General features: G+C 63.2%; 42 protein-coding genes, 1 tRNA gene and 2 pseudogenes. 22 read left to right on the top strand and 23 right to left on the bottom strand.

All coding sequences use genetic code 11. The features are described 5' to 3' along the window. Window positions 1–215: 215 nt before the first annotated feature. The 7 genes from AC0QUY_RS36840 to AC0QUY_RS36810 form a co-directional block, all read right to left on the bottom strand. Window positions 216–422: a hypothetical protein gene (locus AC0QUY_RS36840; RefSeq protein ID WP_057838027.1), complete on the bottom strand. Its 207-nt coding sequence runs from the start codon at window positions 420–422 to the stop codon at window positions 216–218. Window positions 423–520: 98 nt separating this feature from the next. After that, a complete protein-coding gene (locus tag AC0QUY_RS36835; protein WP_475390922.1) occupies window positions 521–1,714 on the bottom strand; it encodes a hypothetical protein in 1,194 nt (397 codons plus the stop codon). Between the two features lie 11 nt (window positions 1,715–1,725). After that, window positions 1,726–2,766, bottom strand: coding sequence for a hypothetical protein (locus AC0QUY_RS36830; RefSeq protein ID WP_475390916.1), 1,041 nt, complete (start codon window positions 2,764–2,766; stop codon window positions 1,726–1,728). Between the two features lie 225 nt (window positions 2,767–2,991). Next, a complete protein-coding gene (locus AC0QUY_RS36825) occupies window positions 2,992–3,267 on the bottom strand; it encodes a YiaA/YiaB family inner membrane protein (RefSeq protein WP_475390913.1) in 276 nt (91 codons plus the stop codon). Between the two features lie 796 nt (window positions 3,268–4,063). Next, entirely contained in the window at window positions 4,064–4,546 is a 483-nt protein-coding gene (locus tag AC0QUY_RS36820; protein ID WP_475390911.1) for a hypothetical protein, read from the bottom strand. 56 nt (window positions 4,547–4,602) lie between these two features. Continuing rightward, window positions 4,603–4,878 carry a YiaA/YiaB family inner membrane protein gene (locus AC0QUY_RS36815; protein ID WP_057851999.1) on the bottom strand — a complete coding sequence of 92 codons (276 nt, stop codon included), beginning with the start codon at window positions 4,876–4,878 and terminating at the stop codon, window positions 4,603–4,605. 44 nt (window positions 4,879–4,922) lie between these two features. Then, a complete protein-coding gene (locus AC0QUY_RS36810) occupies window positions 4,923–5,618 on the bottom strand; it encodes a PspA/IM30 family protein (protein WP_475390909.1) in 696 nt (231 codons plus the stop codon). Window positions 5,619–5,719: 101 nt separating this feature from the next. Here AC0QUY_RS36810 and AC0QUY_RS36805 point away from each other — a divergent pair, with 101 nt between their 5' ends. After that, window positions 5,720–6,328: a TetR/AcrR family transcriptional regulator gene (locus AC0QUY_RS36805; protein WP_475390907.1), complete on the top strand. Its 609-nt coding sequence runs from the start codon at window positions 5,720–5,722 to the stop codon at window positions 6,326–6,328. Between the two features lie 21 nt (window positions 6,329–6,349). Here AC0QUY_RS36805 and AC0QUY_RS36800 read toward each other — a convergent pair whose 3' ends face one another. From AC0QUY_RS36800 to AC0QUY_RS36785, 4 genes and pseudogenes are all read right to left on the bottom strand, one after another. After that, a complete protein-coding gene (locus AC0QUY_RS36800) occupies window positions 6,350–6,877 on the bottom strand; it encodes a hypothetical protein (RefSeq protein ID WP_475390905.1) in 528 nt (175 codons plus the stop codon). 159 nt (window positions 6,878–7,036) lie between these two features. Continuing rightward, complete coding sequence (locus AC0QUY_RS36795; protein WP_161849862.1) at window positions 7,037–7,450, bottom strand: Rieske (2Fe-2S) protein; 414 nt, start codon at window positions 7,448–7,450, stop codon at window positions 7,037–7,039. A gap of 9 nt (window positions 7,451–7,459) precedes the next feature. Continuing rightward, window positions 7,460–8,574: pseudogene (locus AC0QUY_RS36790) on the bottom strand (amidohydrolase family protein). A gap of 24 nt (window positions 8,575–8,598) precedes the next feature. Then, window positions 8,599–9,660, bottom strand: coding sequence for an amidohydrolase family protein (locus AC0QUY_RS36785; RefSeq protein ID WP_475390920.1), 1,062 nt, complete (start codon window positions 9,658–9,660; stop codon window positions 8,599–8,601). A 228-nt stretch (window positions 9,661–9,888) separates the two neighbouring features. Between AC0QUY_RS36785 and AC0QUY_RS36780 the strand changes: the two genes are divergently transcribed. From AC0QUY_RS36780 to AC0QUY_RS36755, 6 genes are all read left to right on the top strand, one after another. Next, on the top strand, window positions 9,889–10,380 hold the full coding sequence (locus AC0QUY_RS36780; RefSeq protein ID WP_371419360.1) for a hypothetical protein: 492 nt from the start codon (window positions 9,889–9,891) through the stop codon (window positions 10,378–10,380). Window positions 10,381–10,613: 233 nt separating this feature from the next. Then, window positions 10,614–12,359: an FAD-dependent oxidoreductase gene (locus AC0QUY_RS36775; RefSeq protein WP_475390903.1), complete on the top strand. Its 1,746-nt coding sequence runs from the start codon at window positions 10,614–10,616 to the stop codon at window positions 12,357–12,359. A gap of 66 nt (window positions 12,360–12,425) precedes the next feature. Next, window positions 12,426–12,896, top strand: coding sequence for a hypothetical protein (locus AC0QUY_RS36770; RefSeq protein WP_475390902.1), 471 nt, complete (start codon window positions 12,426–12,428; stop codon window positions 12,894–12,896). 119 nt (window positions 12,897–13,015) lie between these two features. Next, entirely contained in the window at window positions 13,016–14,524 is a 1,509-nt protein-coding gene (locus AC0QUY_RS36765) for a glucan biosynthesis protein G (protein WP_475390901.1), read from the top strand. After that, window positions 14,512–16,656 carry a glucans biosynthesis glucosyltransferase MdoH gene (gene mdoH / locus AC0QUY_RS36760; protein ID WP_475390899.1) on the top strand — a complete coding sequence of 715 codons (2,145 nt, stop codon included), beginning with the start codon at window positions 14,512–14,514 and terminating at the stop codon, window positions 16,654–16,656. Before AC0QUY_RS36765 ends, mdoH begins: the two co-directional genes overlap by 13 nt. Before the next feature lie 126 nt (window positions 16,657–16,782). Further along, window positions 16,783–18,549: an adenylate/guanylate cyclase domain-containing protein gene (locus AC0QUY_RS36755; RefSeq protein WP_475390898.1), complete on the top strand. Its 1,767-nt coding sequence runs from the start codon at window positions 16,783–16,785 to the stop codon at window positions 18,547–18,549. Window positions 18,550–18,812: 263 nt separating this feature from the next. Here AC0QUY_RS36755 and AC0QUY_RS36750 read toward each other — a convergent pair. Both AC0QUY_RS36750 and cpdR read right to left on the bottom strand, forming a co-directional pair. Continuing rightward, window positions 18,813–18,887 (bottom strand) — tRNA-Val (locus AC0QUY_RS36750). Window positions 18,888–18,989: 102 nt separating this feature from the next. Further along, window positions 18,990–19,349, bottom strand: coding sequence for a cell cycle two-component system response regulator CpdR (cpdR, locus tag AC0QUY_RS36745; protein ID WP_027539837.1), 360 nt, complete (start codon window positions 19,347–19,349; stop codon window positions 18,990–18,992). Window positions 19,350–19,668: 319 nt separating this feature from the next. On the opposite strand from cpdR, the gene AC0QUY_RS36740 reads away from it, so the two are divergent. The 5 genes from AC0QUY_RS36740 to AC0QUY_RS36720 all read left to right on the top strand — a co-directional run bounded on the left by AC0QUY_RS36740 (window position 19,669) and on the right by AC0QUY_RS36720 (window position 24,617). After that, entirely contained in the window at window positions 19,669–20,556 is an 888-nt protein-coding gene (locus AC0QUY_RS36740) for an N-formylglutamate amidohydrolase (protein WP_475390897.1), read from the top strand. A gap of 572 nt (window positions 20,557–21,128) precedes the next feature. After that, window positions 21,129–21,908, top strand: coding sequence for a histidinol-phosphatase (hisN, locus tag AC0QUY_RS36735; RefSeq protein WP_475390895.1), 780 nt, complete (start codon window positions 21,129–21,131; stop codon window positions 21,906–21,908). Window positions 21,909–21,930: 22 nt separating this feature from the next. After that, the gene (locus AC0QUY_RS36730; RefSeq protein WP_475390893.1) at window positions 21,931–22,458 is read left to right on the top strand and encodes an isochorismatase family protein; all 528 of its coding nucleotides are present in this window, start codon (window positions 21,931–21,933) and stop codon (window positions 22,456–22,458) included. Between the two features lie 103 nt (window positions 22,459–22,561). Further along, window positions 22,562–23,542, top strand: coding sequence for a Bug family tripartite tricarboxylate transporter substrate binding protein (locus AC0QUY_RS36725; protein WP_475390891.1), 981 nt, complete (start codon window positions 22,562–22,564; stop codon window positions 23,540–23,542). Window positions 23,543–23,651: 109 nt separating this feature from the next. Next, window positions 23,652–24,617 carry a Bug family tripartite tricarboxylate transporter substrate binding protein gene (locus AC0QUY_RS36720; RefSeq protein ID WP_475390890.1) on the top strand — a complete coding sequence of 322 codons (966 nt, stop codon included), beginning with the start codon at window positions 23,652–23,654 and terminating at the stop codon, window positions 24,615–24,617. 40 nt (window positions 24,618–24,657) lie between these two features. Here AC0QUY_RS36720 and AC0QUY_RS36715 read toward each other — a convergent pair whose 3' ends face one another. Next, entirely contained in the window at window positions 24,658–25,551 is an 894-nt protein-coding gene (locus AC0QUY_RS36715) for a LysR substrate-binding domain-containing protein (protein WP_475390889.1), read from the bottom strand. A 226-nt stretch (window positions 25,552–25,777) separates the two neighbouring features. Between AC0QUY_RS36715 and AC0QUY_RS36710 the strand changes: the two genes are divergently transcribed. Beyond that, the gene (locus AC0QUY_RS36710) at window positions 25,778–26,530 is read left to right on the top strand and encodes a sulfite exporter TauE/SafE family protein (protein ID WP_475390887.1); all 753 of its coding nucleotides are present in this window, start codon (window positions 25,778–25,780) and stop codon (window positions 26,528–26,530) included. A gap of 70 nt (window positions 26,531–26,600) precedes the next feature. Here the strand turns inward: AC0QUY_RS36710 and AC0QUY_RS36705 are convergent, their stop codons facing one another. After that, the gene (locus AC0QUY_RS36705; RefSeq protein WP_161849877.1) at window positions 26,601–27,245 is read right to left on the bottom strand and encodes a LysE family translocator; all 645 of its coding nucleotides are present in this window, start codon (window positions 27,243–27,245) and stop codon (window positions 26,601–26,603) included. Between the two features lie 175 nt (window positions 27,246–27,420). Between AC0QUY_RS36705 and AC0QUY_RS36700 the strand changes: the two genes are divergently transcribed. After that, window positions 27,421–29,235, top strand: coding sequence for an adenylate/guanylate cyclase domain-containing protein (locus tag AC0QUY_RS36700; protein WP_475390885.1), 1,815 nt, complete (start codon window positions 27,421–27,423; stop codon window positions 29,233–29,235). Here AC0QUY_RS36700 and AC0QUY_RS36695 read toward each other — a convergent pair. Continuing rightward, window positions 29,181–29,405 (bottom strand): hypothetical protein, encoded by a 225-nt coding sequence (locus tag AC0QUY_RS36695; protein ID WP_475390884.1) that lies wholly within the window; start codon window positions 29,403–29,405, stop codon window positions 29,181–29,183. The genes AC0QUY_RS36700 and AC0QUY_RS36695 overlap by 55 nt on opposite strands. Here AC0QUY_RS36695 and AC0QUY_RS36690 point away from each other — a divergent pair. After that, window positions 29,389–30,057: a hypothetical protein gene (locus AC0QUY_RS36690; RefSeq protein WP_161849879.1), complete on the top strand. Its 669-nt coding sequence runs from the start codon at window positions 29,389–29,391 to the stop codon at window positions 30,055–30,057. The two genes, AC0QUY_RS36695 and AC0QUY_RS36690, sit on opposite strands and share 17 nt — an antisense overlap. Before the next feature lie 3 nt (window positions 30,058–30,060). On the opposite strand, the gene AC0QUY_RS36685 is transcribed toward AC0QUY_RS36690, so the two are convergent. After that, a complete protein-coding gene (locus tag AC0QUY_RS36685) occupies window positions 30,061–31,008 on the bottom strand; it encodes an alpha/beta fold hydrolase (protein ID WP_475390882.1) in 948 nt (315 codons plus the stop codon). A gap of 236 nt (window positions 31,009–31,244) precedes the next feature. Here AC0QUY_RS36685 and AC0QUY_RS36680 point away from each other — a divergent pair, with 236 nt between their 5' ends. Both AC0QUY_RS36680 and AC0QUY_RS36675 read left to right on the top strand, forming a co-directional pair. Continuing rightward, window positions 31,245–31,712: an Hsp20 family protein gene (locus tag AC0QUY_RS36680; protein WP_475390881.1), complete on the top strand. Its 468-nt coding sequence runs from the start codon at window positions 31,245–31,247 to the stop codon at window positions 31,710–31,712. Between the two features lie 259 nt (window positions 31,713–31,971). Beyond that, window positions 31,972–32,748 carry an alpha/beta fold hydrolase gene (locus AC0QUY_RS36675; RefSeq protein ID WP_161849882.1) on the top strand — a complete coding sequence of 259 codons (777 nt, stop codon included), beginning with the start codon at window positions 31,972–31,974 and terminating at the stop codon, window positions 32,746–32,748. Window positions 32,749–32,812: 64 nt separating this feature from the next. On the opposite strand, the gene AC0QUY_RS36670 is transcribed toward AC0QUY_RS36675, so the two are convergent. Next, entirely contained in the window at window positions 32,813–33,559 is a 747-nt protein-coding gene (locus AC0QUY_RS36670) for a hypothetical protein (protein WP_475390879.1), read from the bottom strand. Window positions 33,560–34,039: 480 nt separating this feature from the next. On the opposite strand from AC0QUY_RS36670, the gene gltB reads away from it, so the two are divergent. Then, entirely contained in the window at window positions 34,040–38,773 is a 4,734-nt protein-coding gene (gene gltB / locus AC0QUY_RS36665; RefSeq protein ID WP_475390878.1) for a glutamate synthase large subunit, read from the top strand. 150 nt (window positions 38,774–38,923) lie between these two features. Further along, window positions 38,924–40,381, top strand: coding sequence for a glutamate synthase subunit beta (locus AC0QUY_RS36660; RefSeq protein ID WP_475390876.1), 1,458 nt, complete (start codon window positions 38,924–38,926; stop codon window positions 40,379–40,381). Window positions 40,382–40,513: 132 nt separating this feature from the next. Here the strand turns inward: AC0QUY_RS36660 and AC0QUY_RS36655 are convergent, their stop codons facing one another. Continuing rightward, on the bottom strand, window positions 40,514–42,217 hold the full coding sequence (locus AC0QUY_RS36655) for an outer membrane beta-barrel protein (RefSeq protein ID WP_475390874.1): 1,704 nt from the start codon (window positions 42,215–42,217) through the stop codon (window positions 40,514–40,516). Between the two features lie 192 nt (window positions 42,218–42,409). Between AC0QUY_RS36655 and AC0QUY_RS36650 the strand changes: the two genes are divergently transcribed. After that, window positions 42,410–43,423 (top strand): KpsF/GutQ family sugar-phosphate isomerase, encoded by a 1,014-nt coding sequence (locus AC0QUY_RS36650; protein ID WP_475390872.1) that lies wholly within the window; start codon window positions 42,410–42,412, stop codon window positions 43,421–43,423. Window positions 43,424–43,523: 100 nt separating this feature from the next. Here AC0QUY_RS36650 and AC0QUY_RS36645 read toward each other — a convergent pair whose 3' ends face one another. Then, window positions 43,524–44,075 carry a carboxymuconolactone decarboxylase family protein gene (locus AC0QUY_RS36645; RefSeq protein WP_475390870.1) on the bottom strand — a complete coding sequence of 184 codons (552 nt, stop codon included), beginning with the start codon at window positions 44,073–44,075 and terminating at the stop codon, window positions 43,524–43,526. 71 nt (window positions 44,076–44,146) lie between these two features. Between AC0QUY_RS36645 and AC0QUY_RS36640 the strand changes: the two genes are divergently transcribed. Next, entirely contained in the window at window positions 44,147–44,488 is a 342-nt protein-coding gene (locus AC0QUY_RS36640; RefSeq protein ID WP_161849888.1) for a winged helix-turn-helix transcriptional regulator, read from the top strand. On the opposite strand, the gene AC0QUY_RS36635 is transcribed toward AC0QUY_RS36640, so the two are convergent. The 3 genes and pseudogenes from AC0QUY_RS36635 to hemH form a co-directional block, all read right to left on the bottom strand. Further along, window positions 44,485–44,931, bottom strand: coding sequence for an NfeD family protein (locus AC0QUY_RS36635; protein WP_161849889.1), 447 nt, complete (start codon window positions 44,929–44,931; stop codon window positions 44,485–44,487). The two genes, AC0QUY_RS36640 and AC0QUY_RS36635, sit on opposite strands and share 4 nt — an antisense overlap. Window positions 44,932–44,975: 44 nt before the next feature. Next, window positions 44,976–45,976: pseudogene (locus AC0QUY_RS36630) on the bottom strand (SPFH domain-containing protein). Window positions 45,977–46,164: 188 nt separating this feature from the next. Further along, on the bottom strand, window positions 46,165–47,202 hold the full coding sequence (gene hemH / locus AC0QUY_RS36625) for a ferrochelatase (RefSeq protein ID WP_475390918.1): 1,038 nt from the start codon (window positions 47,200–47,202) through the stop codon (window positions 46,165–46,167). A 115-nt stretch (window positions 47,203–47,317) separates the two neighbouring features. On the opposite strand from hemH, the gene AC0QUY_RS36620 reads away from it, so the two are divergent. Then, window positions 47,318–47,716 (top strand): MAPEG family protein, encoded by a 399-nt coding sequence (locus AC0QUY_RS36620; protein WP_475390868.1) that lies wholly within the window; start codon window positions 47,318–47,320, stop codon window positions 47,714–47,716. The last annotated feature ends 360 nt before the right edge of the window (window positions 47,717–48,076 follow it).

Genomic DNA, 48,076 nt, shown 5'->3' with positions numbered 1-48,076 from the left:
GCACCGACCGCGGCGGCACGCTGCGCTACGCATGGCTCCGCGCGCCGCCACTCCACCGAATACAAAATTCACATCCAAGCCACCAGTCGGCACGCTTGACTCAAAAGCCCTCATATGAGGGTGGGCAGAGCGAAGCGTGCCCACCATCGCGAGCGCGGCATTGAGTGGTGGGCACGTCGCTACGCGCCTTTGCCCACCCTACGAACCGCGAACCTCTAAAGCGTCACCTGCTTGTCGCCGCATTGCTTGCAGGTGTATTTGACGCGGGTTTCGCCCTTTTCCGCCTGGACGCGGTTGGGCGCGCCGCATTTGCCGCAGACCGCCTCGATCCGGGTGTTACCCTGTTTGACGACGATGGCCTTCTTTGCCATCGTCTCGCGGATCAGGCGCTCGGCCTCCTCGCGCATCGCTTGCTTCGACATCGGCCTGCCCCGTCATGAACGCTACGGCCGCGGTCTTATCACAGTCTCGATGCATTTCGTAAGTCGCGCGTGAAAAATCTCGTGACGAATACGGAATGTCACGTCGTCTCCGGCGTCAGCGCCAGCAGACGCCGCACCAGCGCCAGCGCGGTTTCGGTGGCCGGATCGGCCGAAATCACGGGAACCGCGAGCGCGATGACGTCGATCGGATCGTGCGAGAGGACGATGAGATGTGTCGCGCTGTTGGCCGCCAGCAGTGACACCACGCGCTCGACGGCAGGATCGGACGATGTCAGGCCCCACGGCGCGTCGGGACGGCGCAGCACCCGCCGGCTCGACAGGAAATCGCGCAGCAACGGCGGATCGTAAGTCAGGAGTTCGCTCTCCCGATAACGCCGGGCACTCTCGAAGATCGGATGGCGCGCGAGTTCCGCTATCAGCGCATCGCGCGTCTGGGCCGGCGAGACCGCGACGGAATTGAGAACGCCGGGCACCTGCGCTTCGAAGTGGGCGCGCAACGCGTCCACCATCAGCCCGATGGTGAGAACGCCTGCGATGGCGATGGCGCAAAATCGCATGACCTGCGCCGCATCGGCATCCGGCGCGACAAACGCCGCGGCAATCCCGAGAAGCGCCGAACTCGACAGCCGCAGGACTGTCAGCGCCTGACGCTGCGTTTCCGCACCACGTTCCGCGATCAGGATCGCTGTCACTACGAGCAGCGCCCCCAATGCTCCGAGCCTGACCGGGATGTCCGGCACCAGCACCCTGAAATCGGTGACGATGAAGGGAATGACCAGAACGGCGCCCACGGCGAGGCGAGCGATGCTGCGATTTTCCGACGCCATCAGCGTGGTCCGGTCGCGCGTCGCCAGCAGCCAGGCGCAGATGGCGAAACCGCCAAGCTGGAACAACGCAAGCAGCATGGCGGCGGGCATTGCGAGGGTTTCCAGTCCGGCAGCGCCGGCGAGACCAAGCGCGATGCCGCCGGTCAGAATTGCGATCTTGGCCCATCGCGGGGCATGACGCCGCAAAATGCCTTCGGTGACGATCAATCCGCCGAGCGGGATCAGCGCAGCCGGAATCGCCGACAAATTATTTAGCACCGCGCTGCCGCTCCACCACGCCGTGCCACGCACCAGGAACAGCGACGCGATAATGCCAAGCGCGACCAGAAGCCGCCGGGTCAGCGGACCCTTGGGATCGCGCCGGTGGAGCGTGACCATGGCGACGCCAAGCCCGATCGCGCCGCAGAAATTGACGATGGAATCGGCGATCATGCCAGATGTCATTTCACCTAGCGTCATCGGCCGTTCCCCAGCCATGGGCGCAGGCTGCCGAACGGACGCGTATCGTCGAACCAGTAAACCACCGGCAGTATCAGCCGCTGCAGCGCCAGCACGGCGGAGGCCGCGAGCAGCGCCGGCAACGAGCCGGCCGGCACATCCTGCTGGATGTAGCGGCGCGCGCCGGCAAGATCGATGCGACCAATCTGAAGGACGTCGTCGCCCCTTCCGTAATCGAGTTCGCGCGCGCACCAGGCGTTATATTGCTCGTCGCGATGCTTCGGCGCGACTTCGAAGGTTTTCTTCAGCGCGTCCGATCCGCCGGTATAGGCATTGGTGATGACAAACCGGGCCTCGTCAAAACCGGCTTCCTCACCCACGCCGAACACGGCGCGATGACGGGACATGATGCCGCGCGCCAGTTGCAGATGCGCAAAGCTCTGGCGTGCGTCCGGATGCGGCGACGGAAAGACATCGGAAAAGGTCTGGCTGACCATGCCGACCACCGACGGCACCTGCGTGACGTTCGAGATCCATTTCGGACGCAGGCCGTCACGGACAAACAGAACCAGTGCCGTCAGGCCATACAGCACCCAGGAGAGCCCCTGCCCGCGCTCATCGGGATCGACCATGACAAGGCCGAGATGCGTGACCTCCACCGGCTCGCCGTCAAGTTCGACTTCCATGACCGACAGCGCGTTGAAGGCGATCGGCCGCCCGGTCGCTTCCTCGGAGATCAGCGTAACGATAGCACGCGAAAGCCGTTCGCGCTCGCCGGAGAATATGCCGTAGGTAAGGTCCTCCTCCGGCAACGACTTGGCGGCGACGACGCGCAGTTGCGACACCAGTGCGTCGAGTTCGGCTTCGGAGAGCGACAGGCCGGGGGCCTCGACAATCCGCGTGACCAGCCCGGAATGGGTGCGCAGGGCAAGATCGATGGTGGGCTGGCGCAGCGCCTTCAGCCAGAAAGCGGCGTAACCGCGCAGGCGCCCGGCGGTGGACCCGACCTGCGCCAGACCGCGACGTATCGCCGAATTATCGCTCCAGAAAGACGCCATGCGACCCGCCTGCACCGGGGCCAAACTTGTGCGCCCCGCCCGTTAAGGACCCATGATTGCGGCGAGTTGCGGCTGCAGCAAGGTAAACGATGTATTGAATGCGTCGAACGCCCCACAAGATACGCAAACGGCGGATGCGCAAGCACCCGCCGCCTGCCTTCGCCAGGACCGCGCCACAGGATACGCGGCTTGGTTTTACGAAGCCTTGATCTACGACGCCTTGATCTACGAAGTCTTGGAAACTTCCATCAAGAGCCGCTCGGCCTTGGCATCCTCGATGCGGTTGACCATCCGGCTGCTCTCGTGAACGTCGCGGACCGTCTTGGTCAGGGTGACGCAGGACTGAATGAGCATCACGATGCCCATCGCGAGGTAGCCCTTGATCCAGAGATCGACGGGGAGAAAGTAGACGCCGATCGCGACCAGGAAGGCTGAGGCGCCGAACGAAGCGTAGGTGAAGGTGACCCAGGCATTGCTGTGATGCGGGGAATTCTGATTCATGGCGCCATCCTGCTGATGATAATATGCCGATCGAAAATCGCAGACCGCTTGCGTGGGTTTCGCGCATTCAATTGCGCGACTTAACCCGTCCGAGTTTCTGCACCCGCGTCAGTTAACAAGCTATGAGCCGAGCATCTTCAGGTTGTTCGAAGGTAAACGATATCTTGAGCGGCCGCATCAAAAATGATTGATGCAGGAACGGCCGACGCCTGCCGGATCAGGCCGGTTGGCTGCGACGATTGTGCGAGAGCAAGGAGCAGGCACCAGCGGAGAGTGCCCCGATGATTACGATCGGAATCAGCGAGCACAGCGGCGGTGGCACCACCTTGTTCCCCAGTTGAACCCACAAACAGAGGCTTAGTCCGACGGCAACGGCCCCCCCCCCCCGGCGATTGTGGTCAAAGGCACCCGCAAAGAAATGGGCACGATATAGGTCAGGACTCCGTCAATAGGTCCGGTAGCCGCACATATGATCAGGCTGAAGAAAAACACAATGTGAATGGGGTAAATGTCGACGGGAGCTCCCCCGGCCGCGACGGCCGCCACCAGCAATGCAGCGAAGACTCCGAATACCGGACCCAGCAAAACGAACACGAGCGCTCTTCGCAGTCCGGGCGAAATCGGATGCCCGTGGCTACCATCATTCTGAGCAGGATTCTCAAAAGGCATGGGCATTCCTTTGGTGGGGAACGAAAGGACGGGCCCATCCCGGACAAGCAAAACGGGGTGCCGAGATCCCCGCCGTCCGCCCTCGCTAACCGCCGTGACAGGTTACGCGATCTGCAGCATCCCTTCTTCACGCACTGACCGGTTCAAGGGAATGCTGCTGCCGGCCTTTATAGTCGTGCGACAACAACGAACATGCGCCCATCAGGACAGCGCCGCCAATGGCGAGCGTCAGCACGATTGATGACGGCAACAAACTACTGAACAGCACAAGGGCTTCGCCCGTGGCAATCGCCGCTCCAACCATCGCGGTCAGGTACGCCCGCAATGAGATCGACAAAACGCTAAGATATCCATCCGCAAACCCTGCGGTCACCGACGCCGGCAAGGTGACGACGGCCAGCACCACCGCGCATAAGGCTGCGAGGTCCACGGATTTTCCACCAAAGATGGCGACACACGACAAGAAGACGATGACAAACACCGACACCGGTGCCACCACGAGGAATACGAACGCTCTTTTCATCGAAGCCGACTTTCTAGCAAAATGTTGAGCGGCTTGATCATCGAAGCCGGCGAACAGACGGCGGATGCCGAGGCACCCGCCGCCCATCCTCGCCAGCACCGCGTCACAGGTTACGCGGGCTTCGAAATCAGGCAGCTTTGAAATCAGGCGGCCTTGGAAACTTCCATCAGCAGCCGCTCGGCCTTGGCGTCCTCGATGCGGTTCACCAGCTTGCCGCTCTCGTGCATGTCGCGCACGGTCTTGGTCAGGGTGACGCAGGACTGCACCAGCATGACGATGCCCATCGCCAGATAGCCCTTGATCCAAAGATCGAGCGGCAGGAAGAACACGCCGATGGCGACCATGAAGGCGGAGGCAGAGAATGAGACATAGGTGAAGGTAACCCAGGCACCGCTGTGGGGTTGGACATTCTGGTTCATGATAATCTCCTGTTGATATGGGTTTTAATCGATCGGGTTCAGTGTCAGGCAGCTTGCGTGCGTTTGGCGTTCAGCCGCGCGAGCACGTCGTCCGCGGTTGATTTGAGCCGAGGGCCAAAGCCCTGTTCGGCGAGCTTTTCGGCGGTCGCCAGCGGACCGCTGGCCGCGTCGAGTTCGATCAGTGCGTCGGCGGCGGCCTGGGCCTCGATCTGCCGCTCGCGCAGGCGCTTCAGCGTGTTCTCCGCTTCCGGCAGCGTGGATTCGTAAGGACGTGCCGCTTCGATGCCGCCCCTACGAAGATTGCGAACTGCTTCGGCCGCACGGGCGATGCGACGGCCGCGCTCGAGCTCGGTGATCCGCGCCTCGGCAGTGCTGACCTGACGCTTCATTCGCGTGATTTCAGTCGCGAACAGCGTCCGCGCGGTCATCGCGGCATCGCGGTCGGCTTCGAGATTGGCGATCGCCTGCGCCGCCTCGCGGGCGAGATCTTCCCTTCCGCCATCGAGCGCAGCGGTGGCGCGAACTTCGAGGTCGGCGATCCGCGCGTTGGTGGCGTCGAGACGGCGGCCTTCCTGCTGGTCGCCTGCGATCGCCAGCGCCAGCGAGCGCTTGGAACGTTCGACGGCGGCCGCCGCATCGCGCATCTGCTGATCGAGAATGAGCAGCGCCGCGCGGTCTTCCAGTTCTTCCCCCGCGACAGCCACGCTGCCCCGGAAAAGCGTCAAAACAGTTTTGAACATCGGTAGCTCCCTGTGTTATGAGCACTGCTCATGAATTAGTTGTAGCACATCGTGAGCATTGCTCAAGAATTATTTTGAGCGGCGCTCAAGACAGGTGGAAAATGTCCAAGGCATTGGAAAGACGAGCCATTCACCGAGAATCCTTGATTCTGGCCGGGGAGCGACGGATTGCCGCAGATGGATTGGCGGGTCTAAAAACCCGCGATCTGGCCCGGGACATCGGCGTCGCCAACGGCGCGGTCTACAATCTCGTCGAGGACGTCGACGAACTGATCCTGCGGGTCGGATCGCGCACGCTGGCGCGCCTCGACGCCGCGCTCACATCAGCCGAAGCCGACGGCCCCGCCTCCCCTCGCGAAACGCTGGTGCGTATCGCGGTCGCCTATTGCGATTTCGCCGCCGAAAATCTCGAACTATGGCGTGCGCTGTTCGAGCATCGGATGGCGCCGGGCAAGCCGGTGCCGGAATGGGCGATCAGCGAACAGATGGATCTGTTCCGCCACATCTATCACCCGCTCGCCAAACTCTTTCCGATGCGAACGCCGGCCGAACTCGGCGTGACGGCGCGAAGTCTTTTCTCGGCTGTGCACGGCATGGTGCTGCTCGGGCTCGAACAGAAGCTGATCGCGGTGCCGGTCGAGGCACTGCGCGAAGAGATCGCGGCTATCGTGCGCGCGATGGTCGATGGGCTGACGGGGAAGTCTGATTAGACCTCGAAGATAACGTCACAGTCAGTCTCGATCGTCGCGGTCGTGCTCCTGCAGGCGTTTCCATGGATCCTCGCCTCTTGGAGGCTCGCCCGGGCCGTAATTCTCCACGATCAAATCTTCAAGCCAGACTTGGCCGTGCGGGCCGGCGACGCGCTTCGAGCGCAATGGGCTGGTCCAGTTGCACACCTCGGGTTGATAGAACACATAGCGGCTGCTCTTCGCCACGATCGCGAAGAAGAGGTAGGCGCGGCCCGGCTCGAAGTAAAATTCGCAATCCATGTCCTTGTAGACGTCCAGCAGCCTGACGCGGGCGGCCAGTTTGTCGGCCCCCTTCCAGACGCGATCGACGTCTACGGTCCAGGTGTGACCTTTCACGTCCAGCACGTTGCCGATGAAGACGTACTGAGTGCGTGCAAAACCCTCGGCAGGCGAGATCGAATCGCACGTGCAGGCATGCGCGACGTCGGCCGCCGTCGCCGACAGACACAGCAAACCGACGAGCCACGCGAGAACCTTCAAGGGCGGCCGCCACAACATGCGATGAGTCATATCCATCTCCCGCTAAGGAGTTCAGTCAAGGTGCAGGCCGTTATGTCGCGCCGCGATCGACACAAGCCGTAGGGTGGGCAAAACGAAGCGTGCCCACCATTGCGAGCAGAGTGCTGGATGGTGGGCACGGCGCAAGTGCGCCTTTGCCCACCCTACGGACTACATCTCGACAATCACGTAGCTGTCCTCGACATGCACCGGAAACGTCTCGGCCACGTAAGGACCCTTCTGCAGTTCCTCGCCGCTTTCGACTGCTACCGGATACGAACGCACCTTCACCCGCTTCGGATCGAAATACGATTGCCCATTGCGCATGTCGAATTCCCAGCCGTGCCACGGGCAACGCAACAATTCGCCGACGCGCGAGCGCTGATAGACACCCGGCTCCGGCGAGGTCAGCCGCGCCACGCAGGCAGCCTTTTCCAGCGGCGCGCCCTCATGCGGGCAGCGATTGAGCAGCGCGAAGAACTCGCCATTGACGTGGAACACGACGATGTCACGGCCCTCGACGCCAAAGACCTTGTTGCCGCCGGGCGGGATGTCTGTCGTGCGGGCGACGATGTGACGGGCCATGTGATCCTGTTAGAGCTTGTAGAGCGCGCGCGCGTTGCCGTTGAAGATTTTCCGGCGCTCGTTTTCCGTCAGCGGCGTCTTGAAGGCATAGCGCGGATCGTCGAAATCCCAATGTGGATAGTCCGACGAGAACAGCAGACGATCGGCACCGACCCATTCGATCAGCGAGCGCAGATGCTTTGCCTCATCGGGCTCGTCGATCGGCTGCGTCGTGAACCAGAAATGCTCCTTCACATACTCTGAAGGCCGCCGCTTGAGATGCGGCACCTCGCTGCGGAACGCCTCGAAATGCCGGTCCATGCGCCAGGTGGCCGATGGGATCCAGCCAAAGCCGCCTTCGATGAAGACGATCTTCAGATTCGGGAACCGCTCGGGCACGCCTTCGAGCACGAGGCTGGTGAGCTGCGCCGCCATGGTGTGCGCGTTCGACTGGTGCTCCTCGACATAATAAGACGGCCAGCCGCCGCCGGTCGGCGCATGCCCGCCATAGCCGCCGACATGAATGCCGAGCGGCAAGCCCAATTCCTGCGCGCGGGCATAGATCGGCCAGTAGCGGCGGCGGCCGAGCGGCTCGTTGGCGCGCGGGCAGACATTGATCTGCACATAGCGGCCGATCCTGGCGCAGCGCTCGATCTCGGCGATCGCGAACTCTCTGTATCGTCCTGCCCGGCGAGGATCGAGGCTTTCAAGCGCGGATCGCGGTCGGACCAGAACGCAAGCTGCCAGTCATTGATGGCGCGCTGGACCGCGGCGCCAAATTCCAGGTTCTGCTGCGAGAAGATGAAGAGATCGAGCACCTGCAAGATGCCGTACTCGACATCGAGCGGATCGAGGTGCTGCTTGCGCATGAAATCGAGATCGGAGCCCGGCGGCCCGCCGGTCGGCGGCCAGGCGTCGCGGCGCGCGATCAGCGGCGAGGAGCGCGGATAGGGTGTGGTGCCGATATAGGGCGTGCGCAGATGGCTGCCATAGGTGCGCAAATGCTCCTGCCAGCGCCTCGGCATGAACTGCTCGATATCGGCATGCGCATGAATGCTCGGATGCACATCGCAATCGATGATGCGCAGCCGGCTCTGGGCGGCGATTTCCTCGCCGAGAATGGGGCGGTCGATGACGTCACTCATGCGATCCTCCTTGGAATTTATGGTTCACGCGGCAAGCTTCAGCCGCGGAAACGTCTCAAGCGGGTTATCGGCGCACATGCGCGAAGCAATGCTGGCTGGCAGATGCGGCGGCATCGGATCATCGCCGTCGAATTGCCAGTGCGGATAGTCCGACGCGAACAGGAACATCTTGTCGGAGCCGATCTGCTCGATGACATCGGCGACGCCAGCGGCATCCGGCGGACCATCAAACGGCTGCATGGTGACGCGGACATGGTCGCGAATGATCGCGGCCGGCTCGCGCTCGACCCAGGGCACCTCGACGCGCACGCCGCGCCAGGTCTTGTTGGCGCGCCACATGAAGGCCGGCAGCCAGCTCACGCCGGATTCCATCAGCACGACCTTGAGATCGGGGAATTTGCCGAACACACCCTCATAGATCAGGCTCAGGAGCTGGGCCTGAAACGCCTGCGCTTCGGCGAGATAATATTCGTAGCGATAGGACGGCCAGCCGATCGAGCTTGGCGCGGTGCGATAGGCGCTGCCGGCATGGATCGCGACCGGCAGCTTGTGTTTCGCGGCCGCCTGCCACACCGGCCAATAGTGCCGGCGTCCGAGCAGCGTCTCGCCCTGCGCCAGCACCAGCACGGAGACGAAGCGGTTGTCGCCGGCCCTGCGCTCGATTTCCTCCACTGCCAGATCCGGCGCCTGCAAGGGCAACACGATCGACGCACTCAGCCGCGAATCCTTCGAAAGCCATTCGGCCGCGATCCAGTCGTTGATCGCCTTGCAGAAGCCGGCCGCCATATAGGAATCGAACACCGCCTGCGCGCCATAGACGACATTGCAGATGGCGTGGCTCGCACCGAGCTGGTCGAATGCGCCGCGCTGCACCATCTTGAGCTCGCCGCCCGGCTTGCCATTGGCGGGACGCCAATCGGCGCGGCCGGTGAACGGCATGTTGGGCGGATAGGAGTTGAGATCGAGGCCGTCGATGGCGCGGCTGACCACCTGTTCTTTCCAGTGGTCGTCGAGATAGGGCAGCAGCGTGGTGCGGGTGCCGCCCACCGCGGGATGGATATCGCAGTCGATCCGCGTGGCCGCCATGGAGGTTCCTCGGGATTTCGTCTTGCCAGCGATCTTGGTGTCGCGGCCGCAACTGTGACGCCGATGCGGGGACGGCGCAAGCGCATAACTGGAGGGCCGCTCTGCCTTGGATGCACGCCGCATTTCCCTTCTCCCCTTGTGGGAAAGGGAGGACCGTGGTGCGATTGACAGGCGAAGCCATCCCAATCCAGATATTCGCGCAAGGGGCGCGTCGAATTGAGGAACGAAATGCAACTGAAATTTGGCAGGCCGGCTATTCTCGCCGTCGCGCTCCTCACATGCAGCGTGTCCACCGCATCGGCCGCCTCCGCAACGGCGAGCGGACAGGCCGCACTGGCGCTCGCGGGCGTCGTGGCGCTCTATTCGCCGCTACTCACCTCGGATGAACGGGAAGCCGTCTCGGCGCTCTTCGTCGGACAGTCGGGCGTGCGCTACGCCAGGAAGATTTCGGTCACGGCGGACAAGATCGTCTGCCGCGTCAGCAATGTCGACATCACCGCGCGCACCTGCGAGCTGACATTCAAGGGCGCCAAGCAGACCATCACCGGACGGCGGGCCAGCGAAGTCTTTGCAACCGAAGCCATGGCCGGCGTTCCCCCTGACGGCACCGCCGGATCGGTGTCCGAAAGCCTCTCGAAGCTGAACTGCACGCTCGACCCCGCCGAGATCAGGAAAAAGGCGGGCGGTGGCGCCGACTGCTCGTTCGAGACGGGGAATTGAACGCTCTTTCCCTTCTCCCCTTGTGGGAGAAGGTGGCATAGGCAGCCTTTGGCCGCCGTCTCTTAGAACGCCGATGCTTCGCATCGGCTACGGCGCCGGATGAGGGGTTCTCTCCGCGGAGACAGACCCCTCATCCGTCTCAATCGCGCTTTGCGCGATTGATCCACCTTCTCCCACAAGGGGAGAAGGAAGAAGTGCCCGCGCGATTGACAGACAAATCCGATCACCTCCAAATGTCCACCCAAGATCGGAAAAAGGCAGATCGCGTGGCGGGCAACGAGCAGGAAACTTACGAATGCGACGCGCTGGTGATCGGCTCGGGATGCGGCGGCCTGTCGGCGGCGGTCACCGCCGGACACCACGGCCTCGATGTTCTCATCGTCGAGAAGGAGCCGCGCTTTGGCGGCACCACCGCGCGTTCCGGCGGCTGGCTGTGGATTCCCGGCACCTCGTTGGCGAAGGCCTGGGGTATCGAGGAAGGTCCGGAGCAGGCGAAGACCTATCTGCGCCATGAGGCCGGCAACAGCTTTGATGCCGCGCGCGTCGATGCGTTTCTCTCCGCCGGTCCCGAAGCCGTGGATTTTTTTACCAGCAAGACTGCGGTGCGCTTCGACATGCCGCTGACGTTTCCGGATTATCACGCCGAAGCGCCCGGTGGCGCGCAGGGTGGCCGATCGATGGTGGCGCGGCCGTTCGATGGCCGCGAACTGGGCGAGCATATCAAGCATCTCGGCAGTCCCCTCCCCGAACTCACGGTGTTCGGCATGATGCTGGGCTCCGGCAAGGACATCGTCCATTTCATGCGCGCGACCAAATCGCTGACCTCGGCGATCTACGTGGCGAAGCGGCTGTCGAAGCATGCGATGGACGTGATGCGCCACGGTCGCGGCATGACGCTGACCAACGGCAATGCACTCGCCGGGCGGCTGGCGAAATCCGCGTTTGAGTTGAAGATACCGCTGTGGCTGTCATCGCCGGTGCATGAACTGATCGTCGAGGATGGCGCAGTGCGTGGCGCGGTCGTCGAACGCCACGGAAAGCTGGTGCGCGTCAACGCCAGGCGCGGCGTGGTGCTGGCCTGCGGCGGCTTCCCGCACGACGTCGCACGGCGCAAGGCGATGTTTCCGCACGCGGGCGATGGCACCGAGCATTTCTCGCCCGGTCCCGTCGGCAACACCGGCGACGGCTTGCGACTGGCCGAGACGGCGGGAGGCCGTATCGAAGACACCTTACCGAATGCCGCGGCCTGGGTACCGGTGTCGATCACCGAGCGCAAGGACGGCTCCAAGGGCGTGATGCCACACTTCATCGACCGCGCCAAACCCGGCGTCATCGCCGTGATGCGCAACGGCAAGCGCTTCGCCAATGAAGGCAACTCCTACCACGACTTCGTGCAGGCGATGGTCAAGGCGGCGAAGCCCGGCGAAGAGATCACGGCTTTTCTCCTGTGCGATCACCGCGCCTTGCGAAAATATGGTTTGGGATGCGTGCCGCCGTTTCCGATGCCGCTACGCCATCATCTCGCCACCGGCTATCTCAAGCGCGGCACCACGCTTGCTGAACTCGCCGACCGCACCGGCATCGACCGACAAGGCCTCGAGGCAACCATCGCCGAGTTCAACGCGTCAGCCGCGGAAGGGCGCGATCCTTCATTCGGCAAGGGATCGCGCGCCTATAACCGTTACCAGGGCGATGCGCTGCACGGCCCGAACCCTTGCGTCGCACCGATCAAGGACGGACCGTTCTATGCCATCAAGCTGGTGATCGGCGATCTCGGCACCTATGCCGGCATCAAAACCGACCAACATGCGCGGGCGCTAGACGAACACGGGCAGCCGATCGCCGGTCTGTACGCCGCTGGCAACGACATGGCGAGCATCATGGGCGGCAACTATCCCGGCGCCGGCATTACGCTGGGGCCCGCGCTGACGTTTGGCTACATCGCAGGGAAGCATCTCGCGAACGCGGCTGCGCCCTAGAAATATCCGTAAGCTGGAACGAACGCCGGTGGATACGATTGTCTCAATCGAACTGGAGATCGTTCCATGCGTGCGCCTCACTTTTGCGCTGCCCTCGTCGCTTTGAGCTTCGTTCCAACGCTCGCCATCGCGGCGAATACGGAGTGGCGGCAATATGTGATCGCGGGTGCCGGAACCAGCGTCGACATGCCGGTCTCGATCTTCAGCAGCGACGCCGGACCGCCCGAGGGTGGAACCGGGCGGCGGTTTTTCACCGAAGACCGCCGCGCCGACCTGACGGTGCAGTCCGTTCCCAATCCCGAGAACGATTCCCCTGCCACGTTCCTGGCGAAGCAAAACCCGCCGGCCGGCATCATCTACAAGCGGATCACGCCGGACTTCTTTGTCGTCTCCAGCATTCGCAAGGACCGGATCTGGTACAACCGCTGCAACCGCGGCAACGGCACCATGACCTGCGTGCTGATCAATTATCCCGCCGCAGAAAAACGCCAGTGGGACGGCGTGGTAACACGGATCAGCCACTCGCTGCGAAGCTAGCGCCTCCGACTGAATCTTAGGCACATCGGGAAAAAGCGGCATTTCGGTTCCGAAACAGGGAACCGTCCCGTGTGCACTGCGTTGCCGAAGTCGTCGTTCAGTAATCGCGAGGTTGTTTCGTGAATCGCAGGGATTTCCTCGCTGCTTCTGCGTTGCCGTTGGTAACCGGCGTAGCGTCCGGGCTTCTGTCCACCGCACAAGCGCAGCCGGCGCCGTTCGACCGATCGATCGTCCGGCAAATCGCGCGCGACCTCGCAGGCAAGCCGTACAAGGCGCCCAGCGAGAAGCTGCCCGACAATCTCGCCAATATCGACTACGACCGTTATCGGGCGATCCGGTTCTTGCCGGAGCGCGCGCTGTGGCGCGGCGAAAAGCTGCCCTTCGAAGCGCAGTTTTTTCATCGTGGATTCTTCTACAAGAACCGGGTCGACATCTTCGAAGTGAAGGACGGCCAGGCGGCACCAATCGCCTACCGGCCGGACCTGTTTTCGTTCGGCGATCTGGCACCGCCCGGCCCGGCAGTCGATCTCGGCTTTGCCGGCTTCCGGCTGCATGCGCCGATCAACAAACCCGACTATTATGATGAAGTCTGCGTCTTTCTCGGCGCCAGCTATTTCCGCGCCGTGGCCAAGGGACAATTGTACGGTCTTTCGGCACGGGGACTCGCGATCAACACAGGCGAAGCGAAGGGCGAGGAATTCCCCTTCTTCAAGGCGTTCTGGATCGAGAAGCCGGCGCCGGGCGCCAACTCGATTGTCGTGCACGCCCTGCTCGACAGCGAGAGCGCCGCGGCGGCCTACCGCTTCACCATCCGCCCCGGCGACACCACGGTGTTCGACGTTGAAATGGCGATCTATCCCCGCGTCGATCTGCAACAAACCGGCCTCGCGCCGATGACCAGCATGTTCTTCTTCGGGCCGAACGACCGCAAGGACGTCGAAGATTTCCGTCCGTCGGTCCATGATTCAGACGGTCTTGCGGTTTTCAACGGCCGCGGCGAGGAGCTGTGGCGGCCGTTGCACAATCCACGCGATCTTCAGATCTCTTCGTTTGCGGATCTCAATCCGCGCGGCTTCGGCCTGATGCAGCGCCAGAGGGATTTTGCCGCCTATCAGGACCTGGAATCGAATTTCGAGCGACGACCGAGCCTGTGGGCCGAGCCGATCGGCGATTGGGGCGAAGGTGAAGTGAAGCTGCTCGAAATTCCGACCAAGGAAGAGATTCACGACAACATCGCATTGTTCTGGCGCCCCAAAGCGGCGTTGCCGGCCAAGGGCGAGCATACCTACACCTATCGTTTGCACTGGGGCCCGGGTGCCCCCAAGCCGACATCGCTGGCGCGATTTTCCCGGACCGGCATCGGCGTACGAGGCGACAACGCGGCGCTGTTCGTGCTCGACGTGACTGGCGAGAGGCTGAAATCCGTCAATCCGCAAAGCTTGCGCGGCGTGGTGACGGCCGAGAAGGCCAAAATCCAGAACATCGTCACCCAGCCAAATCCGGCGATTGGCGGCTGGCGGTTGAGCTTCGAGCTTGTGAAGGAAAAGGCCCCGGTCGAACTCCGCGCATCGCTGATGCAGGACAATGAAGCGGTATCGGAGGTCTGGGTCTATCGATGGACACCTTAGCGAATACCCGCGGCTCGCGTACGGCCCGCGCTATTCCCTTGAACGAATTTCTCCCGCCGGAATCGCCGATGGACATGGCGGCCCAGCCGTTGCGGCGGTTCGAGCCGCCACCTGCCCCGCGCTTTGCGTCGATGTGGGCTCGGCGCGCATTCATCCTTGCCGGCACCACGGTCCTGACGTCGGCGGGCTGCTACGAAATGTACCGGGTTCTTCAGGTCGGCGGCATCACGGTTCTGGAGTCGATCATCCTTGTGCTGTTCGTGCTGCTGTTCGCCTGGATCGCGTTTTCCTTCATGTCGGCGCTTGCCGGCTTCGCGGTGCTCTTGACACGAAGGAAGAACGAGCTCGGCATCGACCCGGCCGCGCCGCTGCCAGCGATCCACAGCCGGACGGCGATGCTGCTGCCGACCTACAACGAGGACCCCTACCGAGTGCTGGCGCGCCTGCGCGCGATTTATGAATCGGTCGAGGAGACCGGGCACGGTGCCGCGTTCGACTGGTTTGTTCTCAGCGACACCACCGATCCCGCAATCTGGATCGCCGAGGAGAAATGCTTTCTGCAGCTTCGACGGGACGTCGGCAGCGCGGCGGCGATTTTCTATCGCCACCGGCCCGAAAACATCGCGCGCAAGTCCGGCAATATCGAGGAATGGGTCAGGCGGTTCGGCGCCGCCTACGAATGTATGTTGATCCTGGATGCCGACAGTTTGATGACCGGCGACACCGTCGTTCGCTTGGTCGCCGCCATGGAGGAACATCCAAAGGTGGCGCTGGTTCAGACGCTGCCGATTATCGTCAATGCGCGATCCCTGTTCGCCCGATGGCAGCAATTCGCAGGCCGCCTGTACGGCCCGATGCTGGCCGCCGGGATTGCTTGGTGGCACGGCTCGGAAGGCAATTACTGGGGACACAATGCCATCATTCGCGTCCGCGCCTTTGCGCAGTGTGCAGGTCTTCCCGAACTCAGCGGCCGCAAGCCGTTCGGCGGTCATATTCTCAGCCACGACTTCATCGAGGCGGCGATGATGCGGCGGGGCGGATGGGCCGTCCACATGGCGCCGACGCTTCGAGGCAGCTACGAGGAGTGTCCACCGTCGCTGTCGGATTTTGCCGCCCGCGACCGGCGATGGTGTCAAGGCAACCTGCAGCACCTCGCGTTGCTTCCCGCGCGCGGCTTTCACTGGGTTTCGCGGCTTCATTTGCTGACCGGCATTGGATCGTATCTCACCGCGCCGCTCTGGCTGATCTTTTTGACGTTGGGAATCCTGGTGTCGTTGCAGGCGCAATTCGTCCGGCCCGAGTATTTTCCAAAGGGATATTCGCTGTTTCCGACCTGGCCGGCGCAGGATCCGATCCTGGCGGCATGGGTGTTCGTCGGCACGATGGGCATGCTGATCGCGCCAAAGCTGCTCGCCTTCATCGTGCTTCTCACCGATCGCGACACGCGAAGGAAGTTCGGCGGCGGCTTTCGGGTGCTGGCCGGCATCGTCACCGAGACGATCCTTTCGGGCCTGACCGCGCCGGTCATGATGATCTTCCAATCTTCTGCCGTTGCGGAAATCCTGTTTGGGCGCGATGCGGGGTGGCAGGTTCAGCGCCGCGACGATGGCGTGGTCTCCCGCCGGGACACCGTCAACACCTATGCGGTACCGACTTTATTTGGGCTCGTCATGGCCATCAGCGCCTACGCGGTGTCGCTACCACTATTGCTCTGGATGATGCCGGTGATTCTCGGCCTGTTGCTTGCTATTCCAATGGCCATCCTGTCGTCGTCGGTCGATCCGAGCCGGGTCCCCGGATTGTTCAGGACGCCCGAGCAGACCGCGCCACCGATCGTACTGGCGAGGGCCAACGAACTGGCCAACGCGCCGCGTTCGCTGCTTTCCTGTCCGCTGCACGAGCTGCACCGCCACGCGGACTTGCGCGAGGCGCACTTGAATAACTTGCCTGGCCAGCGGCCGCGAAACCGCGGTGATGTCGACCCGCATCTCGCGATCGCGCGCGCAAAGATCGAAGATGCCGAGAGCTTCGACGAGGCAGCCGGATATCTGAGCCGTCGCGAGAAATTCGCGGTGCTCAATGCGCCTTCGATTCTTGCAGGCTTGTTGGCGTTGCCCGACCATCGAGCATGAGACAAACTACCTTCGAATTACCTCATCATTGCAATCTAAAGTGGGGATCCACTGGGATGACGCTGGCGTCCGTCTCGTCTTGGCCGGCGCGGCAAATCTGCTAGACTACCCGTCAGCGAGGCGAAAATGGACGCGCCCGGACCCGAGCGAAGGCTCGCTGCGGTCCTTGCCGCCGACATGGTCGGCTACAGCCGGCTGATGGAGGTCGACGAGGCGGGGACACTCGCACGCCTCAAAACCCATCGGCTCGAGCTCATCGATCCCTCGATTGCCAAAAACCGGGGCCGCATCATCAAGACGACCGGCGATGGCATGCTGGTGGAGTTCCACAGCGTCGTTGACGCGGTATCGTGCGCCGCCGAGGTGCAGCGCCGGATGGCGCGCCGCAATTCCGACGTGTCGCCCGCGCGGTGGATCCAGTTCCGCATCGGCATCAATCTGGGCGACGTGATCATCGAGGAGAACGATATCTTCGGCGATGGCGTCAACGTCGCGGCGCGTCTCGAAGTGCTTGCCGATCCGGGCGGAATCTGCGTCTCGGGTGCGGTGCGCGATCAGGTTGGCGACCGGCTTGGCGACATCGTCTTTGTGGATATCGGCAACCAGACCGTCAAGAACATCAGCCGTCCGATCCACGTCTTTCGGGTGCGGCTGGAACCGGATGCCGCCGAGGCGCCCGCGAGCGGCAAGGACGGCGCGACAGCGACGACCACGACGCGAAAACCGTCCATCGCCGTGCTGCCGCTGGTCAACATGAGCGGCGATCCCGAGCAGGAATTCTTCGCCGACGGCCTCACCGAGGATATCATCACCGAACTGTCGCGATTCCGCGACCTGCTCGTCATCTCGCGCAATTCGACCTTCGTGCACAAGGGCAAGGCGGTGAATGTGCAGGAAGTCGCACGCGCGCTCGACGTCGAATACGTGCTGGAAGGCAGCGTGCGCAAGGTCGGCGATCGTGTCCGCGTCACGGTGCAGCTCATCGATGCGCAAACCGACCGGCACGTATGGGCGGAACGCTATGACCGCAAGCTCGAGGATATCTTTGCGATCCAGGACGAGGTGACCGGCGCAATTGTTGCCACCCTTCCCGGCCGCGTCGAGGCCGCCACGCACGAGCGCGCGAAGCGCCAGCGGACCGACAACATGGCGGCCTATGAGTGCGTGCTGGCCGCCAAGGTGCTGCACCACCGCTCACAGCGGGAGGCCAACGCCGAAGCGCAGGCCCTGCTCGAACGCGCGCTTGCGCTTGATCCGGACTATGCGCACGCCCACGCATGGAAGGCATGCGTACTGGGCCAGACGTGGGTTTATGGCTGGTGCGAAGATCGCGACGCCACCTTCCAGCAGGTGGCCGACGAGTTGCAGATCGCGCTGGCGCTCGACGACAACGACAGCGACGTTCACCGCATCCTGGCCGCGGTGAACCTGACGCGCAACGATCATGAAAGAGCGGCTTACCATCAGGAGCGGGCACTCGCGCTCAATCCGAACTATGATCTCGTCGTGGTGCAGCAGGGCGAGTTTCTGACCTGGCTGGGGCGGCCGGAAGAAGGCATCGACTGGATCAAGAAGGCGATGCGCCTCAACCCGTTTCATCCCGAACGCTTCTGGAACCACCTCGGTCGCGCATATTATTGCGCGGAGAAATATGCCGACGCGGCCGAGGCGTTCGCGCGGATCACGCGGCCCGACTTCACCCATCACGCCTTCCTTGCCGCCATCTTCGCGCAGATGGGCGACGGCGTTGCGGCTGCCGCACATGCCGCCGAGGTCGTCAAGCTCGAGCCGGGTTTCTCGGTGGCCAACTATCTCGCCACCCAGCACTACAAACAGGCGGCCGACCGCGCCCGCCATGAGGCGGGGTTGCTCAAGGCGGGGTTACCGGCGTGAGGTTGGTTGCAACCAAATCGTGATGGCTGAGTGCGTGAGCCTGTCTCGACTGCTAGGAGCCGGCAGTCCGTCTTCGCTTTCACTTCGTTCAAGCTACGCCGGACACGCTCCGACCTGACGGCCTTCGCGTGGCTTGCCCAGCCGTAGCGTGCGGCACGAGCCCGCCTTCGCCAAGTGGCTTCGGCGCGGCAGCCTTCGCTTGCTTCGCTACGATAGGACTGAGTGTGGCTTGCCTAGCCGTAGCTTGCGAAGCAAGCGAAGGCTGGTGGGCACGACAGGGATCGAACCTGTGACCCCTACCATGTCAAGGTAGTGCTCTCCCGCTGAGCTACGTGCCCTAAAGTCCGTATTGGGTGGGGTCCGTATATCGGCTCCAAAGCGCCCCCGCAAGGATACTTGGATGTATTTCTGGAGCGATTTTGACGGAAATGGAGGCCGAATCAGGCCGCCAGCATCTTGTTCACTTCGCTGACCAATTCGCGGAGGTGAACGGGCTTGGCCAGCACCTTGGCGTTCTTGGGTGCTTCCGAATCGGAATTGAGCGCCACGGCGGCAAAGCCGGTGATGAACATGATCTTGATGTCGGGGTCGAGTTCCGAGGCGCGACGCGCCAGCTCGATGCCGTCCATTTCGGGCATCACGATATCGGTGAGCAGCATCTCGAACGGCTCCTCGCGGAGCCGCTGATAGGCCGACATGCCGTTATCATGGGGCGAGACCTGAAACCCGGCGTTTTCGAGCGCCTTGACCAGAAAGCGGCGCATGTCGTTGTCGTCTTCGGCAAGGAGGATCTTGTGCATGGCGGTCAGTCGTCGAACCCGGCTTGGAGGATCATTCCGCTCACTAAGCCCGACAGAGGGTAAATTTCGGGTGAAGGTAACGGCTTCTTGGCGGCGGCAGGCGGCGCAAGTTTCTTTAGCGGCGCATATCAGGATCGATCAAGGCGGCGCTTTTCGGGCGATTGCGACACCTTCTAGGAGCACGGCGGCCTTTTTTCGCTTGGCAGAATGATTACGATTACGGACAATGCATCCTTACAAACCCTGCCCTTCACCGGCAAAATCGATCGCTTGATCGCTGCGGAAGGGAATGCGGAAATTCAAGGGACGGCGCCCCACGATGACCCAGTTTGATGGCGAGCTGTCGCCCCCGTTCGAGATCGTGGAGCCGGCGAGCTGGCGCGCGCCGATCATCTTCAACTCCCCCCATTCCGGCTCGGTCTATCCCCCGGCATTTCTCAACGCCTCCCGGATCGACCTTGCGGCGCTCCGCCGCTCCGAGGATTCGTTCATGGACGAATTGATCGGCGGCCTCTGCGAGCAGGGTTTTCCGACGGTGCGGGTCAATTTCCCCCGCTCCTATGTCGACGTGAACCGCGAGCCCTATGAGCTCGATCCGCGGATGTTCACCGGGCGCCTGCCGAGCTTCGCCAACACCCGCTCGATGCGGGTCGCCGGCGGCCTCGGCACCATCCCGCGCGTGGTCGGCGACGGGCAGGAAATCTATCGCGAGCGGCTTTCCGTCGACGACGCGCTGGGGCGGATCGAGGCGCTCTACAAGCCCTATCATCGGGCGCTGCGCCGGCTGATCAACAAGGCCCATCAGGCGTTCGGGACCGTGATCCTGGTGGATTGCCACTCGATGCCCTCGGTCGGCGTGTCCAGGGACGAGCCGCGGCGGCCCGACATCGTGATCGGCGACCGCTACGGCACCAGTTGCGCCAGCCTCCTGCCCGACGTCGTCGAAGAGATCATGAGCGGGCTCGGCTATTCGATCGGGCGCAACAAGCCCTATGCCGGCGGCTTCATCACGGAGCATTACGGCAACCCGGCGAGCGGACTGCACACCGTGCAGCTCGAACTCAATCGCGCGATCTACATGGACGAGCGGCGCCGCGAACGCAGCCCGCGCTTTGCGCAAGTGACCGCCGATTTTGTCGCGCTGGCTGACGCACTGGCGCAAGTGCCGCTGGGTGATCTCGGGCCGTTCCAGGCGGCGGCGGAGTAGAATTTTCGGCACTGTCATTCCGACGCGCACGCGAAGCGGGCGAGTCCGGAATCTCGAGATTCCCCGATGTGCTTGCACTCTGAGGTCTGCGCTTCGCGCATCCCGGAATGACTCCTGAAAAGAAAAAAGGGCCGCTTGAATGAACAAGCGGCCCAAGTCTAGGGAGGAAACGCCCAAGGAGGGCAGCGATAGCGCGAGGCGCTACCGCACCGCAACAATATGCGGCCGCGCTGCACAAAACGCAAGGGTTTTCGGATCGCTTCCGGTGCAAACCGGGTCAGTCTGGCGAATCGGCAACACAGCCGGTGACGGAAATTTATTCCAGTAATATCATACACTTACGTTCAGATCTGGGTGAGTTCCGTGTTCACTGCAGTGCTGGTATGCCAAAAATCGCGACTTCGTGATGGCGACGCTAACCAAAAATCCACGCCTAAACGAAGCCCGTTCGAAAGCCGATTCGAAAGCTAGGCCCCCAAAGACGGGTGGGAATAACGCCGCGTTGATCGTGCGCCGCCGCCCGGATTGGGATAGGCAATAGGCCGACATTTCTAGTGCGGTAAGGGACAGCCGTGACGGTCATCGATTTCACAGCGTTTATCGGGCGCCTTGCCACGGCTTCGGGCGAGACCATCCTGCCGTTCTTCCGGACCTCGCTCTCGATCGACAACAAGAGCGCGAGCGATTTCGACCCGGTCACGGAAGCCGACCGCGCCGCCGAAGCGGTGATGCGCCGCCTGATCAAAGCGAATTTTCCCCAGCACGGCATCGTCGGCGAGGAGTTCGGCAACGAGCGCCAGGATGCCGACTATGTCTGGGTGCTCGATCCGATCGACGGCACCAAATCCTTCATCGCCGGATTTCCGATCTGGGGCACTCTGATTGCGCTGCTGCACAAGGGCACGCCGGTGTTCGGCATGATGCACCAGCCCTATATCGGCGAGCGTTTTTCCGGCGACAGCGGCTCGGCGCATTATTCCGGACCGTCAGGCGAGCGAAGACTGACCACGCGCCGCTGCGCGTCGCTGAAGGAAGCGACCTCTTTCACCACCAGTCCGCTTCTGATGAGCGCCGCCGACCGCGAGATCTTCGGCCGGGTCGAGAACGCCGTGAGACTGTCACGCTATGGCGGCGACTGCTATTCCTACTGCATGCTGGCGGCCGGCCATCTCGACCTCGTGGTCGAGACTGAGCTCAAGCCCTACGACATCGCGGCCTTGATCCCCATCGTCACCGGCGCCGGCGGCATCGTCACCAACTGGGAAGGCAAGCCCGCCCAGAGCGGCGGCCGCATCGTCGCCGCCGGCGATGCCCGCGTGCATGAGGCCACGCTGAAACTGCTCAACAGCTAGGGACACAGCCGAACAGAGCCCGATGGATGCATTGATCGTCGTCGATATGCAGGTCGGGCTCCTTAACGGCGAGCCGAAGCACGATCTGCACGGTGTCATCGAGCGCATCAACCGGCTCGCCGCAAAAGTCCGCGAACGGTCCGGCACGGTCATCTTCGTCCAGCACTGCGGCGGCAAGGGAGATGATTTCGAGCCGGAAACGCGGGGCTGGGCGCTTCTGCCGGAGCTTCATCGGATCCCGGCCGATATTGTCATTCGCAAGACCCTGAACGATGCCTTCGCCGGCACCGACCTCATGGCGCGCCTGGAAGAGATCGCCCCAGACCGGATCTTGATCACGGGATGGGCGACGGATTTCTGTGTCGACGCAACCGTCCGGTCGGCCGTGTCAAACCATCATGATGTTGTCGTGGTGACCGACGGCCACACCTTGAGCGACCGGCCCCACCTCGACGCCGCCAGTGTCATTCGTCACCACAACTGGGTCTGGAGCAATCTGATCACCCGACGATCGGTCAGGCTCGCGCGTACGGACGAACTCCTGCTCTGACGAGGCTGCGCGCCCGCGGCCACCGACAGGACCTTGCATCGCGCGATTCCTCGCGTACGATGCAAGCCAACGCGCACGACAGATGCGCCATCGGGGAGCATTTATGAGACTGCTGAGCAGGCTGCTTGCTGGACTGACGCTGCTATTATCGCCCGTATTGCTACCAGTCTTGGCTTCTGCGCAGGATTTCCCCGCAAAACCGATCAAGCTGATCGTGCCATTCCCGGCCGGCGGCCCCAACGACATCATCGCGCGCGTGATCGGCCAGCGCATGTCCGAGATTGCCAAGCAGCCGGTGCTGATCGACAACCGCGGCGGCCAGGGCGGCGTGCTCGGCACCGACGCGGTCGCAAAAGCCCCGCCCGACGGCTACACCATCGCGATCTCGAGCGCGGGCGCGCTCGCCATCAGCCCGAGCATGGAAAAGGTCGCCTACGACACGCTGAAGGATTTCGCGCCGGTGACGCTGGTCGCCACCGTGCCCGAAATGCTGGTGGTCGCGACCAACGTCCCTGCCAAGGACATGAAAGAACTGATCGCGCTCGCCAAGGCGGAGCCGGGCAAACTGAATTTCGCCTCTTCCGGTCCCGGCAGCCTGCCGCATCTGGCGGGCGAATTGTTCAAGCTGACGGCCAACATCGACATCGTGCACGTGCCCTACCGCGGCGCCGCGCCGGCGGTGAACGACCTGCTGGGACAGCAGGTGCAGATGACATTCCTCGATTTGCCGGTGCTGTTGCCGCAGATCAAGGCGGGCGCACTGCGGCCGATCGCGGTCGGCGCGCCTGAGCGGGCGCCGACGGCGCCGGAGGTACCGACCACCGCCGAAGCCGGAATGCCCGGCATGATCATCGAGAACTGGTATGGCATGGTGGCGCCCGCCGCCACGCCACCGGCGATCATAGCTAGCCTGCACAAGATCACGACCGAAGCGATGCGAGACCCGACCGTGAAGGAGAAGCTCGCGGCCCAGGGCGCAACGCTGGTCGGCGACTCGCCGGAACATTTCCGCCGCTTCACCGACAGCGAAACCAAGAAGTGGGCGAAGGTGATCAAGGACGCGGGAGTCGTGACAACGAAGTGAACATTTCGACACGGACAACGCATCCCTGACGATGGCTGCACTGAAGACTGAATAGCCGGGACTGGCACGCTTCGTGCCGACCGGCCACGACAAGTGACCGGAGGCTTTCATGAAGGCTCTTCGCGTGCTCCTTACCGGATTGTCCGTGCTGCTGCCGGCGATGGCGGCCGCGCAGGATTTTCCCAGCAAACCGATCAAGCTGATCGTGCCGTTCCCACCCGGCGGCCCCAACGACATCATCGCGCGCGTGGTCGGCCAGCGCATGTCGGAAATCGCCAAGCAGCCGGTGGTGATCGACAATCGCGGCGGCCAAGCCGGCGTGCTCGGCACCGATACGATCGCCAAGGCAGCCCCCGACGGCTACACGATCGGAATCGTGAGCGCGAGCGCACTGGTCATCAACCCGACGATGGAAAAGGTGCCTTACGACGTGGCGAAGGATTTTGCGCCCGTCACGCTGGTGACGACAGTGCCAGAGATGCTGGTCGTCGCCAGCAACGTGCCCGCCAGCAATATGAAGGAACTGATCGCGCTCGCGAAGACACAGCCCGGGAAACTCAATTTCGCATCCGCCGGTGTCGGCGGCATGCCGCATCTTGCCGGCGAACTACTCAAGCAGACGGCGGCAATCGACATCGTGCACGTGCCCTACCGCGGTGCTGCGCCCGCCATCAATGATCTGCTCGGCCAGCAGGTGCAGATGGCGTTTCTCGATCTGCCGGTGCTGTTGCCGCATATCAAGGCGGGCACCCTGCGCCCGATTGCGCTGGGCGCGCCGAAACGCGCGCCTACCTCACCCGACGTGCCGACAACGGCGGAGGTCGGCATGCCCGATCTCCTGATCGAAAACTGGTACGGCATGCTCGCGCCGGCCGGAACGCCCGAGAGCGTCGTCAACATCCTGAACCGCGTCGCCAACGAGGCGATGAACGATCCGCAGGTGAGACAGAAGCTCGCCGATCAGGGTTTGACGGTCGCCGGCGACACGCCGGGGCATTTCCGCGACTACATCGGAAGCGAGACCCAAAAGTGGGCGCGCGTCATCAAGGCCGCCGGCCTTGCCTCTGCCAAGTGAAGCCGCAGGGCTTCCCGGACCTCCGCATTCGCTCTCCTGTTCAACGTGGCGCAGCTTTGCGCAAGTGCTCGGCCAGTTGCTGCGCGGGCTTGGGCAGCGACCGAAAACTCCGCGCACAGATCACGAGCTTCCGGTTGGCCCAGGAATCCCTGATCCTGATGACATTGATCTTCATCGATCGCGCGCATCGTTTCGCCGCGACCTCGGGCATCACGCCGATCCCGATGCCCGCGGCGACCATTTGGCCGATCGCATCGAAACTGTTCAGCCGCGCGCGAAAGCGCAGACGTGCGCCGAGACGCGCCGCATGTCCACTGATATGAGTGTGCAGCGCGATCGAGCTGATCAGACCGACGAAATCGCGCTCCACCACTTCGCTGAAATCGACCTGCCGCCGGTTCGCCAGTTCGTCGTGCCGCCCGGCAACCAGCACCAGGCGATCCTCGCTGAACGGCATCCGCTCGATATTGTCGGCAAGTGCGTGCTCGGCGGCGAGCCCCAGATCGACGGAACCGATTACGATAGCGCGAGCGATTTCCGCGCTTTCGCGCTCCTCCACGTCGATCGAAATGTGAGGATGCGCGGCGAGGAAGGCAGCCAGCGCCTTCGGCAGATACTCCGAAAGCCCCGACGTGTTGGCGAGGAAGCGGACAGTGGCCTTTGCGCCGCGGGCAAACGCTGAGAGATCGCCGCGCATTGCCTCTACATTGTGGAGCACCACTCTCGCGTGATCGAGCAGGCTTTCACCGGCCGGCGTCAGTTCGACGCCGCGCCGACCACGCGTCAACAGCGCAACGCCAAGCGCTTCTTCCAGCCCCTTGATGCGCTCACTCGCCGAGGCCAGTGCAAGATGAACCTTCGCCGCGCCGTTGGTAATGCTGCGCGTCTCCGCCACCGCAACGAAGAGTTGAAGATCGACCAGATCAAAGCGCATCGGGATTCCTTGCGGCCTACTTGACCGTCATTGCGAGCGAAGCGAAGCAATCCATGGCGCAGCAGAACGGATAGATGGATTGCTTCGTCGCTTACGCTCCCTTGCGCAAACGCTTCGCGTTTGTCGCAGGCAATGACGGAGGGAGAGATAGCCTTCGGCCAATCCGAAGGCTGCCTCCGTAACCTCCAGATTGTGCCCATTACGCCGATAGGTCAATCTCTCCCGCATGTTCGATACCCTGCTTCTCCTCGTCACTGCCACCTTCCTGCTCGCGGGCTTCGTGAAGGGCGCAATCGGGCTCGGCCTGCCGACGGTGTCGATGGGACTGCTCGCGGTGTCGATGCCGCCGGCCCAGGCGATCGCCATCGTCATCGTACCGGCGATCGTCACCAACATCTGGCAAACCTTCGGCGGCCCTTATCTGCGCGATATTTTCCGACGGCTATGGCCGTTGCTGGCCGGAACAGCTGCCGGCGTCTGGCTGAACGCGGGATCGCTGACCGGTCCCTATGCGCGCTATGCCACCATCGCGCTCGGCCTGCTGCTGGCGATCAATGCCATCATCGGCCTGTGCAAATTCAGTTTCACCGTTGCCCGCCAAAACGAAAAATGGGTCGGTGGCATCGTCGGAGTGATCACCGGCCTGATTTCTGCGGCAACCGGCGTCCAGGTCATTCCATCAGTGCCGTTTCTGCAGGCGATCGGCATGGAGAAGGAAGAGCTGATCCAGGCATTGGGCGTGTTCTTCACGGTCGCGACCCTGGCGCTTGGTCTCAACCTCACCGGCGCCGGCCTGCTGACGGTTGCAACCGCACTGCCCGGCGCAGTCGCCCTAGGGGCGTCCTTTGCCGGCATGTTTATCGGACAGGCGGTGCGGACGCGGCTGCAGCCGGATATCTTTCGGCGCTGGTTCCAGATCGGCATGATTGTACTCGGCCTCTACCTCGCCACGAACGCGTTTGCGAAGTTGATGTCGTAGCTTGCGCGGAAGCCATGCCGGACACCCGCTCATTTCTCGCCAGGGAATTCACCAGATAGGCGACCGGATCTTAACGCGCCTCCAGCATCGCCACGCGGATGCCGAGATAGACGAAAAGCCCGCCGAGCGCGCGGTTGACCCAGGCCACAGCGCCAGCCGATTGCCGGATACGGCCGGCGGCCCTGGCCGCGAAGGCGGCGATGCAGAAGCACCACAACATGCCGCTGGTGATGAAGATCAGGCCGAGCACCAGAAAGGCCACCGTCTTGTGGGGAGACTCTGCGGCCACGAATTGCGGCAGGAACGCCAGGAAGAACAGCGCCACCTTGGGATTGAGCACATTGGTCAGGGCGCCCTGCCAGAACACGCGGGCAAGCGACGTGTCGCCGCCTGCTGCGGCCACTTCCGCCAGCGGGCGCGAGCGCGACAGCAGCATCTGGACGCCCGTAAACAGCAAATAGGCGGCGCCGGCCCATTTCAGGACAGTAAAGGCGGCGGATGACGCCATTAACAGCGCCGACAGGCCAATAGCGGCACCGAACACGTGAACGAGGCAGCCGGTGCAGATCCCGATTACCGCCGCAGCCCCGCCCCGCCATCCGAACTGGATGCTGCGGCCGATAATATAGGCCGTGTCCGGCCCCGGGGTGATGTTGAGCAGCAACCCGGAGAGGATAAACAGCCAGAGTTCGTGAATGCCGAGCGCTTCTGCCATCGTTAACGGGTTCCCTTGCACCTGAGACCAATGCCAATCTCGAAGGATTGCAGTACTATCATGAGCAAATCGGCCTTCCACCAGATTGCGCATATTTTATAAACATTGGAATCGGTCGGCCGACCGCGTAGTGGTTATGCAGCCCATTCCGGCGCCGTTGGGGATATAAGGGGATATGGAAAGACGCCTGGCAGCCATCGTCTGCGCCGACGTCGCCGGCTATTCCCGAATGATGGGAGCCGACGAGGCGGGGACGCACGCCACGTTCAAGGCCCATCGAAGCGCGATCTACCCGATCATCCTCAATCATGGCGGCCGCCTGGTGAAGAACACCGGCGACGGCTTTCTTCTCGAGTTTCCCTCGATCGTTGGCGCAATCGAAGCTGCGGTCGCGATGCAGATGGTGATGGCGGAGCGAAACGAACATTTGCCCGCCGATCGCTCCATGCAGTTCCGCATGGGCATTCACATGGGCGACGTGATGGCCGACGAGGACGAGGTGTTCGGCGACGACGTCAACATCGCCGTCCGCCTCGAATCGGTCGCCGCCCCGGGCGGCGTGGCAGTTTCGGGCAAGGCCTGCCACGAGGCCGGCAAACGCCTCAGCGTCACCTTCGTCGATGCCGGTCCCTACCGGTTCAAGAACATCGAGGAGCCGATCCATGTCTGGACCTGGCAGCCGGGTGGCACTGATGCGGCCGGCCCCGCGCGCAAGGCGGCGTCCGAAACATCTGTCACAAATCTGCCTGCCCAATATCGCACCGCGATCGTGGGCGTGCTCCCGTTCGCGAATTTGAGCGAAAGCGCGGACGAGTATTTTTCCGACGGGCTGACCGAGGACCTGATCCACGCGCTTTCGCTGCAATCGTTCTATCGGGTGCTGGCCCGGAACTCGACGTTCCCGTTCAAGGGCAAGAACGTGAGCACGCGCCTGATCGCGCGCGAGATCGATGCCACCTACCTGATCCAGGGCTCGGTGCGCCGCGCCGCGAGCAAGATCCGCGTCACCGCCGAATTGATCGCGCCCGAAACCGGCGAACAATTGTGGACCGGCCGGTTCGACCGCGATATGGGCGACCTGTTCGCGATGCAGGACGAACTCACCACCAGCCTGTCGGCGGCGATCGCAGCCGAAATCTACCGGGCGGAAGCGTCCGCTCCGCCCCGTTCCTCGTCGAACGACATCACCGCCTGGGATCGTTTCCTCAAGGGGCTGTCCTACTATTATTTGCAGACCAAGGCGGATTTTGAAACCTCGATCAGCCTGTTCAAGGAGGCCATCGCGCTCGATCCGACACTGTCGATCGCGCGCGCCTATCTCGCCACTATCCAGGCCCAGGGCATCCAGTTCGGCTGGATCAAGGGTACGCGCGAAGTGTGGGATTCCGTGATGAGCCTCGCGGAGAGCAGCGTCCGGCTCGATCCCCGTTCGTCCTTTGCATTTCAGATTCTCGCCTATCTGCACGCGGTGGAAGGGCACTATGAGGCGGCGATGGATGCCGCCAAGCGGGCGGTCGGGCTCAACCCATACGACATGGGCGCCCGTGGGGTCCTTGGGTTCTGCCATCTGATGTCGGGCGAACACCGGCCCGCGATCGAGCTGTTTACGATGGCGGCGCAGCGCGGCAACAGCGACCCCCGCTACCAATGGGCGGCCGTGAACGCGTTCAGCCACTATCTGCTTGGACAATATGACGCTTCGCTGTCATGGGCGCGCGAAGAGCTATATGCCCATCCCAATCATCTTCAGGCGCTTGCGATACGGACGGCGGCGCTTGCGCAAATGGGACGAACTGCAGAAGCGGCAAGCGCGGCCGAAGTCCTGCTGAACAACTATCCGACCCTGACCATCGAACGGTACTTGCGGAATTTTCGCTGGAAGATGCCTGCCGACATCGCCCATCTACGCGAGGGCCTCTTGAAAGCCGGCGTTCCCTACAGCCGATTGACGCTCGTCGAAGCCTCGCCAAAGCTCGCCGCAGATTCCTGAGCGTGTGTGAACCGCTCGGTTGACACGGCGTCGAATTCCGCCAAAGCTTGCCACACGCTGAAGTAGCGCACCACCGCATTCCTTTCAGTACCGTCATTCGCTTCGCCTTCAGCGGACCGATTTTCATACTTGGCGCTTTGAGGATTTGAAGCCATGTCGAACACCTCCATCGATACTCCTCCGGGTGCAACACCGGCCGGACAGATTGCCGTTTCACCCAATAACCCATGCCCGTTTTTGCGCGCGCTGGTCGCCAACGGCTATGTCGGCGGCGACGTCGTGTCGCTTTCGCAGCTCTCCGAAATCGTCGGGGACGCGAGCGGGCAAACCGGCTTTGGTAAAAAGAAGGTGCGGATGGCAACCTGGATGGTCGCCGTCATCGCCAACGGCCTCGGGCCGGGACGCGTATTCAAGAGCGCGACCTCGGGCGCCGTGCTCGATCGACTGCGCAACGGTCCGCTCGACAAGCATGGTGGCGGCTCGCGCATTCTCGATGCCGAGGCGAGGGTCAATGACGAGCAAATCGACCGCCTCGCCAGCTTCGGCAAGGATTGCAAGGATCCGGCAGGCGGCATCGAGATCGGGCTGACGGCGAAAGAGATCGAAACCTTCATGGCAGCCAATATCAAGCGCGACGGAGATGCGGCACGCTGGTACTTCCCGATCCTGATGAAGGGCGAATGGCCGGTGCTGCTGAAAATCCTCGGCAAGGGCGAAGGCGAAGCGCGCTATCTCAGCGTCGCCGAAGTCAGGACGCTGTTCGTCGAGCGACGGCTGCCCGAGCGGATCACGGCACGGCTGCCGAAGCCGGCCTCGCGCTGAGCACTACTTGAACAGCGGCGTGCCCGGCACGAAGGCGTCAAACGCCGCCCAGAACTGCGAGCGGTAGCGGTCCTGCTCCTGCAGGATCTCGTGCTTGGAGCCTGCGATCACCAGATGCGAGCCGGCGCGCAGGTGATAGGCGAATTCCTCGATCGCAGCCGTTGAAACGATGGTGTCATTGCTGGCGGCCAGCATCAGGATCGGCTGGCGGATTTCGGACGGGTAATTCATGCCGCGAAAAGTATGCATCGCCCTGAACGCGGTATCGGCCCAGGCCACTGTCGGCGAACCAAGGCCCAGCGTCGGGTCTTCTTCCAGGATCGCGGCGTTGCGGGCGTAGCGCACGGGATCGCTGGTGAAGGGGTTGTTGATGAAGGATTCCGTCCCGGTCAGCGCGTCGCTGCCGCCGGGCACGTAGCGGCCGCCCTGCCCCATCAGCCGCATGGTCCGAAGCAGCGCCCGCGTCGGGAACGAGGTCCTGCGCCCCGGCAGGTCGATCATCGGCGCCGACAGCACCATGCGGTCGAACCAGCGCTTTCCCGCATGCGCGACCCGCAGCATGACCGCACCGCCCATCGAATGCGCCAGCGCGAAAAACGGCGGCGGGCAATCCGGCAGCACCACCTGCTGCACGAAGGTTTCTACGTCGACCTCGAAATCGGAGAAGTCGCGGACATAGCCCTTGCGCGGATCGCGCAGGCGGCGTGAGGAATGCCCCTGGCCGCGCCAGTCGATCATCGCCACGGCAAAACCGCGGTCGCGCAAGTCGCGCACCGTCTCGAAGTATTTTTCGATCTGCTCGCTGCGGCCGGTGAAGACGCAGACTGTGCCCTTGCGGCCCGCCGGCGGCGCCCAGCGCGCGAACCGCAATTCCGCGCCGTCGGGCGTCTTGATCGTGCCCGAGACGACATCCTCCGGAACCGGATTGGCGGGGATCGAGACGAGCGTCATGCGAGGGAACCGGCTAGGTGAAAAGGGCTGGAAATCAAGGCGGGGGCGCAAAAAAGGGGCCCGTTTCGCCCCTCTTGAACGTCATTTCACCCCTCCCATATCACTTCTGTGCAGGCCGCTACCAGTGTTTCGGAACCGAAACTCACGGCTCCAAAACTCTAAGGCTGCACAGGACTACGGCCCGGCCCGATGGCGGGCGGGTTAATTGAAACAGTCGCTCAATGGAGGACTACCCTATGCGTACCTACGACCTCACTCCGTTTTATCGTTCCACCGTCGGCTTCGACCGCTTCTTCAACCTGCTGGATCAGGTGACCTCGGACGGCAGCCCCGGTTATCCGCCCTACAACATCGAGCGCACCGGCGAGAACGCCTACCGCATCAGCGTTGCGGTCTCCGGCTTCGCGCAAGGCGAGCTTTCGATTGTCGCGAAGGAAAACACGCTGACGATCAAGGGCGAGAAGTCAGCCAACGAGAACGGCAACGACAAATCCGAAGTGCTCTACCGCGGCATCGCCGCGCGCGCCTTCGAGCGCATCTTCCAGCTTGCCGATTTCGTGCAGGTGAAGAACGCCTCGCTCGAGAACGGCCTCCTCCATGTCGATCTCGTCCGCGAGATCCCCGAGGCCAAGAAGCCGCGCAGCATTCCGATCAACTCGGGCGCGCAGACCCCGCAGGTGGTCGACGCCTCGGTCGCCGCGTAAGCAGCCAGAATTTCGGCCGGTATTGGCCGAACGCGAAAACGCCCCGGGAAACCGGGGCGTTTTTTTTGCGCTCATGACAAGGACGGAGCGGTCCGCGCTCCGCTGATTAACAGCGAATTTAAATGATGTCCGCCTCTGCAACGACTACTTCATCGCGCGAACCGGCACCGGTGACTAGAGACGCGTAACATTTGCAGTTCGGCGACGTACTCACTTTCGCACCCGGCACTTCAACAGACATATCAACCAGGAGAGATCGATGACGAAGTTACAGATCGTTGCGGCGCTCGCCGCCAGTGTTTTTGCAGGCTCGTTCGGCGCACTCGCCACGCCGGCGCAGGCCGCCGCACCGGTCAAAGTGAAAAACGTCGTGCTGGTGCACGGTGCCTGGGCCGACGGATCGAGCTGGTCGGAAGTCATTCCGCGGCTGCAGGCAGCGGGACTTCACGTCACGGCGGTCCAGAATCCGCTGACCTCCCTGGCGGATTCGGTCGCCGCCACGCGCCGTGCACTGGCGCAGCAGGACGGCCCGACCGTGCTGGTAGCGCATTCCTGGGGCGGCACCGTCATCAGCGAAGTCGGCACCGATCCCAAGGTCACGGGGCTGGTCTATATCGCAGCGCGCGCGCCCGATGCGGGCGAGGATTTCGTCGCGCTATCGCAGAAATTTCCGGCCGGCCCGGCGCGTGCCGGCGTTCAGGAGCATGACGGCTTCACCAAACTGTCCGAGGACGCGTTCCTGAAATATTTCGCTAATGGCGTCGACCGCAAGACGGCGGAAGTCCTCTACGCCGTGCAGTGGCCGACCGCGGCTTCGATTTTTGCCGGCCGCACCACCGCAGCCGCCTGGCATAGCAAGCCGAGCTGGTACGCGGTGTCGAAGCAGGACTACACCATCAATCCCGACCTCGAGCGGTTTCTGGCCAAGCGCATGAATGCGACGACAGTCGAGTTGGACGCTGGCCATCTGTCATTGGTCTCGCAGCCGGACAAGGTCGCCGACCTGATCCTGGCCGCCGCCGGTCAGCGCGAATAGCCCGCCACAATGAAAACGCCCCGGTAAGGCCCGGGGCGTTTTTTGTTCATGGTCCGGATGGAAGTTACTCCAGCCCCTGTGCCTTTGGCATATCCTGCGTCGGCGCAATCTGCGGGGCGGGCTTGGCTGGGACCGATTCCGTCGTCGTCGGCGAAGCCGCGGCCTGAACTTCGGTCGGCTTCGGCGCAGGTGCCGTGGCCTGCTGCTGCACCGGAGCCGGCTTGGCCGCGATCGGGCTGGCCTTCGGCACCGGCACCGTGCGGCTCGCAACCTTGGGAGCCGGCCGCATCGGCCGCGGCTCGGCCTGGACATGAGCTGGCGCGGCCTGGACATGAGCCGGCGGAACCGTCGCATGGGCCTGCGGCGGCCGAGCCCCTGGAGTTCCAGGGAGCGCGCTGTGCTCTTCATAGAAATTGTCGCCCATGCCGTAGCCCGGCACGAAGCGGATGATCCGGCCGTTCCGCGCGTCGATCACCAGCCGTCCGCCCTCGCCGCCGCGGTCGATCGCCGCGATCGTGTAGACGAAGCCGCGGAGCCTCGGGATACCGAGCGGCGAGAATCCGTTGTCGCGCAGCACGGAATAGACTTCTGTGGACGGCAACAGGCCCGGACCGGGGCCATAGCCATAGCGTGGCCCGGGCTCGTAATACGGCCCGGGAGCCGGCTGCGGCGCCACCGCATAGGGGGCCTCGAAATCCGACACCGCCCTGTATGGCGAGCGTCCGATCCCATCAGGCCCGGGCACCTGCGCCTGCGCGCCACCCGCCAGAAGGATCAATCCCGCCGCCAAAGATCCCGTGAACAACTTCATTACCGAAAGCTCCTGTAAGCCCCGCAGCCGCCGCGCCGAAGCGAAGCATTTCTTGCTCTCGCCTGCCGGTCCGGGCTGGAATTTCAGTGCGAAATCCGGCAGTCCTTGGGCCGGATCGGGGCGCCGTTGCCGCAAATCCCCGCTGGCAGTTTTTCCCCAAGCCGGCCAAGCGCCGATCTGCATGCGGGCGAGGACTTTCACGCGCTTGTGTGATAAAGAAAAATTTGCAATGGTCGAAGGTAGGACAGTATCACTGTCTCAATTGCGGGGCTTTCCCGGCACAGGGATTGCACCGAAACCGTGGCGCCACGAGCGTCAGGGCAGTGCAGGCAAGGCCGTTCCTCAGGGACGTTGAACGCCCAGGCCTGAATTTAAGAAATTGCGGCTCGCGGCGGACGAGCGGTGGCCCGGTGGGTGCCGCAAGCGTCCAAGGTGCGCCGACGATACGGTGAGGCCCTTAGCCTTTTTGAGAGGAATGAGATGAGCGGGTCGGAATTCGAGCGCGAAAATATCGTGGCAGAAACCCTGTCGGCGACCGCGGCTTCGAAACCGGCCGACACTACGCGCGAGCATGACTGGCGTCCGCCGGCCGAGGGCCTGTACGACCTCGGCATGGAGAAGGATTCCTGCGGCGTCGGCTTCATCGCCAACATCAAGGGCCGCAAGTCGCACCAGATCGTCTCCGACGCGCTCAACATTCTCTGCAATCTCGAGCATCGCGGCGCCGTCGGCGCCGACCCGCGCGCCGGCGACGGCGCCGGCATTCTGGTGCAGATCCCGCACGCGTTCTTTTCGCGCAAGGCCGCCGAGATCGGCTTCAAGCTGCCGGAGCCCGGCCATTACGCGATCGGCGCGCTGTTCATGCCGAAGGAGACGGCCTGGCGGAAGGTGATCCAGAGCATCATCGCCGAACAGATCAAGGAAGAGGGGCTCGTGCTGCTCGGCTGGCGCGACGTGCCATCCGACAACGCTTCGCTCGGCGTAACCGTCAAGCCGACCGAGCCCTACCACATGCAGATGTTCATCGGCCGCAACGGCACGGCGAAGACCGAGGACGAGTTCGAGCGCAGGCTCTACATCCTGCGCAAATCGATTTCGCAGGCGATCTATCAGCGCCGCGACCGCGGCATGGCCGGTTACTACCCGGTCTCGCTGTCGTGCCGCACCGTGATCTACAAGGGCATGTTCCTCGCCGACCAGCTCGGCAAGTACTATCCCGACCTGCACGAGGCGGATTTCGACAGCGCGCTGGCGCTGGTGCACCAGCGCTTCTCGACCAACACCTTCCCGACCTGGTCGCTGGCGCATCCCTATCGGATGATCGCCCATAACGGCGAAATCAACACGCTGCGCGGCAACGTCAACTGGATGGCGGCGCGGCAGGCTTCCGTGCATTCGGAGCTCTACGGCAAGGACATCAGCCGTCTGTGGCCGATCTCCTATGAGGGCCAGAGCGACACCGCCTGCTTCGACAACGCGCTCGAATTTTTGGTGCAGGGCGGCTACTCGCTGCCGCACGCGGTCATGATGATGATTCCGGAAGCGTGGGCCGGCAATCCCCTGATGGATGAGCAGCGCCGCGCCTTCTACGAATATCATGCCGCGCTGATGGAGCCGTGGGACGGCCCCGCCGCGATCGCCTTCACCGACGGCCGCCAGATCGGTGCGACGCTCGACCGCAACGGCCTGCGTCCGGCGCGTTATCTCGTCACCAAGGACGACCGCATCGTGATGGCGTCCGAGATGGGCGTGCTGAAGATTCCCGAGGACCAGATCGTCACCAAGTGGCGGCTGCAGCCGGGCAAGATGCTATTGGTCGATCTCGAACAGGGACGTCTCATTCCCGACGACGAGATCAAGGCGACACTGGCTAAGAGCCATCCCTACAGCGACTGGCTGCATCGCACCCAGCTCGTGCTGGAGGAATTGCCTGACGCGCCCGTCAAGGGCATGCGCTCCAATCTGCCGCTGCTCGATCGGCAGCAGACGTTCGGCTATTCGCAGGAAGACATCACCATCCTGATGACGCCGATGGCGGCGACCGGCGAGGAAGCCGCCGGCTCGATGGGCAACGACACGCCGATCTCGGCGTTGTCGGACCGGCCGAAGCCGCTGTTCACCTATTTCAAGCAGAACTTTGCGCAGGTCACCAACCCGCCGATCGATCCGATCCGCGAAGAGCTGGTGATGAGCCTCGTCTCGATCATCGGACCGCGGCCGAACCTGTTCGACCTGCAGGGTATGGCCTCGACCAAGCGGCTCGAAGTGCGCCAGCCGATCCTGACCGATGCGGATCTGGAAAAGATCCGCTCGATCTCCGACGTCGCCGACACGCATTTCAGGTCGCGCACGCTCGACACCACCTTCCACGCCGGCTTCGGCGCGGCGGGAATGGAGCAGGTGCTCGACGAGCTCTGCGCGCGCGCTGAAGGCGCGGTGCGCGAAGGCGTCAACATCATCATCCTGTCCGACCGCATGGCAGGCACCGACCGAATTCCGATTCCCTCGCTGCTTGCCTGCGCCGCAGTACATCATCATCTGATCCGCACGGGCTTGCGCACCTCGGTCGGCATCGTCGTCGAGTCCGGCGAGCCGCGCGAAGTGCACCATTTCGCCTGCCTGGCCGGCTACGGCGCCGAGGCGATCAATCCTTACCTCGCGTTCGAAACCATCATCGCGATGAAGGACCGCCTGCCGGGCTCGCTCGACGACTATGAGATCGTCAAGCGCTACATCAAGTCGATCGGCAAGGGCCTGCTCAAGGTGATGTCCAAGATGGGCATCTCGACCTACCAGTCCTATTGTGGCGCGCAGATCTTTGACGCCGTCGGGCTGAAGGCCGATTTCGTCGCAAAATATTTTGCCGGCACCCACACCCGCATCGAAGGCGTCGGGCTCGCTGAGATCGCCGAGGAAACCGCGCGCCGCCATACGGATGCGTTCGGCGACGCGCAGGTCTACAAGACCGCGCTCGACGTCGGCGGTGAGTACGCCTACCGCACCCGCGGCGAGGACCATGCCTGGACCGCCGAATCCGTTTCCACGCTGCAGCATGCCGTGCGCGGCAATTCGCAGGAGCGTTACCGCGCGTTCGCAAAAATCCTCAACGAGCAGTCCGAGCGGCTGTTGACGCTGCGCGGCCTGTTCCGGCTCAAGACCGCCGAGGACGAGAAGCGCAAGCCCGTAAAGCTCGACCAGGTCGAGCCGGCAAGCGAAATCGTCAAGCGTTTCGCCACGGGAGCCATGTCGTTCGGCTCGATCTCGCGCGAGGCGCACACCACGCTCGCGATCGCGATGAACCGGATCGGCGGCAAGTCGAACACCGGCGAAGGCGGCGAAGAGGCCGATCGCTTCAAGCCGATGCCGAACGGCGATTCGATGCGCTCGGCGATCAAGCAGGTCGCCTCGGGCCGCTTCGGCGTGACGACGGAATATCTCGTCAACTCCGACATGATGCAGATCAAGATGGCACAGGGCGCCAAGCCCGGCGAAGGCGGACAGTTGCCCGGCCACAAGGTCGACGCGACGATCGCGCGTGTGCGGCACTCGACGCCCGGCGTCGGCCTGATCTCGCCGCCGCCGCATCACGACATCTATTCGATCGAGGATCTGGCGCAGCTCATTTACGACCTCAAGAACGTCAATCCGGACGGTCAGGTCTCGGTCAAGCTGGTTTCCGAAATCGGCGTCGGCACGGTGGCCGCGGGCGTTGCCAAGGCGCGCGCTGACCATGTCACCATCGCAGGCTTCGAGGGCGGCACCGGCGCCTCTCCCCTCACCTCGATCAAGCATGCAGGCTCGCCGTGGGAAATCGGCCTTGCCGAAACCCATCAGACGCTGGTGCGCGAGCGGCTGCGCAGCCGCATCGTGGTCCAGGTCGACGGCGGCTTCCGCACCGGACGTGACGTCGTGATCGGCGCGCTGCTCGGCGCGGACGAGTTCGGCTTCGCCACCGCGCCCCTGATCGCGGCAGGCTGCATCATGATGCGCAAGTGCCACCTCAACACCTGCCCGGTCGGTGTCGCGACCCAGGACCCCGTGCTGCGCAAGCGCTTCACCGGCCAGCCCGAGCACGTCATCAACTACTTCTTCTTCGTCGCCGAGGAAGTCCGCGAGATCATGGCGCAGCTCGGCTACAGGAAGTTCGATGAGATGGTCGGCCAGACCCAGATGCTCGACCAGTCCACGTTGGTGGCGCACTGGAAGGCCAAGGGGCTCGATTTCTCAAAGCTCTTCGTCCGCCAGAAGGAGGAGGCGGGCCAGAAGATCTATCACGCCGAGGCCCAGAACCATCATCTGGAGAAGGTGCTGGACCGCCGCCTGATCGAGAGGGCGCAGGCCGCGCTCGACCGCGGCGCGCCAGTGAAGATCGAGGACGAAATCAACAACACCGACCGCTCAGCGGGTGCGATGCTGTCGGGCCAGGTCGCAAAGATCTACGGCCATGCCGGACTGCCGCATGACACCATTCACGTCAGCCTGAAGGGCACCGCGGGCCAGGCGTTCGGCGCGTGGCTGGCGCGCGGCGTCACTTTCGATCTCGAAGGCGAAGGCAACGACTATGTCGGCAAGGGCCTTTCCGGCGGCCGCATCATCGTCAAGCCGCCTAGGAATTCCGGCATCGTGCCGGAAGAGTCCATCATCGTCGGCAACACGGTGATGTACGGCGCGATCGAGGGCGAATGCTATTTCCGCGGCATCGCCGGCGAGCGTTTTGCGGTGCGTAACTCCGGCGCGATCGCGGTCGTCGAAGGCGCCGGCGATCATTGCTGCGAATACATGACCGGCGGCATCGTCGTGGTGCTGGGCAAGACCGGGCGCAACTTCGCGGCCGGCATGTCGGGAGGCGTCGCCTATGTGCTGGACGAGGCCGGCGATTTCGAAAAGCTCTGCAACCTCTCGATGGTCGAGCTCGAGCCGGTGCTGTCGGAAGAGCTTATCAACGCCGGCACCTACAATCACTCCGGCGATCTCGAGGCGCATGGCCGGGTCGATGTGTTCGCCAATCTGCTGGAGTCCGATATCGAGCGGCTGCACATCCTGATCACGCGCCACGCCAAGTTGACCGGCTCGAAGAAAGCGGCCGAGATTCTCGCCGACTGGAAGACGTGGCTCCTGAAATTCCGCAAGGTGATGCCGGTGGAATACCGCCGCGCGCTGAAGGAATTGAAGGCAAACGCCGACGCCGAGCCAAAAATCGCGATCGGGGCTTAGTTAAACGAGCCCGTCATTGCGAGCGCAGCAAAGCAATCCATAGCGCCACAAGCCGAACAATGGATTGCTTCGCGTCTCACGCTCCTCGCAATGACGGAGGGTGACGGAAACAGACAGATACGAACGAGAGATGCAGGGGCATCAGGTTTAATGGGCAAGATCACAGGTTTTCTCGAGATCGACCGGCATGACCGCAAGTATGCGCCGGTCGCCGAGCGTTTGAAGCATTATCGCGAATTCGTCATTCCCTTAAGCGAGAAGGACACCCGCGAGCAGGCCGCGCGCTGCATGAACTGCGGCATCCCCTATTGTCACGGCACCGGCTCGGTGGCGCCGGGCACGCCGGGCTGCCCGGTCAACAACCAGATCCCCGATTTCAACGACCTCGTCTATCAGGACAATTGGGAAGAAGCCTCGCGCAACCTGCACTCGACCAACAATTTCCCGGAGTTCACCGGCCGCATCTGCCCCGCGCCGTGCGAAGCGTCCTGCACGCTCAACATCGACGACAATCCGGTCACCATCAAGACGATCGAATGCGCCATCGTCGACCGCGCCTGGGACAATGGCTGGCTGAAGCCTGAGATTGCGCCCGCCAAGACCGGCAAGAAGGTCGCAATCGTCGGCTCCGGCCCCGCCGGCCTTGCCGCCGCGCAGCAGCTCGCGCGCGCCGGTCATGACGTCCATGTCTACGAGAAGTTCGCCAAGGCCGGCGGATTGCTCCGTTACGGCATCCCCGACTTCAAGATGGAGAAGCACATCATTGACCGCCGCGTGGCGCAGATGGAGGCCGAAGGCGTGACGTTCCATTACGGCGTCCATGTCGGCGGCACCTCGGACAGCGCGATCGATCCGCGCGAGTTGCTCAACCAGTATGACGCCGTGGCATTGACCGGCGGCGCCGAAGCCGGCCGCGATCTGCCGATCCCCGGCCGCGACCTCGACGGCATCCATTTTGCGATGGATTTCCTGCCGCAACAAAATCGGCGCGTCTCCTCCGAGCCGCTCGGCGACGCCAAGGACATTCTCGCCGAAGGCAAGCATGTCGTTGTGATCGGCGGCGGCGACACCGGTTCAGACTGCATCGGCACCTCGTTCCGGCAGGGCGCAAAATCCGTCACGCAACTCGAAATCATGCCGGCGCCGCCCGAGCACGAGAACAAAGGCGTGACCTGGCCGAACTGGCCGTTGAAGATGCGGACCTCGTCGAGCCAGGCCGAAGGCGCCAAGCGCGAATTCGCAGTGCTGACGCAAAAATTCTCGGGCGTCGATGGCAAGGTGCAGAAGCTGCACTGCGTCAAGGTCGACGACAAGTTCAAGCCGCTGCCCGGCACCGAGTTCGAACTCGATGCGCAGCTCGTGCTGCTGGCCATGGGCTTCGTGCACCCGGTGCACGAAGGCATGCTGAAGACGCTCGGCGTCGACCTCGACCAGCGCGGCAACGTCCGCGCCAATCTGACCGACTACAAGACCTCGCTGCCCAACGTCTTCTCCGCCGGCGACATGCGCCGCGGCCAGTCGCTGGTTGTCTGGGCGATCCGTGAGGGACGTCTCTGCGCGCGGGCGATCGATCAGTATCTGATGGGCTCGACGACGCTGCCAAGGTAAGCAGAACGGACAGGCCGCTCCTGTGGTGCCCGGACTTGATCCGGGCATCATCAATCTTCATCAGACTCTAGCGAAGGGACTGGATTTGCCGGGTCAAGCCCGGCAATGACGAGTTCGGCACGGCCGCCGCTCTCAATTCTGGACCCTCACCCCCAGCATCACCACCGTCGACGCCGTGCTGTTGCCCGGCAGGTTCGAATCCAGCCAGTCGCGCCGCAGCGTGCCGCGGAGCCAGATGTTGCGGTTCATCTTGTAGATGGCTTCGCCCGACAGGGTGTAGATCTTGTCGCGCCTTGGATTGCCCTGATAGTCGAGCGTGCCCCAAGTGAACTTTCCGATTGTGGTCAGCCAGCGGCGGAAGTCGTGGTCGACCTCGACGGTGTAGATGTGCGTCAGCACGCCCGACGTGCCCGGCAGCGTGGTCTCGGTGATCGTGGTGTCGGAATAGAATTTCGCCGTCGTCAGCGGCGTCGCGGTCCACACCAGCGAGGACGAGACGAGCAGGCCTTCCAGGCGATTGAGTCTTGGGTCGACATAGTCGCGCGCGGCGTAGCCGACAGCGATTTCGCCGGTCAGCAGCCGCGAGAATTCGAAGCTGGTGCCGCCCTTGAGGTAGCCGCCCGAGGAATCGCGCGCAAAGCCGGCACGGTCGAGCTTGACGTCATGCACGCGGCTATCACCCTGCACCTCCACGAACGGCTTGATGCCCGGCTTCAAATCATAGCTGACGCGGCCGATGCCGCCGTATTGGTTGAAGTTGCGGTCGTCGTTGGTGGTCGAGGTGCCGTCGGTGAGCTTTGAGTTGGTATAGTCGGTGCGGTCGACGGTGGCGCCGGCGGAAACCTGCAGGCGGTTGAAGGTCTGGTCGACGCCGATGGTGGTGCCTACCGTGGTGTAGATCGGATACTTGGCCAAGCCGGCCTGCACGTTCGGGCTGCCGGGATTGTCGGTCGAGAGGAACAAGCGCCCCTGCGCAGTCAGCCGCGTGTCGCGGCTGACATCGAGCCGCCCGTCGACGTGGCCGATGAAATTGGGCCGATCGATATCGAGCGGTGCCGACAGCGGCGTGCCGTCGGCGTTCGACGTGAGATTGCTGCCGTAGCCGGTGAAGGAGCCGCGGAGATCGGCGACCAGCGCATGGCGTTCCCAGTCGGAGACTGCGAGGAATTCCGGCGCGACCACGTAGAACGGCTTGCCTTGCGCAGCGGCAAGCCGGCCCGGATTGGTGTCGTAGCCGCCCGAGAATTCGACCGCGGATTTGATCAGGAAACTGCCGGCGTAATCGCCGACGGCGCCGAATGGGTCGTCGTCGATCCTGAGGCGCTTGCGCGGCGGCTGCCCCACCACCGTGCCCGCCATGGCCGGCGCAAGGCGCGTCTTGTTGGCGGATTCCGAAGGCGGGATCGAGAGCCGCAGCGGCGTGTTCGACGCAATCGGCGGCGGTGGACTGCCGGGACCGACCGGCGGCTTCGGCCTCGCTTGCCCCGGGTAGTATTTCGGTTTCTTGCGCTTGCGGTTGAGCGAGTCGTAGCCGGAATCGGCGGCGCCGCTCGCAGCCGGCAAACCGTATTTCGGGATCTGTCCGATCCGCGACGGCGCGCGCTTCTCATCGTCCTGCAGCTTCGGACTGGCGAGCGGATCGTTCACCTCAGCCGCGGTCCGGCGCAGCGGCGAATCCGGCGACGTCACCTGGCTGGCGCGCCTTGAGCTGAACAGGTCCGGCGTGACGGTTTGTGCCAGGCCTTCGGTTCCCGACAGCGCCGTCAGCGCAAGGCACAGCAAGGCAGCGCGGAGAGTGCGCGCGCGGCTGCTCCGGCCCGTTACTGGCCCCGCCATCACGATGGAATATACTCCAACAAAAACAGCTACTTACTCGACGCCTTCCGCGGGCTCGCGGAACATGTCGTTAATGGAGTTAAAACAATTATGGTTAATGGGTCGTTGAGAGCTCTGCGGCGCGCGTCGCATCGCCAGACGGGCCATGCTATGGAGGGCTTTGGGGCGCGGCCCCTCCTCCCTGGAACAGACATGGCCCATTCGAATCCGCTGATGGCAAAATCATCCGGCACCGACTTCGCTGACTCCGCCGTTCAGTCGGCCTTGCGCACGCTCGATGCCGAGGGCAGCGGCATCGCCGCGCTCACAGCGGCGCTGCAATCCGATCTGCGCGCCCCCTTCACCGCCGCCGCCGACCTGATCCGCAACGCCAAGGGCCGGCTGATCGTCACCGGGCTTGGCAAATCAGGCCATATCGGCCGCAAGATCGCCGCGACCTTTGCCTCCACCGGCACGCCGGCGTTCTTCGTTCATGCCGCCGAAGCCAGCCACGGCGACCTCGGCATGATCACCGCCGACGACGTCATCCTGGCGCTGTCCTGGTCCGGCGAGCAGCCGGAGATGAAGAATCTGATCAGTTATGCCGCGAGGTTCCGGATTTCCGTGATCGCGATGACGGCGGAGAGGGAATCCTCTCTAGCCAAGGCAGCCGACATCGCGCTGACGCTGCCGAAGGCGCGCGAGGCCTGTCCGCATAATCTGGCGCCGACCACCTCCTCGCTGATGATGCTCGCGCTCGGCGATACGCTGGCGATCGCGCTCCTGGAAGGCCGCGGCTTCACCTCGACCGATTTCAGCGTACTGCATCCCGGCGGCAAGCTGGGTGCGATGCTCAAATATACCGGCGACCTCATGCATTCCGGCGACGCGGTGCCGCTGAAGCCGCTCGGCACCCGCATGTCCGAGGCACTGGTCGAGATGACTTCGAAGGGTTTTGGCTGCGTCGGCATCATCGACGCGCGCGGACATATTGTCGGCATCGTCACCGACGGCGATTTGCGCCGCCACATGGGGCCCGATCTGATGACGGCCACCGTCGACGAGGTGATGACGCGCAATCCGAAGACGATCGACCGCGACGTGCTGGCCGGCGAAGCGCTGGAGATTCTCAACTCCTCGAAGATCACGACGCTGATAGTCACCGATGCCAACAAGCCGGTCGGTATTGTACATCTGCACGATTTTCTGCGCGCGGGCGTGGCGTAGGCTCAATATCTCCACGTCATTGCGAGCGAAGCGAAGCAATCCATAGCTCTGCAAGCGGAGAGATGGATTGCTTCGTCGCTTTCGCTCCTCGCAATGACGACTAACGCGGAAATCTTGCCGCGCTCTCCTCCAGCGGCAGCGCCAGTCCGTTGGCGAGATACGACACCGTGCGATAGAGTCCGCACAGCAGGATGATCTCGAATATTTTTGCCTCGTCGTAATGCGCCGAGAGCGCCGCGAATTCCACGTCATCGAGCGTAGCCCGCTCGTGCAGCGCATCGACGGCGGCGATCAGCGCCTGTTCTGCCGCCGACCAACAGCCAGCATCGGCATCGCCAAACACGGTGGCGCGGACCTGTTCCTCCGTCAGCCGTGCGGCTTCCGCGAAGGCCGTAACGTGCACGCCCCATTCATATTCGCATCCCGTCCGCGCGCAGGTGCGGTCGATGACGATCTCGCGCTCCCGCAGGGAGAGCGGGCCACGGTCCAGCAGGCTGCCGGCGCGGAATTTCTCCCAGGCGCGGGCATTGCCGGCGATGACGCGAAACAGCATCAGCGGCGGCGCGCCGCGCATGATTCGGTCGAACTGCTGCTGGATCTCCGGTGCGTAAGGCGGCTCGAGCGGCGCGATGCGCGGCGCAGTCTGGGACACGGCCAACTCCTGTGCTACAAATAACGTAGCAATACGCTACATTATTTGTAGCGGCGCGCAAGAGGGTCCGCATGCCGAAACCACCCGCCAGCACGAAACAACGCGCCGTTCGCGGCTCCAGAACCGGCCGCCCCATCATGGCCCTGCTCGATCTGCTCGGCCGCCGCTGGACCTTGCGGATCGTCTGGGAGCTGCGCGACGGCCCGTTGACCTCGCGCGCGCTCCGCACCGCCTGCGACGACGCCTCGCCGACGGTGATGCAGGCCCGGCTGTCGGAGTTGCGCGAGGCCGGCCTCGTCGAACTTCTGCCCGGCGATGGTTATCGCCTCACTCCGCTCGGCAGGGAGCTGATGGAAAGCTTCCTGCCGCTGCATCGCTTCGCCGAACGCTGGAGCAAGCAAACCGCAACTTAGGCCGCCGCCACCGTCAGGCTGGCCCCGTCTGCCCGAACCACCTTGACCCTGCTGCCGGCGGGCGCGTCGGGGCCGGCGACGCGCCAGATCGTGTCGTCGATCCGCACCGTGCCTGTGCCGTCGACGATCGGCTTCTCCAGCGTGAATTCGCGGCCGATCAGCGCCTCGGTCCGCCTGTTGAGAAACGGGCTGCTCAGGTTGCTGCTTCCGGCGCTGCGCGCGAAATATCGCCACGCCGGCACGGCGGCGATCGCGAATATCGCGAACATCAGCAATTGAGTCTGCCAGGTCGGATTGAACGCAAACGATACCAGCCCGACCAGCAGCGCCGCGAGCCCGAGCCAGAACATGAAGACACCCGGCGCGAGCAATTCCAGCGCCATCAGGAGGAAGCCGAAGATCAGCCAGTTCCAGGTGCCCAGGGTAGAAAACATCTCGGCCATGACACGAACCTCTAATCAACGAGAATGAACTTCCGGATCGATGCTCACCGCTGCGGCGTGACCGGCGGCGGCGTCGGACCGGTGTTCGGCACCGAGGACGTCCGCCGCGCGGCGGCTGCCGCGGAGGCCGCGCTTTCGCCGAAGGTCGCCTTGGCGATCTCGCCGATGCCGGCAAGCGATCCCAAAATGCTCATCGCTTCGATCGGCAGCATGATGATCTTCTGGTTCGGCGAATCCGCAAGCTGCCCGAACGCCTTGATATATTTGTCGGCGATAAAATAGTTCAGCGCGGCGACGTCGCCCTTGGCGATGGCCTCGGAGACCATCTGTGTCGCCTTGGCCTCGGCCTCCGCGGAACGTTCGCGCGCCTCGGCGTCGCGGAACGCGGCCTCCTTGCGACCTTCGGCTTGCAAATCTGCCCCTGCTTGGCGCCTTCCGCGCGCAGGATTTCCGACTGGCGCTGCCCTTCCGCCTGCAGGATGTCGGCGCGCTTGACGCGCTCGGCCTTCATCTGCCGGCCCATCGCTTCCACCAGATCGGCCGGCGGCACGATGTCCTTGATCTCGATGCGGTTGACCTTCAGCCCCCACGGTGACACCGCGGCGTCGACAACGCGCAGCAGCCGCTCGTTGATCTCGTCGCGATGCGACAGCACCTGGTCGAGATCCATCGAGCCCATCACGGAGCGGATGTTGGTCATGGTCAGCACGATGATCGCCTGCTCGAGATTGGCGACTTCGTAACTCGCTTTCGCCGCGTCGAACACCTGGAAGAAGGCGACGCCGTCGACCGTCACGGTCGCGTTGTCCTTGGTGATCACTTCCTGCTCGGGAATGTTGATCACCTGCTCCATCATGTTCATCTTGCGGCCGACGCGATCGAAATAAGGCACAATCAGGTTCAGTCCCGGCGACAGCGTGCGGGTGTATTTGCCGAACCGCTCGATGGTCCAGTCATAGCCCTGCGGCACCGTCTTGACCCCCGCGAACAGCGTGACAATGACGAGCAGAACAAGGGCAATCGCGAAAATATCGAAACCAGTCATAAAGTCCTCCAAGGGCCGGCAAGGTGAGCGTTGCCGGGCGCGGTCTCTCATTTTTGTCAGCAAAGCCGCGGCGCCGGTTCAGACCGGCTGTTCTCGAGTCATGGCTATATAGCTGGGGAACAATTTGCCGGCCACCAGATGTTATCGAGGGCCGAACGGCGGCAAGCTATGGGAAATTTTTCGGCAGGTTAAATCCACCCCTGAAGCTCGCGCAAAACGAGCTGGCGGATGACGTCCATGCCAGGCTCGCTGTCGTTGAGGCAGGGAATCGCGGAGAATTTCTCGCCGCCGTTGTGCTTGAAAATCTCGGCGTTTTCCTGCGCGATCTCCTCCAGCGTCTCCAGGCAATCGGCCGAGAAGCCGGGGGTCACAACGGCAATGCGCTTCACGCCATCTTTCGGGAGTTTTTCGATGGTCTTGTCCGTATAGGGCTGCAGCCACTCGTCGTTGCCGAAGCGCGATTGAAACGTAAGGATCAGTTTGGAGGCATCAAGCCCCATGCGCTTGCGCAGGGCTTCGGTCGTTGCGACGCACTGCGCCTGGTAGGGATCGCCCTTGTCGACATATTTTTGCGGCATGCCGTGAAACGACGCCACGATCAGCTCGGGCTGAAACGGCAGGCTAGCGAGATGTTCTGACATCGAGACGGCGAGCGCTTCGATGTAATCGGGATCGTCGTAGTAAGGCGGGCTCACCCGTAGCGTCGGCTGCGCGCGCATGCCGGCGAGCGCGCGAAACACCTCGTCGCACACGGTCGCCGAAGTCGCCGCGGAATATTGCGGATAGAGCGGCACCACCAGCAGGCGGTCGCAACCTTGCGCGGCCAGCGCCTCGATGCGCGAGCGGATCGACGGATTGCCGTATCGCATCGCCCAATCGACCACGACGTGCTCGCGGTCCGAGATCGCCTCGCCAAGCTTTTCGGCCTGCGACCGGGTGATGGTCTTGAGCGGGGATTCGTCTCGCTCGGCGTTCCAGATCTTCCGGTAGTCGCGCGCCTTGCGGGCAGGACGCACGCGCAAAATAATGCCGTTGAGGATCAGCTTCCAGACGAGGCCCTGGTCCTCGATCACGCGCGGATCGGACAAAAATTCCTTCAGATAAACCCGCACCCCCTGAGCATCGGCGGTATCGGGCGTGCCGAGATTGACCAGCAGCACGCCGATGCGTTGCGGCGGGGTTGCCGACGCCGGCTTCGCATTGCCAAAGGGGACGACCACGGTCATGATTTCGATGGCTTCGCGCGTTGCACCATCCTTGTCAAGACAACCGCCGGTTCGGTACGCTTCCCAGATTGCCGCGGGGCGCGCGCGCGCGCCAGTGCGCGCGGGGAGAGGAACCATGACGATCGCCGAATGGTGCATTTTCGGAACGCTGCTGCTCTACCTGCTGACGATCGCCTCGGTCAAATGGGCCGCCCACGCACGTTTCGACAATGCCAAGCCGCGCGATCCTGCCTTCTACCAGGACCCGATCCGCGCCCGCGCGCTCGGCGCCCATCAGAACGGCATCGAGGCCTTTCCGTTCTTTGCCGTCGCCGTGCTGCTGGCGGAGTTTCGGCTGGGGCAGCAACGCCTGATCGACGAGCTCGCCATCCTCTTCGTGATCGTGCGGATCGCCTACGTCTTCACCTATCTCGGCAACCGCCCGACGCTGCGCTCGATCCTCTGGAGCCTGGGGTTTGCGATCAACATCGCGATTTTCTTTCTGCCGGCGATCAAGGGGTATCTGCCGGCGTAGGGTGGGGCTGGTGGTCATGCTGTGCTCGCAATGACGGGGAGACAGCGACGCAATACTCGACTGTCATCCCCGCGTATGCGGGGATCCAGTACGCTGCGGCTTCTCGACTCAATCACTGATGTCTCTGGAATACTGGATCACCCGCTTTCGCGGGTGATGACAACTGACTATGAGGATGCCTTCTCGCGACATGAACTGCCCGAGGTTTTTCATTTTCGTTTGCCTTCTGAAAATTCAGAGCAACTGTGCTGGAAGTAGCCCGGTGATCGGCCGGCCTCAAGGCTGGCGCTGGCGCGCCCCCGCCTACGGCGGCTGCGGCCTTGACCCCGCCCGTTCACCGGTCTGTCGGCTTTGCAAGCG

The sequence above is a fragment of the Bradyrhizobium sp. WYCCWR15520 genome (genome assembly GCF_056174665.1).
Note: the sequence above shows the minus strand (reverse complement) of the source record. Positions and strands in the feature narration are given on the sequence as shown.

Excerpts from the sequence above, each read along its gene's own strand:
- AC0QUY_RS36660 (WP_475390876.1), top strand. The coding sequence starts at position 38,924 with ATGGGCAAGATCACAGGTTTTCTCGAGATCGACCGGCATGACCGCAAG.
- AC0QUY_RS36770 (WP_475390902.1), top strand. The coding sequence starts at position 12,426 with ATGCGTGCGCCTCACTTTTGCGCTGCCCTCGTCGCTTTGAGCTTCGTT.
- AC0QUY_RS36820 (WP_475390911.1), bottom strand. The coding sequence starts at position 4,546 with ATGGGCGGCGGGTGCCTCGGCATCCGCCGTCTGTTCGCCGGCTTCGAT.
- AC0QUY_RS36655 (WP_475390874.1), bottom strand. The coding sequence starts at position 42,217 with ATGGCGGGGCCAGTAACGGGCCGGAGCAGCCGCGCGCGCACTCTCCGC.
- AC0QUY_RS36705 (WP_161849877.1), bottom strand. The coding sequence starts at position 27,245 with ATGGCAGAAGCGCTCGGCATTCACGAACTCTGGCTGTTTATCCTCTCC.
- AC0QUY_RS36700 (WP_475390885.1), top strand. The coding sequence starts at position 27,421 with ATGGAAAGACGCCTGGCAGCCATCGTCTGCGCCGACGTCGCCGGCTAT.
- AC0QUY_RS36640 (WP_161849888.1), top strand. The coding sequence starts at position 44,147 with ATGCCGAAACCACCCGCCAGCACGAAACAACGCGCCGTTCGCGGCTCC.
- AC0QUY_RS36675 (WP_161849882.1), top strand. The coding sequence starts at position 31,972 with ATGACGAAGTTACAGATCGTTGCGGCGCTCGCCGCCAGTGTTTTTGCA.
- hemH (WP_475390918.1), bottom strand. The coding sequence starts at position 47,202 with ATGACCGTGGTCGTCCCCTTTGGCAATGCGAAGCCGGCGTCGGCAACC.
- AC0QUY_RS36620 (WP_475390868.1), top strand. The coding sequence starts at position 47,318 with ATGACGATCGCCGAATGGTGCATTTTCGGAACGCTGCTGCTCTACCTG.
- AC0QUY_RS36775 (WP_475390903.1), top strand. The coding sequence starts at position 10,614 with ATGTCCACCCAAGATCGGAAAAAGGCAGATCGCGTGGCGGGCAACGAG.
- AC0QUY_RS36680 (WP_475390881.1), top strand. The coding sequence starts at position 31,245 with ATGCGTACCTACGACCTCACTCCGTTTTATCGTTCCACCGTCGGCTTC.
- mdoH (WP_475390899.1), top strand. The coding sequence starts at position 14,512 with ATGGACACCTTAGCGAATACCCGCGGCTCGCGTACGGCCCGCGCTATT.
- AC0QUY_RS36795 (WP_161849862.1), bottom strand. The coding sequence starts at position 7,450 with ATGGCCCGTCACATCGTCGCCCGCACGACAGACATCCCGCCCGGCGGC.
- AC0QUY_RS36825 (WP_475390913.1), bottom strand. The coding sequence starts at position 3,267 with ATGAATCAGAATTCCCCGCATCACAGCAATGCCTGGGTCACCTTCACC.
- AC0QUY_RS36635 (WP_161849889.1), bottom strand. The coding sequence starts at position 44,931 with ATGGCCGAGATGTTTTCTACCCTGGGCACCTGGAACTGGCTGATCTTC.
- AC0QUY_RS36730 (WP_475390893.1), top strand. The coding sequence starts at position 21,931 with ATGGATGCATTGATCGTCGTCGATATGCAGGTCGGGCTCCTTAACGGC.
- AC0QUY_RS36650 (WP_475390872.1), top strand. The coding sequence starts at position 42,410 with ATGGCCCATTCGAATCCGCTGATGGCAAAATCATCCGGCACCGACTTC.
- AC0QUY_RS36710 (WP_475390887.1), top strand. The coding sequence starts at position 25,778 with ATGTTCGATACCCTGCTTCTCCTCGTCACTGCCACCTTCCTGCTCGCG.
- cpdR (WP_027539837.1), bottom strand. The coding sequence starts at position 19,349 with ATGCACAAGATCCTCCTTGCCGAAGACGACAACGACATGCGCCGCTTT.
- AC0QUY_RS36805 (WP_475390907.1), top strand. The coding sequence starts at position 5,720 with ATGTCCAAGGCATTGGAAAGACGAGCCATTCACCGAGAATCCTTGATT.
- AC0QUY_RS36725 (WP_475390891.1), top strand. The coding sequence starts at position 22,562 with ATGAGACTGCTGAGCAGGCTGCTTGCTGGACTGACGCTGCTATTATCG.
- AC0QUY_RS36830 (WP_475390916.1), bottom strand. The coding sequence starts at position 2,766 with ATGGCGTCTTTCTGGAGCGATAATTCGGCGATACGTCGCGGTCTGGCG.
- AC0QUY_RS36785 (WP_475390920.1), bottom strand. The coding sequence starts at position 9,660 with ATGGCGGCCACGCGGATCGACTGCGATATCCATCCCGCGGTGGGCGGC.
- AC0QUY_RS36810 (WP_475390909.1), bottom strand. The coding sequence starts at position 5,618 with ATGTTCAAAACTGTTTTGACGCTTTTCCGGGGCAGCGTGGCTGTCGCG.
- AC0QUY_RS36800 (WP_475390905.1), bottom strand. The coding sequence starts at position 6,877 with ATGACTCATCGCATGTTGTGGCGGCCGCCCTTGAAGGTTCTCGCGTGG.
- AC0QUY_RS36740 (WP_475390897.1), top strand. The coding sequence starts at position 19,669 with ATGACCCAGTTTGATGGCGAGCTGTCGCCCCCGTTCGAGATCGTGGAG.
- AC0QUY_RS36695 (WP_475390884.1), bottom strand. The coding sequence starts at position 29,405 with ATGGAGGTGTTCGACATGGCTTCAAATCCTCAAAGCGCCAAGTATGAA.
- AC0QUY_RS36755 (WP_475390898.1), top strand. The coding sequence starts at position 16,783 with ATGGACGCGCCCGGACCCGAGCGAAGGCTCGCTGCGGTCCTTGCCGCC.
- AC0QUY_RS36840 (WP_057838027.1), bottom strand. The coding sequence starts at position 422 with ATGTCGAAGCAAGCGATGCGCGAGGAGGCCGAGCGCCTGATCCGCGAG.
- AC0QUY_RS36670 (WP_475390879.1), bottom strand. The coding sequence starts at position 33,559 with ATGAAGTTGTTCACGGGATCTTTGGCGGCGGGATTGATCCTTCTGGCG.
- AC0QUY_RS36835 (WP_475390922.1), bottom strand. The coding sequence starts at position 1,714 with ATGACATCTGGCATGATCGCCGATTCCATCGTCAATTTCTGCGGCGCG.
- AC0QUY_RS36715 (WP_475390889.1), bottom strand. The coding sequence starts at position 25,551 with ATGCGCTTTGATCTGGTCGATCTTCAACTCTTCGTTGCGGTGGCGGAG.
- AC0QUY_RS36690 (WP_161849879.1), top strand. The coding sequence starts at position 29,389 with ATGTCGAACACCTCCATCGATACTCCTCCGGGTGCAACACCGGCCGGA.
- AC0QUY_RS36780 (WP_371419360.1), top strand. The coding sequence starts at position 9,889 with ATGCAACTGAAATTTGGCAGGCCGGCTATTCTCGCCGTCGCGCTCCTC.
- gltB (WP_475390878.1), top strand. The coding sequence starts at position 34,040 with ATGAGCGGGTCGGAATTCGAGCGCGAAAATATCGTGGCAGAAACCCTG.
- AC0QUY_RS36685 (WP_475390882.1), bottom strand. The coding sequence starts at position 31,008 with ATGACGCTCGTCTCGATCCCCGCCAATCCGGTTCCGGAGGATGTCGTC.
- AC0QUY_RS36815 (WP_057851999.1), bottom strand. The coding sequence starts at position 4,878 with ATGAACCAGAATGTCCAACCCCACAGCGGTGCCTGGGTTACCTTCACC.
- AC0QUY_RS36720 (WP_475390890.1), top strand. The coding sequence starts at position 23,652 with ATGAAGGCTCTTCGCGTGCTCCTTACCGGATTGTCCGTGCTGCTGCCG.